Annotated in this window: 54 protein-coding genes and 2 pseudogenes; 51 read left to right on the top strand and 5 right to left on the bottom strand. The window is 46.4% G+C overall.

Annotated elements, in window-relative coordinates; translation table 11 throughout:
* Positions 1-107: 107 nt before the first annotated feature.
* Positions 108-581: a hypothetical protein gene (locus ACERC5_RS05950; RefSeq protein ID WP_373658885.1), complete on the bottom strand. Its 474-nt coding sequence runs from the start codon at positions 579-581 to the stop codon at positions 108-110.
* Between the two features lie 214 nt (positions 582-795).
* Between ACERC5_RS05950 and ACERC5_RS05945 the strand changes: the two genes are divergently transcribed.
* The 5 genes from ACERC5_RS05945 (at position 796) to ACERC5_RS05925 (ending at position 5,964) form a co-directional block, all read left to right on the top strand.
* On the top strand, positions 796-2,016 hold the full coding sequence (locus ACERC5_RS05945; protein WP_373658886.1) for an aminotransferase class V-fold PLP-dependent enzyme: 1,221 nt from the start codon (positions 796-798) through the stop codon (positions 2,014-2,016).
* Positions 2,003-2,440 (top strand): Fe-S cluster assembly sulfur transfer protein SufU, encoded by a 438-nt coding sequence (gene sufU / locus ACERC5_RS05940; RefSeq protein ID WP_373658887.1) that lies wholly within the window; start codon positions 2,003-2,005, stop codon positions 2,438-2,440. Before ACERC5_RS05945 ends, sufU begins: the two co-directional genes overlap by 14 nt.
* A gap of 35 nt (positions 2,441-2,475) precedes the next feature.
* On the top strand, positions 2,476-3,897 hold the full coding sequence (sufB, locus tag ACERC5_RS05935; protein WP_373658888.1) for a Fe-S cluster assembly protein SufB: 1,422 nt from the start codon (positions 2,476-2,478) through the stop codon (positions 3,895-3,897).
* 687 nt (positions 3,898-4,584) lie between these two features.
* On the top strand, positions 4,585-5,148 hold the full coding sequence (locus ACERC5_RS05930) for a TIGR01440 family protein (RefSeq protein ID WP_373660393.1): 564 nt from the start codon (positions 4,585-4,587) through the stop codon (positions 5,146-5,148).
* Positions 5,149-5,151: 3 nt separating this feature from the next.
* The gene (locus ACERC5_RS05925; RefSeq protein ID WP_373660392.1) at positions 5,152-5,964 is read left to right on the top strand and encodes a Cof-type HAD-IIB family hydrolase; all 813 of its coding nucleotides are present in this window, start codon (positions 5,152-5,154) and stop codon (positions 5,962-5,964) included.
* A gap of 66 nt (positions 5,965-6,030) precedes the next feature.
* Here the strand turns inward: ACERC5_RS05925 and ACERC5_RS05920 are convergent, their stop codons facing one another.
* Positions 6,031-6,846, bottom strand: coding sequence for a mechanosensitive ion channel family protein (locus ACERC5_RS05920; RefSeq protein ID WP_373660391.1), 816 nt, complete (start codon positions 6,844-6,846; stop codon positions 6,031-6,033).
* A 186-nt stretch (positions 6,847-7,032) separates the two neighbouring features.
* On the opposite strand from ACERC5_RS05920, the gene ACERC5_RS05915 reads away from it, so the two are divergent.
* The 11 genes and pseudogenes from ACERC5_RS05915 to ACERC5_RS05865 all read left to right on the top strand — a co-directional run.
* A complete protein-coding gene (locus ACERC5_RS05915; RefSeq protein ID WP_373660390.1) occupies positions 7,033-7,854 on the top strand; it encodes a GIY-YIG nuclease family protein in 822 nt (273 codons plus the stop codon).
* A gap of 8 nt (positions 7,855-7,862) precedes the next feature.
* Positions 7,863-8,162, top strand: a complete 300-nt coding sequence (locus ACERC5_RS05910) for a hypothetical protein (RefSeq protein WP_373660389.1) — start codon at positions 7,863-7,865, stop codon at positions 8,160-8,162.
* A gap of 50 nt (positions 8,163-8,212) precedes the next feature.
* Entirely contained in the window at positions 8,213-8,953 is a 741-nt protein-coding gene (locus ACERC5_RS05905; RefSeq protein WP_373660388.1) for a hypothetical protein, read from the top strand.
* Positions 8,954-8,996: 43 nt separating this feature from the next.
* Positions 8,997-9,728, top strand: coding sequence for a 23S rRNA (guanosine(2251)-2'-O)-methyltransferase RlmB (rlmB, locus tag ACERC5_RS05900; RefSeq protein WP_373660387.1), 732 nt, complete (start codon positions 8,997-8,999; stop codon positions 9,726-9,728).
* Positions 9,728-10,432, top strand: coding sequence for an ion transporter (locus ACERC5_RS05895; RefSeq protein ID WP_373660386.1), 705 nt, complete (start codon positions 9,728-9,730; stop codon positions 10,430-10,432). The genes rlmB and ACERC5_RS05895 overlap by 1 nt, the downstream gene beginning before the upstream one ends.
* Positions 10,433-10,498: 66 nt before the next feature.
* Entirely contained in the window at positions 10,499-11,392 is an 894-nt protein-coding gene (locus tag ACERC5_RS05890; protein WP_373660385.1) for a haloacid dehalogenase-like hydrolase, read from the top strand.
* A gap of 19 nt (positions 11,393-11,411) precedes the next feature.
* Positions 11,412-11,792 (top strand): HIT family protein, encoded by a 381-nt coding sequence (locus ACERC5_RS05885; RefSeq protein ID WP_373660384.1) that lies wholly within the window; start codon positions 11,412-11,414, stop codon positions 11,790-11,792.
* A 310-nt stretch (positions 11,793-12,102) separates the two neighbouring features.
* Positions 12,103-12,798 (top strand): hypothetical protein, encoded by a 696-nt coding sequence (locus ACERC5_RS05880; RefSeq protein ID WP_373660383.1) that lies wholly within the window; start codon positions 12,103-12,105, stop codon positions 12,796-12,798.
* Positions 12,799-13,023: a hypothetical protein gene (locus ACERC5_RS05875; protein ID WP_373660382.1), complete on the top strand. Its 225-nt coding sequence runs from the start codon at positions 12,799-12,801 to the stop codon at positions 13,021-13,023.
* A gap of 7 nt (positions 13,024-13,030) precedes the next feature.
* Complete coding sequence (locus ACERC5_RS05870) at positions 13,031-13,225, top strand: helix-turn-helix transcriptional regulator (protein WP_018367605.1); 195 nt, start codon at positions 13,031-13,033, stop codon at positions 13,223-13,225.
* 238 nt (positions 13,226-13,463) lie between these two features.
* Positions 13,464-13,742: pseudogene (locus tag ACERC5_RS05865) on the top strand (transposase); the annotation flags it as partial.
* An 82-nt stretch (positions 13,743-13,824) separates the two neighbouring features.
* Here ACERC5_RS05865 and ACERC5_RS05860 read toward each other — a convergent pair.
* Complete coding sequence (locus ACERC5_RS05860) at positions 13,825-19,110, bottom strand: discoidin domain-containing protein (protein WP_373660381.1); 5,286 nt, start codon at positions 19,108-19,110, stop codon at positions 13,825-13,827.
* 219 nt (positions 19,111-19,329) lie between these two features.
* Here ACERC5_RS05860 and ACERC5_RS05855 point away from each other — a divergent pair, with 219 nt between their 5' ends.
* The 25 genes from ACERC5_RS05855 (at position 19,330) to ACERC5_RS05735 (ending at position 37,714) form a co-directional block, all read left to right on the top strand.
* Positions 19,330-19,896: a YqeG family HAD IIIA-type phosphatase gene (locus ACERC5_RS05855; RefSeq protein ID WP_373658902.1), complete on the top strand. Its 567-nt coding sequence runs from the start codon at positions 19,330-19,332 to the stop codon at positions 19,894-19,896.
* On the top strand, positions 19,868-20,053 hold the full coding sequence (locus ACERC5_RS05850) for a hypothetical protein (RefSeq protein ID WP_373658903.1): 186 nt from the start codon (positions 19,868-19,870) through the stop codon (positions 20,051-20,053). Before ACERC5_RS05855 ends, ACERC5_RS05850 begins: the two co-directional genes overlap by 29 nt.
* Positions 20,050-21,159, top strand: coding sequence for a ribosome biogenesis GTPase YqeH (gene yqeH / locus ACERC5_RS05845; RefSeq protein ID WP_373660380.1), 1,110 nt, complete (start codon positions 20,050-20,052; stop codon positions 21,157-21,159). Before ACERC5_RS05850 ends, yqeH begins: the two co-directional genes overlap by 4 nt.
* The gene (locus ACERC5_RS05840) at positions 21,159-21,329 is read left to right on the top strand and encodes a hypothetical protein (RefSeq protein ID WP_373658906.1); all 171 of its coding nucleotides are present in this window, start codon (positions 21,159-21,161) and stop codon (positions 21,327-21,329) included. The genes yqeH and ACERC5_RS05840 overlap by 1 nt, the downstream gene beginning before the upstream one ends.
* Positions 21,299-21,577: a DUF5301 domain-containing protein gene (locus ACERC5_RS05835; protein WP_373658907.1), complete on the top strand. Its 279-nt coding sequence runs from the start codon at positions 21,299-21,301 to the stop codon at positions 21,575-21,577. Before ACERC5_RS05840 ends, ACERC5_RS05835 begins: the two co-directional genes overlap by 31 nt.
* A 38-nt stretch (positions 21,578-21,615) precedes the next feature.
* The gene (gene yhbY, locus ACERC5_RS05830) at positions 21,616-21,927 is read left to right on the top strand and encodes a ribosome assembly RNA-binding protein YhbY (protein WP_373658908.1); all 312 of its coding nucleotides are present in this window, start codon (positions 21,616-21,618) and stop codon (positions 21,925-21,927) included.
* 11 nt (positions 21,928-21,938) lie between these two features.
* On the top strand, positions 21,939-22,571 hold the full coding sequence (locus tag ACERC5_RS05825) for a nicotinate-nucleotide adenylyltransferase (RefSeq protein WP_373658909.1): 633 nt from the start codon (positions 21,939-21,941) through the stop codon (positions 22,569-22,571).
* A complete protein-coding gene (yqeK, locus tag ACERC5_RS05820) occupies positions 22,568-23,152 on the top strand; it encodes a bis(5'-nucleosyl)-tetraphosphatase (symmetrical) YqeK (protein WP_373660379.1) in 585 nt (194 codons plus the stop codon). Before ACERC5_RS05825 ends, yqeK begins: the two co-directional genes overlap by 4 nt.
* Positions 23,149-23,355 carry a hypothetical protein gene (locus tag ACERC5_RS05815; protein ID WP_373658911.1) on the top strand — a complete coding sequence of 69 codons (207 nt, stop codon included), beginning with the start codon at positions 23,149-23,151 and terminating at the stop codon, positions 23,353-23,355. The genes yqeK and ACERC5_RS05815 overlap by 4 nt, the downstream gene beginning before the upstream one ends.
* A complete protein-coding gene (locus ACERC5_RS05810; RefSeq protein WP_373660378.1) occupies positions 23,315-23,647 on the top strand; it encodes a GNAT family N-acetyltransferase in 333 nt (110 codons plus the stop codon). The genes ACERC5_RS05815 and ACERC5_RS05810 overlap by 41 nt, the downstream gene beginning before the upstream one ends.
* The gene (gene rsfS, locus ACERC5_RS05805; RefSeq protein WP_373660377.1) at positions 23,604-23,957 is read left to right on the top strand and encodes a ribosome silencing factor; all 354 of its coding nucleotides are present in this window, start codon (positions 23,604-23,606) and stop codon (positions 23,955-23,957) included. The genes ACERC5_RS05810 and rsfS overlap by 44 nt, the downstream gene beginning before the upstream one ends.
* Before the next feature lie 115 nt (positions 23,958-24,072).
* Positions 24,073-24,363 (top strand): hypothetical protein, encoded by a 291-nt coding sequence (locus tag ACERC5_RS05800; RefSeq protein WP_373660376.1) that lies wholly within the window; start codon positions 24,073-24,075, stop codon positions 24,361-24,363.
* Positions 24,356-24,688, top strand: coding sequence for a type II toxin-antitoxin system RelE/ParE family toxin (locus ACERC5_RS05795; RefSeq protein ID WP_373658917.1), 333 nt, complete (start codon positions 24,356-24,358; stop codon positions 24,686-24,688). Before ACERC5_RS05800 ends, ACERC5_RS05795 begins: the two co-directional genes overlap by 8 nt.
* A 227-nt stretch (positions 24,689-24,915) precedes the next feature.
* The gene (locus tag ACERC5_RS05790) at positions 24,916-25,659 is read left to right on the top strand and encodes a class I SAM-dependent methyltransferase (RefSeq protein ID WP_373660375.1); all 744 of its coding nucleotides are present in this window, start codon (positions 24,916-24,918) and stop codon (positions 25,657-25,659) included.
* Positions 25,660-25,847: 188 nt separating this feature from the next.
* Positions 25,848-26,513, top strand: a complete 666-nt coding sequence (locus tag ACERC5_RS05785; RefSeq protein ID WP_373660374.1) for a methylase — start codon at positions 25,848-25,850, stop codon at positions 26,511-26,513.
* 3 nt (positions 26,514-26,516) lie between these two features.
* Positions 26,517-30,878, top strand: coding sequence for an Eco57I restriction-modification methylase domain-containing protein (locus tag ACERC5_RS05780; RefSeq protein WP_373660373.1), 4,362 nt, complete (start codon positions 26,517-26,519; stop codon positions 30,876-30,878).
* A gap of 86 nt (positions 30,879-30,964) precedes the next feature.
* Positions 30,965-31,453, top strand: a complete 489-nt coding sequence (locus ACERC5_RS05775; protein ID WP_373660372.1) for a hypothetical protein — start codon at positions 30,965-30,967, stop codon at positions 31,451-31,453.
* Positions 31,454-31,494: 41 nt separating this feature from the next.
* On the top strand, positions 31,495-32,826 hold the full coding sequence (locus ACERC5_RS05770) for an AbiH family protein (RefSeq protein ID WP_373660371.1): 1,332 nt from the start codon (positions 31,495-31,497) through the stop codon (positions 32,824-32,826).
* A gap of 17 nt (positions 32,827-32,843) precedes the next feature.
* Positions 32,844-33,182: a hypothetical protein gene (locus tag ACERC5_RS05765; protein ID WP_373660370.1), complete on the top strand. Its 339-nt coding sequence runs from the start codon at positions 32,844-32,846 to the stop codon at positions 33,180-33,182.
* Between the two features lie 461 nt (positions 33,183-33,643).
* Positions 33,644-34,249 carry a protein adenylyltransferase Fic gene (gene fic, locus ACERC5_RS05760; protein WP_373660369.1) on the top strand — a complete coding sequence of 202 codons (606 nt, stop codon included), beginning with the start codon at positions 33,644-33,646 and terminating at the stop codon, positions 34,247-34,249.
* A gap of 267 nt (positions 34,250-34,516) precedes the next feature.
* Entirely contained in the window at positions 34,517-35,617 is a 1,101-nt protein-coding gene (locus ACERC5_RS05755; protein ID WP_373660368.1) for a nucleotidyltransferase, read from the top strand.
* A 32-nt stretch (positions 35,618-35,649) separates the two neighbouring features.
* The gene (locus ACERC5_RS05750) at positions 35,650-35,955 is read left to right on the top strand and encodes a DUF4651 domain-containing protein (protein WP_373658928.1); all 306 of its coding nucleotides are present in this window, start codon (positions 35,650-35,652) and stop codon (positions 35,953-35,955) included.
* On the top strand, positions 35,942-36,256 hold the full coding sequence (locus ACERC5_RS05745) for a thioredoxin family protein (protein WP_373658929.1): 315 nt from the start codon (positions 35,942-35,944) through the stop codon (positions 36,254-36,256). Before ACERC5_RS05750 ends, ACERC5_RS05745 begins: the two co-directional genes overlap by 14 nt.
* 9 nt (positions 36,257-36,265) lie before the next feature.
* A complete protein-coding gene (gene ytpR / locus ACERC5_RS05740) occupies positions 36,266-36,889 on the top strand; it encodes a YtpR family tRNA-binding protein (RefSeq protein ID WP_373660367.1) in 624 nt (207 codons plus the stop codon).
* Between the two features lie 180 nt (positions 36,890-37,069).
* Positions 37,070-37,714 (top strand): CHAP domain-containing protein, encoded by a 645-nt coding sequence (locus ACERC5_RS05735; RefSeq protein ID WP_373660366.1) that lies wholly within the window; start codon positions 37,070-37,072, stop codon positions 37,712-37,714.
* 76 nt (positions 37,715-37,790) lie between these two features.
* Here the strand turns inward: ACERC5_RS05735 and rnjA are convergent, their stop codons facing one another.
* Positions 37,791-39,470, bottom strand: coding sequence for a ribonuclease J1 (gene rnjA / locus ACERC5_RS05730; protein WP_373660365.1), 1,680 nt, complete (start codon positions 39,468-39,470; stop codon positions 37,791-37,793).
* Between the two features lies 1 nt (position 39,471).
* Entirely contained in the window at positions 39,472-39,702 is a 231-nt protein-coding gene (locus ACERC5_RS05725) for a DNA-dependent RNA polymerase subunit epsilon (RefSeq protein WP_373658936.1), read from the bottom strand.
* Positions 39,703-39,979: 277 nt separating this feature from the next.
* Here ACERC5_RS05725 and tsaB point away from each other — a divergent pair, with 277 nt between their 5' ends.
* From tsaB to ACERC5_RS05675, 10 genes and pseudogenes are all read left to right on the top strand, one after another.
* Positions 39,980-40,663 (top strand): tRNA (adenosine(37)-N6)-threonylcarbamoyltransferase complex dimerization subunit type 1 TsaB, encoded by a 684-nt coding sequence (gene tsaB, locus ACERC5_RS05720; protein WP_373660364.1) that lies wholly within the window; start codon positions 39,980-39,982, stop codon positions 40,661-40,663.
* A 1-nt stretch (position 40,664) separates the two neighbouring features.
* Entirely contained in the window at positions 40,665-41,066 is a 402-nt protein-coding gene (rimI, locus tag ACERC5_RS05715; protein ID WP_373660363.1) for a ribosomal protein S18-alanine N-acetyltransferase, read from the top strand.
* Between the two features lie 33 nt (positions 41,067-41,099).
* A complete protein-coding gene (gene tsaD / locus ACERC5_RS05710; protein ID WP_373658939.1) occupies positions 41,100-42,113 on the top strand; it encodes a tRNA (adenosine(37)-N6)-threonylcarbamoyltransferase complex transferase subunit TsaD in 1,014 nt (337 codons plus the stop codon).
* Between the two features lie 430 nt (positions 42,114-42,543).
* On the top strand, positions 42,544-43,236 hold the full coding sequence (locus ACERC5_RS05705; RefSeq protein ID WP_373658940.1) for an AzlC family ABC transporter permease: 693 nt from the start codon (positions 42,544-42,546) through the stop codon (positions 43,234-43,236).
* A complete protein-coding gene (locus tag ACERC5_RS05700) occupies positions 43,226-43,546 on the top strand; it encodes an AzlD domain-containing protein (protein WP_373658941.1) in 321 nt (106 codons plus the stop codon). The genes ACERC5_RS05705 and ACERC5_RS05700 overlap by 11 nt, the downstream gene beginning before the upstream one ends.
* 64 nt (positions 43,547-43,610) lie before the next feature.
* Complete coding sequence (locus ACERC5_RS05695) at positions 43,611-45,278, top strand: ABC transporter ATP-binding protein (protein ID WP_373658943.1); 1,668 nt, start codon at positions 43,611-43,613, stop codon at positions 45,276-45,278.
* Positions 45,271-46,107 (top strand): energy-coupling factor transporter transmembrane protein EcfT, encoded by an 837-nt coding sequence (locus ACERC5_RS05690; protein ID WP_373658944.1) that lies wholly within the window; start codon positions 45,271-45,273, stop codon positions 46,105-46,107. Before ACERC5_RS05695 ends, ACERC5_RS05690 begins: the two co-directional genes overlap by 8 nt.
* A 274-nt stretch (positions 46,108-46,381) precedes the next feature.
* On the top strand, positions 46,382-47,497 hold the full coding sequence (locus ACERC5_RS05685; RefSeq protein ID WP_373658945.1) for a carbohydrate kinase: 1,116 nt from the start codon (positions 46,382-46,384) through the stop codon (positions 47,495-47,497).
* Between the two features lies 1 nt (position 47,498).
* Positions 47,499-48,416 carry a pseudouridine-5'-phosphate glycosidase gene (locus ACERC5_RS05680; RefSeq protein ID WP_373658946.1) on the top strand — a complete coding sequence of 306 codons (918 nt, stop codon included), beginning with the start codon at positions 47,499-47,501 and terminating at the stop codon, positions 48,414-48,416.
* A gap of 529 nt (positions 48,417-48,945) precedes the next feature.
* Positions 48,946-49,094, top strand: a pseudogene (locus ACERC5_RS05675) (lipoate--protein ligase); the annotation flags it as partial.

Here is a 49,094-nt window from a genome sequence, read left to right as displayed (position 1 = left end):
TCAACAATTTGTTGCTTAAAGTCATCACTAAATTGACGACGGATTTTTCTAGACATAGAGTTCTCCTGTTTTCTTTAGTGTAGAACACTTTATAAATTCTGTCTAGTTTAGTGTAACCGATTCACGTTAACCGTTTGACTTTCAATGTAAGTGTTGGTTACAGCGTTAGTTATTCCAAGATAGTTTCCTTGAACTGAGTTTATTTGCCTAAAAGATCCTCTTTTGTAGAGTTCAACTTGTATATCAAGCTGTAAAGTTGTTCTAGCTACTGTAAATGTTCGGCGTAGAGTGTGTGAGAATTTGTCTCTAGTGGCGTTTCTAAAGGGGCTTCTTGGTAGAATATTAGGTATAAGTTCGATTGTTTCCACGACTTCGCCTGTGTCTAAATCAGTCACGGTAGCAACCTCAATGTTTCCGTTATTGGAGTAGGAAACATCAATATTATCGTGCATATAGTCGTTAACTGTAAATTCTAATTTTTCAAATGACACAACTAGTTCTTCGCCAGTATTAGCACTAGCGACAGTTTGTAAATTAAACAGGGTTAAAAGAGCGACTATCGAAAGTATCAATTTTTTCATTTGAGCTATTCCTTTCTCACGTGAAGCAACTTTTGAGGTCATCATCTTTGAAAAAACGGATTAATGATACCCTTAAAATTAGTGCTGTAGCCACTTTTCTTTCTCCTCCTTTCCAGAGAAAAGTGGCAACAAACAACAGGAAAACGTTTTCTTCGTCTTTGTTCTATCACTTTATAAAATGATTGTCAAAGATTTATGTGCTGTTTTAAAAGATATGAAAAATAATTCTGTGTTATACTTAAAACAAGACTTCCCCATCCTCAACCAGCTGGTCAACGATGAGCCACTGGTCTATCTGGACAGTGCGGCGACCAGCCAGAAGCCGCGGCAGGTCATCGAAGCCGTTCAAGCTTACTACGAAGCAGATAATGCCAATGTCCACCGAGGTGTGCATACGCTGGGCAATCGAGCCACGACTGCCTATGAGGCAGCGCGTGAGACTGTTGCCCGCTTTCTCAATGCGAGCTCTAGCCGAGACATTATCTTTACCAAGGGAACGACAGATAGTCTCAACCTAGTGGCTGGGCTGGCTGGTCAGGTTTTGACCGCAGATGATGAGGTCATTATTTCCATTATGGAGCACCATGCCAACCTCATTCCGTGGCAGCAGGTTTGCCAGCGGACAGGAGCAAAGCTGGTTTATGTGGGGCTGGCAGATGGTGGCTTAGACATGGCGGACTTGCGGGCAAAATTATCGCCTAAGACCAAGTTTGTCAGTCTCTGCCATGTGTCAAATGTGCTAGGGGTGATCAATCCTATCGCAGAGATCGCTCAGTTGGTGCACGACGTGGGGGCTTACTTGGTGGTGGACGCTGCCCAGTCTGCTCCCCATCTGCCCCTTGATGTGCAGGCGCTGGGCTGTGACTTCCTCGCTTTTTCGGGGCATAAGATGTTGGCTCCTATGGGGATTGGTGTTCTGTATGGTAAGGCAGATTTGCTCAACCAATTTGAACCCACGACCTTTGGTGGGGAGATGATTGATTTTGTTTATGAGCAGAGCGCAACTTGGAAAGAAAGCCCTTGGCGGTTTGAGGCAGGAACGCCCAATGTGGCTGGGGCTATCGGCCTTGCGGCGGCTATCGACTATCTGACTCAGCTAGGGGGAGATGCGGTGCACCGCCATTGCCAAGAGCTTCTCGACTATACGCTAGCGGGGCTAAAGAGCATGGACGGTGTGACCATCTATGGGCGGCCGCAGTCTGGACTGGTGTCCTTTAACCTAGAGGGGCTCCACCCCCATGATGTGGCGACGGCGCTGGATTATGAGGGGGTAGCCGTGCGTGCGGGTCACCACTGTGCCCAGCCCCTCAATCGTTACCTAGGCGTGAGCGCAACGGTGCGTGCCAGCTTTTATCTTTATAACACGCTGGCGGACTGTGACAAACTGCTGTTAGCCCTGCAAGCAACCAAGGAGTATTTTGATGGCACTTTCTAAGCTAGACAGCCTCTACAAGGCGGTGGTCACAGATCACACAAAAACCCCTCACCACCGAGGGCTTCTCCCTGAACAGGCTCCCCACACCCTCCACAACCCAACCTGTGGCGACGTCCTTTCTCTCAGCCTTGAGCTGGTGGATGACCGTATCGCTGCGATTGGCTGGGATGGAGATGGCTGTAGCATTTCGCTAGCGTCTGCCTCCATGATGGCGGATAGTGTGTTGGGGCTCAGCGTCACAGACGCTCTCGCCATGGCAGAGCTCTTCTCCCAGATGGTACAGGGAGCCAGTGACCCCAGACAAAAAGAGCTGGGAGATGCCCAGTTCCTCTCAGGGGTGTCTAAGTTCCCCCAACGGATCAAGTGTGCAACCTTAGCGTGGAAGGGGTTGGAAAAGGCGTTGAGCGATATAGAAGACAGATAGTATAGAAGTTACCGTAGGAAAAAGAAAGGACACTTATGTCAGAAACAACGGAAATCATTGAGCCCACACCGATTGACTTGGGCGAGTACAAGTTTGGCTTTCATGATGAGGGCATCGATTTGGTGGCTTCGACCGGCAAGGGGCTGAGTGAGGTGGTCATTCGTGAGCTGTCGCAGGTCAAGGGGGAGCCAGATTGGATGCTGGACTACCGCCTCAAAGCCTATCAAGCCTTTCAAAAGATACCCATGCAGGACTGGGGGGCAGATTTGTCGGAGCTGGATTTTGATGACATCGTTTATTATCAGAAGGCTTCGGACAAACCAGCGCGTTCTTGGGACGATGTGCCAGACAAGATTAAGGAGACCTTCGAGCGGATTGGGATTCCAGAAGCTGAGCGAGCCTATTTGGCTGGTGCGGCTGCCCAGTACGAGTCCGAGGTGGTCTACCACAACATGAAAGAGGAGTTTGAAAAGTTAGGGATCGTCTTCACCGATACCGATACCGCTCTTAAAGAGTACCCTGACCTTTTCAAAAGATATTTTGGCAAGCTCGTTCCGCCAACAGACAATAAGCTAGCTGCCCTTAATGCGGCAGTTTGGTCAGGAGGCACCTTTATCTATGTCCCTAAAGGGGTCAAGTGTGATATTCCCTTGCAGACCTATTTTCGGATTAACAATGAAGGGACAGGGCAGTTTGAGCGGACGCTAATCATCGTTGATGAGGGAGCCAGTGTTCACTATGTGGAGGGCTGTACGGCTCCGACCTATTCGACCAATAGTCTCCATGCTGCCATCGTGGAAATTATCGCCCACGAGGGAGCCTACATGCGCTACACCACCATCCAAAACTGGTCAGACAATGTCTATAATCTGGTGACCAAGCGGGCACGTGCCGAAAAAAATGCCACGGTGGAGTGGATTGATGGCAATCTGGGCGCTAAGACGACCATGAAGTACCCGTCTGTCTACCTTGAGGGTGAGGGAGCGCGTGGCACCATGCTGTCCATTGCCTTTGCCAATAAGGGGCAGGTGCAAGATACGGGGGCCAAGATGATTCACAATGCCCCTCATACTAGCTCGTCGATCGTTTCCAAATCCATCGCCAAAGGCGGCGGTGCAGTCAACTACCGCGGTCAGGTGATCTTTAATAAGAATTCCAAAAAATCGGTTAGCCACATCGAGTGTGATACCATTATCATGGATGATTTGTCCAAATCGGACACCATTCCCTTCAATGAAATCCACAACTCCCAAGTTGCTTTGGAGCACGAAGCCAAGGTGTCTAAGATTTCCGAAGAGCAGCTCTATTATCTCATGAGCCGAGGCCTGTCTGAACAAGAAGCCACCGAGATGATTGTCATGGGCTTTGTCGAACCCTTCACCAAGGAACTACCGATGGAATACGCCGTTGAACTCAACAGACTGATTGCATATGAGATGGAGGGCTCGGTTGGTTAGTGGTCTCAGCGGCTGAATAGCCTAATGGCTACTCAGCTCGAGACCACTCCAACCGAGGTGGCAGATGAGGAAAGCCGTTAGGCTTTCTACTGTGCTCGCTGAAACTCGAAGAGTTTCAGGTGTTTCAATAAGGAATGTCATAGAAACTCTCATAATAGACCATGATGCCCTGGGCTACACGAGCCATAGGGCTCGTTTACACCGAAAGTCTTCCGACAGAAGTGAGTAGTTACTGGTGACCAGTTGAGGCTGGGACAAAAGTCCTAACCTCTCAAGTGATTTTTAATTTTCAAGCAAGGCGCATTGGGTGAGTGGGCTCTAATTCGCTGATTTTATCAGCTTTCACAGCCCTACTCAACTGTGAGGAGGTGGGGCGACTCATCGGATTCTGACGAATGACCGATTTTTGCCCCACTCTCAACACCACCGTTCTGTCGACTGAGGTGATAGGTAGGGATAAGCGAGATTAGGTATAGATTGTTAAAGAAATTGAGCCTACGATTGCTTATTGTTGGTTTTAGACCGTTTATGAGGCGGTAGAAGGGTTTGTTTTATAACTCATGCTAAAACTTTTCAACCTTGTGTAAAAAATAGGGCAATAATCTCTAAAGCTCTGCTATTGTCCAAAAAACGAACCTGCTCCAATTGAGCGGGTTTTGTGATATAATAAGGCTAAGTGAGGTGACTATGGATTTAGAACGTTTAGCGGTTGAGACGCGAGAGATTACAGAGGAGATTATTGAGCGCAGTGGCATTAAGCGAGGGCAGGTTTTTGTCCTTGGCTTATCGTCTAGCGAGGTGAACGGTGGGGTTATCGGCAAAAATTCCAGTCAGGAGATTGGCGAGGTTATTGTCAAAACAGTGTTAGAGAGCTTGACTCGTCGTGGGGTTTATTTAGCAGTTCAGGGCTGTGAGCATTTGAACCGTGCCTTGGTTGTTGAGCGTGAGTTGTCCGAAAAGCTAGGTCTTGATGAGGTGTCGGTCTTGCCGACCTTGCAGGCTGGTGGCTCAGGGCAGGTGGCAGCGTTCAAGTACATGACTGATCCAGTTGTGGTTGAGTTTATTAAGGCTTTTGCGGGTCTGGATATCGGTGACACGGCGATTGGGATGCATGTTAAACACGTGCAAGTGCCTCTGCGCCCCAGTCAGCGTGAGCTAGGTGGTGCTCATGTGACGGCTCTTGCAAGTCGTCCTAAGCTAATCGGCGGTGCTCGATCTAGTTATGCGACGGATGCGATGAGAAAGGCGTGAGTGATGTATCAACTAATTGCTTTTGACATGGATGGCACCTTATTGCGGAGTGACCATACGATTGACCCGGAAACGGTTGCAGCGCTGGGGCGGGCGGATGAGGCTGGCAAAACAGTGGTACTTGCGACAGGACGGTCGGCATCAGAGTTACAGGACTATTTGCCAGTTCTGCCGATGGTTCGTTATGGTGTGCTTGCTAGTGGTGGTTTGATTTATGATTTTTCTACGGAGACAGTTTTGGCAAAAAAATCCTTATCAGCTGAGGTTGTTGCGACTGTCTGTGATTTATTGGATAGAGAAGATGTTTTTGTCGTGGTGATGGCTGACGGGCAAGGTTATGTGCAGTCCAGTCAATTTAATCGGATAGAGGCCTTTTATATGGAGCAGTTTAGACAGCTCTATCTGGATACGGCAGTCTTTGTATCTGATTTAAACCAACTCTTAGCAGAGAAAGCCTGTGAGAAAATCAACATCTACTTTAAAACACCCGAGTTGAGAGAAGCCTATGCGGATCAGTTGGCTAGCTCGGCTATTACCCTTGTAAAAGCCGAACGAACAGGTCTTGAGTTGACCGCCCAAGGCGCAGATAAGGGGGCAGGCTTACAGCTGCTCTGTCAGCGATTGGGTTTTGGGATGGCGGAGGTTATCGGTGTTGGCGATAGTGATAATGACCGTACCATGTTGCAAGAATCAGGTATGGGGCTGGCGATGGGCAACGCCAAACCCAGTATCAAGGCTCTGGCTAACCATGTTGTGCCAACAAACGATGAGGGTGGCTGCGTGGAAGCTATTGAGCGTTACTTGCTAAGATCGTGATGCTCGATTGAAAAACAGAAAAATAAGAATCGGTAGCCTGGGTGAGCTACCGATTGTTTTAGTTTTCTAACGTTTTGCTGTGATGCCAGCCTCTTGCAAGGTTTTTTGAAATAGTTGATAGAAGGTGTAGTAGACACTTTCTTGCTTGCCGTTTTCAACCAGCAGTTCCACACGGTAAATGGTCGACTGGTCTAGGGCTTTTCGAGCGCCTAGATAAGTGGGGCTGTCCAGAACATGTGGGTGGTCAGCAGCGGCTTGATTGCCGACCTCTGTTAACAAGCTGTTAACGTGATCAAAATTAGTATCAAAAGGCAGTGGCAGGTCAATCTGGACACGGCGATTGCCCCGTGAGTAGTTTGAGACGTAGGTAATGTGACGGTTTGGGATGATATGAATGGTGCCGTCACTGCTTTTGAGCTGAGTGGTTCGGATGCCTAGGTTAGTGACTTTACCTGCGATATTTTGGATAACCACCTGATCGCCCACATCGTATTGGCGTTCAATTAAGATAAAGGCACCATTGATTAAATCTGTTAAAAAGCCCTGTGCCCCCAGTCCAATGGCTAAACCAGCGATACCAGCGCCAGCAATAAGGCTGGACACAGGTACACCGATAACAGCCAGAATCCCATAGCCTGTTAAAAAGAAAATGGTGTGGTCAGAAAGGCTCAAAAAGAGCTTGACCAAGGTTTGCTGACGGGCAAGGTCTTGGGCAGTGAAGGGTGGGGTTTTAGAGCTCAGCCATTTGACCAGAAAATGGGCGAGGCGCCTAGCGAGCCAAGACAGTAGGAGAATCAGAAGAGTGTAGGCCGTTTTTGCACCGAGTGAAGTCAAGAGTTGGTCCCAGTCAAGGGTCAGCACATCGTTAATCAGAGTTTTCATAGCCCTAGTCTAGCAAAAAAAGGCTGACTTGTCACCTGTTGGGAGATGACCAAGAAAATTGTCGAGGTTGGCTATAACTTGTTTAGAATGGTTCTTATTTGAGGATACCTGTTATACTAAGTATAACAGGTATTGATTTAACAATCAATACCTTAACCCCAATGGTCAAACAAGAAGGAGGAGACCGTGATTCTATTACAAGATATTTTACAGTTTTCAGAGGAAGAATTGCCACGGGTACGAGTGAAGTTCAATAATTGGACAGGTGAAAATCCCTTGCAGAATTATTTAGCCGATCCTGAAACAGTTGATAATTTTAATCTTTTTTGGAGAAATAAAAATCGGAATTATTCTGTTGGCGATATTGCAGTAAATCTCGTCCAAATGGGGCATGATAAATGGTTGTTGACGACCATCAAGCGGGTAACGAAAGAGCTAGGCGTTACTTTTGGACAAAATTATGAGGGTCAGGTAGTGGAGAAGTATTCACCTTATTTTGCTAGGGTTATTCTACATTGCAAACGTCCGGGTCGAGCTCCTGTCTTTGGGTTTCAGACAGTAGCTGACTCTTTAGAGGTTTATGAGATTTTACCAGAGATTTATGGAGGTGAAGCCTTTCCGGGGTATGACAACCTTTGTCTTTCTTATCAACAGTTAGAACTGATTTTACGCTTGGGTAAAAAAGATTGGCTTACCGCTTTGACCAATCAAAAAGCTGTTTACCTCATTACGGACCGTCACACTGGAAAGCTCTATGTTGGCTCGGCAACGAGTGACGCGGGCATGCTCTTGCAACGCTGGCAGTCCTATATTGCCAATGGACATGGTGGTAACAAGGGATTGAAAAAGGTCATTGACAGTGAAGGATTCGACTATGTTAAGGAACATTTTCAATACAGTCTACTAGAAAATTACAATGCTAAGGTTGATGATACCTATATCTTAAAACGTGAAAGTTATTGGAAAGAAGTTCTGCAAAGTAGAGCATTCGGCTATAATGAGAATTAGGAGGGGATATGAGTCAGTGGATGAGAGACTATGAACGTCAGCAATTTGAACATAAAATGACTAGTGAGGCCGAACGCCAGAATGAGTTGTTAAGCCTTCAAATGGCTAGAGAAGAGAGCTACCGTAAGGAACAAAAAGAGAAGAGCTATCAGGATAGAATTTACCAGTTACGACTAGCTTTAGCACAAGCTAGTGATAGCTATCAAAGAGAGCAGATTCAGCTGTTGCTAGACGAAGCAACTGCTGATTATGAAGCCTACTTGGAACAGTTAAGAAAGGAACGTAGATTATCATTGCTATCACTATGATAGGAGCTGTTATTCTTATACCGTTTGTCGCATTTGCTACTTTGGATCTGATGGCTAGTAATAAGAAAGATAGAGAGGAATTGCGGGCAGATGGTTTTTCTAAAACGGATCACAGCACCATCTCCTCTTCACAAGGGAAGCAGGAATTGCTAGCGAGCTCTTCCTCTTCAGTCGTTATTGAGCCAAGTCAGGTAAAAGAAACCTCTGAATCCATTCAAGGTGATTTTCATGAATTTACAGTTGATGTCACAGTCACAGACCTCAATATTCATCAAGCTCCAAGTCTATCTGCCAGTGTCGTGCGTATCATTCCTCAGGGAACCTATACTATTGTACAAACCAGTCAGTCTGGTGGGCAATATTGGGGAAAACTGAAATCGGGTGAAGGTTGGATTATCTTGGATATGATTACTTTTAGAGAAGCTGAACGAACAGGTGTTAATCAGTTGGATTTGACGACAGAGCAGGTTCAAAAGTGGGTCCGTGCCTCTTTTTTGAGAAGTGTTAGCAAGAGAAATAAGATTTATGCAGAGGAGCTAAAGAACGTTCCTGTTGAGGTTAAAAAGGAAATAGACGGTCTGGTCTATGCCAAAGTTTTATTGTCAGAATCGGTTTTGGCAGACTTGGCACAGAGTCAGCCGCGATTTTATCCAAGAGAAGCAGAGTATCGTATTAATCAAGATGGTGAGTTGGAACGATTGGAACCTGATTTGAAAGGAGAAGATGGGCAAAGTAGTGCGATCAGCTACTACTGGGAGTACGATTCAGATAGTTATTTTGAAAGCTGGTGAGTTTGCTCTGCCATTTCCCCTAAAAATATGCTACAATAGTCCTATGAAAGACACAGATATAGTCTACGGCGTACATGCCGTGATGGAAAGTTTACAAGCTAACACTGGCAACAAGCTCTATATTCAGGATGACCTGCGAGGCAAGAATGTCGACAAGGTCAAGGCACTTGCGGCGGAGAAAAAGGTCTCTATTTCATGGACGCCGAAAAAGACCCTGTCCGAGATGACGGACGGTGCGGTGCATCAGGGCTTTGTCCTGCGCGTGTCGGAATTTGCGTATACGGACTTGTCGGTCATTTTGGACATGGCAGAGCAGGCAGATAATCCCCTTATCCTCATCCTTGATGGGCTCAATGACCCACATAACTTTGGCTCAATCCTGCGGACAGCTGATGCTACAAATGTGACAGGGATTATCATCCCCAAACACCGTGCAGTTGGTGTGACGCCTGTTGTCGCTAAAACCTCGACAGGAGCAGTTGAGCATGTCCCTATTGCTCGCGTGACCAATCTCAGCCAAACCTTGGATAAGCTCAAAGCTGCAGGTTTTTGGATTTTTGGGACAGACATGGACGGGACACCATCTACCAAATGGAACACCGCAGGCAAGGTTGCCCTTATCATCGGCAATGAAGGCAAAGGCATTTCAGCTAATATTAAAAAACAAGTCGATGAGATGGTGACCATTCCCATGAGTGGGCATGTCCAAAGCCTCAATGCCAGTGTCGCGGCAGCCGTACTCATGTACGAAGTCTATCGGAATCGGTTGAGTTAATGAGACAGACAATCTATAGCATTATTTCTGTTGAGGGACGGGCGAGCATCTGGGCAAAATGTTATGATGGCATGATGATTGGGGTCATTTTGCTTAGTTTGTTGCCCCTGATGAGCAAGGGAACAAGCCCCATCATGACAGGTATCGAGCAAATTGTTGCCATTATTTTTGCCTTTGACTACTTACTCAGGCTAGCGACCGCTGATTTCTACCTCAAAAAAGGCTCCTTGTCTTTTTGGCTCTACCCCCTAACCTTTCTAGCCTTTATTGATGCCATTAGTTTTTTGGCTGCCTTGCCCTTGGTTAACAACAGTTTCCGCCTGCTCAAGGTTTTTCGTCTCATTCGATCACTCAGGGTCTTCAAAATTTTTCGTTATTCTAAAAATATTCAACTTGTTGTAACGGTCCTTAGAAAGCAAAGCGAGTCATTGTTGTTGGTGGCTGTCTTTGCTTTAGCTTATATCTTTATTTCCGCTCTGGTCATGTTTAATCTTGAACCGCATCAGTTTCATCAATTTTTAGACGCTCTTTATTGGGCAACAGTGACATTGACTACTATTGGCTATGGTGATCTTGTTCCACAGACAGATTGGGGCAAATTGCTGACCATCTTCAGCTCTATTATTGGCATTGGTGTGGTTGCCTTGCCTGCAGGGATTATCACAGCGGGATATTTGGAGGAAATAACAGCACGTGAAAAATAAAAAAACAGCGTTTTCAATCGCTGTTTTTTAGTGTATAATAGACCTATCATATACAAGGAGAATCTAATGAAACGTTTAATTTCTTGCTATGCGAGCGACATCGAGAACATCACCAAAGATGAACTCAAACAGGCTATTTTGACCAGTGAAGGTCGGACGATTTTGGGGGAGACTGTGGTGACAGCTGCTCCCCTGATTGAAGGGGTTACTAACGCAGAGATGATGGCGACGTTTGGTTGTGACCTCTTGGTGCTTAATGAGTTTGACGTGTTTGACAAGAGCATCGTCGGCTTTTACACTTGTGACAATCCTATCGCTGAAATCAAGCGCCTGACAGGTCGTCCCATTGGAATCAACTTAGAACCTGTCGACAAGACCCAAACCGTCCTTGGTGAGCAGGTACACATTTCCCTCGGTCGTCAGGTCAATGAGCAGAGTCTCAGAGCAGCTCGTGAGCTGGGTGTTGATTTCATCATGCTGACAGGGAACCCATCAACTGGAGTGTCTCTGGCTGCCATCAAAGAAGCTATCGTTTTGGCTAAAGAACACTTTGGTGGCCTCATTTTCGCAGGGAAAATGCATGGGGCAGGGCTGGGAGAACCGGTGGTCAACCCTGAAGCCCTCAGAGACTTTATTGCACTTGGTGCTGATGGGGTTCTCGTACCAGCTGTAGGGACAGTACCTGGCGTACGTGAGGAGGGGCTTGCTGATATCGTTGCTGACCTCAAAGCCCAAGGTGCCTTAGTCATGTCGACTATCGGCACTAGTCAGGAAAGTGCAGACCTCCAAACCATCAGAGACTTTGGTCTCAGCAATAAGCGTGTTGGCACAGATATTCACCACATTGGTGATGGGGGTTATGGACGCATGCCTGACCCAGAGAACATCATGGCATTAAGCATTGCTGTTCGAGGCAAGCGGCATACCTATTTCCGCATGGGACAATCTGTCCGCCGTTAAATCAAGCAAAGGAGATTAGATGACCTGTATTTTTTGTGACCTCATCACCCCAGAGCAAATTCTTTTAGAAAGTGATCAGTTCAAGCTTGTTTTTGATATTGATCCTATTCAAACAGGTCATTTGCTATTGTTCAGCAAGCGTCATGTCTTGAGCATGGCAGACCTCTCGTTATCAGAGCGTCATGAGTTGGTTGACTTAGAAGCTAGGCTAATCGCCCTGTTGGAAGCCCATCTACCGATTGATGGGGTTACTCTGGCAAGCAACGACAAGGGGTTGATTGACGAAGGAACGCATTTTCATGTTCATCTGATTCCGCGATGCACTGGAGATGGTTTTTGGGATAAGATTGACCTTGAAACTTGTCAGTGGGAGTTGGAGACATTTTTGAAAGCTCTCTAAGTTGACAGGATAAGCAGAGGACAAGACAGTGTGGTCGCATTCCTATCCTGACCTTTAGGTATAATCAATTGGAGTGTGGGACAAAAAGCGGTCATTCGTCAGAATTCGATGAGTCGTTAGTCCACTCAACCGCTGTGCCTTGCTTGAAAATTAAACATCACTTGAGAGGTTAGGGCTTTTGTCCCGGCCTCCTTTTTTAGTCATAAAACAAGTAAAAAGTTAATAATAAAAATCTTTTTGTAAAATATACTTGACAAAATTCATCTAAAGGAGTAGACTGAAGGTAACTTAAACATACAGGAGGGTTGCGATGTTTTCCAAACAAGACCTTGTTAAGAACCAGTGGTTAGCCATTGTTCTGACCAGCGCCGTAGATGGGCTAGCCTTACTGGTTGCGTTGACAGCTGAGGATAACTTTCTCATCAAGCTAGCATGGGCGGTAGTCGTTTTGACAACACTTTTTTTGCTGGGACTAGTCATGGGGCTCAGGACGGCTAAACTGCTCCAGCATAAGATTGATACAGGCGATTTGTCTGATTCTCGCTTGCGCCGACTCAACACTAGACCTGTTTATGACGAACGGCAGCAAAGTTTCCTGCTTAGAAGCTATGCTGTTGGTTTTTGGTATGCCATGGCGGTGTTTGTTTTCTCCATCTTCGTCGGTCGGTTTTGGTCTGATGTCATCTCACTTGACTTCATGGTGGTGCTAGGGCTCTATGGCGGCGTGGGATTGACCATGACCTTGGCCAATCTCAAGGGCGTCTCCCCCTTCGTTGATGACCACTTTGGGAGACAGGGTCAGCTGGTGGGTTGGATTGCCACGCTTTTTGGGCTGCTCATCACCCTATCCTCTCTTTTAGGGACAATAGCAGAGCAGGAGATATTAAGCACCCTCTTTATCAGAGGGGGGTCAGGTTCGCTCTTCGTTTTAGGACTTTGCCTCTTTAGCATGGGGGCTAGCATCCTCTATCGCCGTTATCAGGACAAGAAAGAGGAGGACGAGTAGATGGTGATGTTACTGGCGCTAGTGTATGTGGTCTTTCTAGTTAAGCTAAATCAGTCTAAGAGACTAACTACCAAGCAGGGAGCGGCTTTCTTATGGCTTTATCTGGTGGCTAACCTTGTGTGGACAACGTCTCAAAAGCCCTTGAACTGGGGAGCTGGCCTAGTGGTTTTAGGGGTCGCCTTGCTTACTCAGATTTTGAGCAGTTGGCTCAAGCAAAGAAAGTAGGTGAGAGATGAAAAATCTTCGTTTAAAGGCTGCTCGGGCTGGGAAAGACCTCTCCCAGCAAGCCTTAGCAGAGCTGGTTGGTGTCTCGCGCCAGACCATTTCTGCCATCGAAAAAGGAGACTATAACCCAACCATCAACCTCTGTATCGCGATTTGCAAGGTTTTAGATAGGACCTTGGATGACCTGTTTTGGGAAGGATGAGTATAGGAAATGCAGGCAGAAACGTCTGTTGACCATCTGTGTTCGTTTAGCCATCAGATTTTTACCAAGAAATGGCAGCAGCATTTTACTGATGGAGTGCATCATTCATCAAACATTCACATTATGGCTAAAGAGTTTTGGTAAGGGAGGACTACAATTGGTTGTTCGGTGGCAGTTGATATCCCTTGGCTTGTCAACTGTCTAGGGCGAGCCTTGAGACGAGAAAACGAGCAGCAGTCAGGGAAAAGCTTTTTTTGGGCTGATCGAGGAGACGATTTCGAGCGTCAATCCTATCTTTCAGACGGTTTTTAAAACTTTCTTGAAGAATAAAGACAAGATTGTCAACGCCTTGAAACTGCCTTACTCAAACGCTAAACTAGAGGCGACAAACAACCTTATCAAGGTCATTAAACGGAATGCCTTTGGTTTCAGAAACTTTGAAAACTTCAAAACTCGCATTTTCATTGCCATAAACATAAAACGAGAGAAGACAAGAACTGTCCTCTCTCGGTGTTAAGTGGGTCAACCCACTACAGTTGACAATGAGTCAAGAAACCCGCATCTGGTCAATTGACCAGATGCGGGTTAACAGAGTGTGATTAGTCCTCACGTTTTCTCAGGCTAGTCAATCCTAGAGCCGCAACAAGGGCTGCACCGTCAAGAAGAGCTAGGCTAGAGCTTGCCTCACCGGTATTTGGCAAGGTTAGTTTGCTAGCAGCAGGTGCACTGCCAGCTGGGGTTGGCGCTATTGGCGCTGAGCCAGTCGGCTGCGTTACTGGTATATCAGTTGATGTTCCAGGGGTTGACACTACTGTAGCTGGTTTGTAAACAATACCATACTCACTGAAGTGCTCTGCCGTGAAAATCACGACTTTCTGAGTTTGACCAGAAACAGTTGTCACCTCAGCAGTGCGGAATGGCAGGCTGTCTGCCTTGTCACTGTTTGGCAGGTAAACCACTGTGGCGACTTCCTTACCCGCATCCACAGGCAGGCTAACTTCGGCACGACCAGCCATCTTGATGATCTTACCATGTTTGTCAACCAATTCGATGTCGAAGAGGTCGTAGTCCGCACCCTTCAGAACTGATGGAGTCGCCACATGACCAGTTTCCTTAGCCACAATCCGAAGAGCAACAATATTAGCATCCTCTCCCTCAGACAAGAGCACCTGAATACCTGTCGCCTTATCTTCCAAGATACGGGCTGGTGTCACAGCTGGTTGAGTTGGATCAGCTGGTGGGGTCACAAGGTTAGTACCAACCCTCTCACGCTTAGGCTTAGCAGGCTTAACAGGGATGGTCTCCACAACCTCTGTACCAGATTCCGTCAACTCATCATCAACATAAGTATCTAGATAAACATGAATTTCCTCACCTGCTTCCCCATCTTCAATGATGATTCGACCTTGTTCTAAGCTGTCATCATTGACGCGAACTGTATCGACTGGGATAGGGATAACCACTGATACACGGCGTTCTTTCTGGCTAACTACCTTGCGTTCCAATCCTGCGATGGCTACTTTAAGCGCTGTATTGGCTGCATCAATAGCCTCCTGATTATCAGCCGCAGTGTAGACTGCAATGGCATCACGAACGGCTTGATCGAAGGCAGCAAGTCCAGCTGCTCTATACTCGTCGCGAGCAATCTCTCCTGCTTGATAGAGGGTATTGCGCAAGTAAGATAGGGTAACTGGAACTTCTGTCGATGGGGTTACCGTTACCACAGGGGTCAATTCTGCTACCGCAACAACCTTGTTCACACGTGCAGGACTCCAGTGATGGGTTTCAAGGGCTGTGAAGCGGAAGAATTTGGCTGTCACAGGCGTGAAGTCCATCGGAGTTGACGCAATACCGTCAACCATGTTAATGGTGTTGTCCGCATTGCCATTGGTAAAGGTCACGCGGTTAAAGGTCTGACCGTCTGTGCTGTATTCCAGGAAGGCTTTTTTAACATTACCAACCGCATTGGCAATCTGACGTGGAGTATAAAGGACACGCCCGACTTCCTGAGCTTCAGCTAATTCAATGGTCAAGCGCTGTGGTTCAACCGTGTTGTCCTTATTGGGGTTGCTTGCCCAGTAAGTTGTTGGGTTCTTATCTGTGGCAGAGCCTGCTGGACGTTCACCACCATCGTTGGGGTCAAAGCTGGTTGCTGTTGGCGCACCCAATTCGGTTGCGACTTCATGCGGACGAGGGGATACTTGATCAAAGAGTGCTGGGGCTGACTGGAAGTCTCTAGCCTTGTCTTCTAAGATAAAGCGGCTGATGCTGCCATCAAAGTCTGGCGATGCCACACGGAGAGTTGATTTTTCCAGCAAGTCATTGACCTTGGTCTTATCATGAGCAGTATTATGAAGCTGACCGTCAATAAAGAGCTTGAGGCTACCATTTTTCTCACGGACAGCGGTGATAACGGCTTCCTGATCTGGTTGAATGAGGACATCCGCGGTACCACGGTCAGCTGCCTTGAGGGTGCTAAATGGTGCCGAAGTCACCTGCAAGCCCTTGACATCAAAGATGACACGACCAGCCTCGTCAACAGACAGGCGCCATTGACCATCTTGTTCAGCGATGGTTTGGTTGAGGCTGTTGAGGGTGACTTTTGCTGTCACAGAGAAGGGACCACGACCCTCGATGCCCTCTTTGAGCAGAGGCGTCGCCTTGTCCACAGCTGTGATGTCTTCAATCACGCCCTGATTGTAGGCTGTCACGAACAAGGTGCCTGTCGCCTTGTTTGGTCTTGGGGCATTGTCTGCGACATCGGTGTAGGTTACTTCTGCCACTTGGCGATCGTTCAGAGGGGTGCCCAGGGTCAGAACAGCTGTTCTCAGGTCTTTGTTGTAGGTAACTGCTGTCACCGTATTTCCTGCGACAGCAAAGCTGGCTCCTGTCGGCAAGATCCGCTCATCAAACTCAATGCTGATGATGTTATCAGCGATAGCTTTTGCCACCAAAACCTCAGGCGCCTTGGTGTCCGCCGTTTTCGAAAACTGGAAGATGACGGTTTCATAAGGTTTGAGGGTCAGGCTGATTTGGTCGCCATAGTTGGTCAAAGCGGTGCTATCATGGCGCTTGTCGCCGTGAACAGTGGTTCGGTGCATGCCAGTCATGCCCTCACGCACCCCGACCAGGCGATCCAGGGTAATGGTGTAGGTCTGCTCGCTGTTAATCGGGTTCCGAATGGAGAGGATACCAGTCTCCTCATCCCAGGCAGAGTAGCCGTAAACCTCACCGTGACCTGGCTTGCCGCCGTGAAACTTGGCGTGTTTTAGGGTCTCGTAGTTGGCTTCAATCCAGTTGACCACCTCACCGTTGACCTGCCACTTCTCATCATCCATCATGTTGTAGCTGTAGTAGAACTCCCAGAAGCCTGTGCCACGGGTTCCCAGCATGAAGAGATAGGTTCTCAGGTCTTCAGCAGAGAAGTTGATTTTTGGTCGTTGACCTTGGGCGTTTGGCTCCAACTTCTTACCAGAATTGGCGGTATTCCCGTAAACTGGATCATGGTTGTAGATGTTAGCAAATGGCAACTGCCACTTGCGGAGGTTGACCAGTTCCTCGTAACGGTCGTCACGATAGGTAATGGCTTCCGCAGCATCATTACCGAAGTCCAGATGGGCGTATTGATCCTTCTTAACATGGTCTTGGTAGTCCACGTCAGCCGCATTTTGCATCCAGATGGAGTTGACCCATTGCAGGAACCATGGTGATGGTGGAATGTAAGAGGTCAGGTTAATCCACATCTTATCAGGGTCAGTTGACTCCCGACGAATGGTTTCATAGAGACCAATCCAGCGTTCATGAGCCTCGGTCATGGAGTACATGTTTCGGTGACCACCACCGATGAAGTTGTCGTTTGGATCGGTATCGGAGCGTGGATTGAGCAGGAGACCATCTAGCTTCCAATAGTTGATGTCAAATTCCTTGTCGTAGTTGGCAAAGAGATTGTCCATGCCCTCAACATAACGTTTGTCACCAATGTAAACCACACCAGCATGCTTAGACGCCTTGCCTTGGCGAACCAGGTTGTCCGCCAGTCGACCAGGCTCAGAATAACCGCCCTGAGGGCCGACCCAAAGACCGAAGTCTGAGCCGAAACGTTTAACCTGCTTACTGGAATCGTAGAGCTTATTAGGGAATTTCTGGTTGAAATCCCATAGAGTCGTCATGTCTTGCCAGCCATCATCCACAACGTAGGAATGAAGTGGCGATACTCCGCCATTGACAAAGCCACGCTCAATCTCATTGAAGCTGGACTGGATGTTGTCAGCCGTGATATTGAGCATGTGGTCGAACCAAGAGTTGTACTGCTTACGGAAATAGGTATCCTGACCAATTTTGGAAATGTAATCGTAGAAATCCTGCTGGATAACCTGATAGTCATCTGAACGGGCGACACCGACAACCGTGTTCCAGGTTCGAGTGTTGCCTGACGCATCCACTCCCAGTTGAGCCAAGGTTTTACCAGAATAGTAGCGAGAAATCATCTGGTTCTTGCCAGCCTCAACGGTATTGAGGGCAACAGGGAATTCTGAACCCGTGTAGAAGCTCTTGATGTAGACTGGCTGACCAAGACCCGCATAGAAGCCGTTAAAGCCTGCCATCTCAGCAATGGCTGCCTGGTTTGAGAAATCATGGACACGATCCGTCGCCTTAATCTTAAAGGACTGAAGGTCGATAGTGTCAATGGTTAAACGTTCACGATTAGCCTCAGGCACTGATAAAAGCAAATGAGCCTGACTAAACTTGCTGTCCTTGGCTAAATCAACCACGTATTTAACGGTAACGGGAACGTTTTGGTAAACATGCGGTTTGAAAGTGAAGGTCAGTTTTTCCCCTTCGTTTGAACGCTCACGCTGAATGCCATTTTCAGCCAGAATCAGCTTGTCTAGGCTGATTTGGTATTGATCAAGGTGAGCTTCCATACGGGCAGTGTAGTCAGCGACTTTTTGAGCCTGCTCTGCGATGAGCGTCGTTGCTGAACGGTCAGAGACGTCGAATTCAGCCGCTGCTGCAAATGGTTGACCATTTTGGGCTGACAGGGCTTCAAACTTAATGGTTTTGACATTGGTCAAGCGACGTCCCAGGTCAATAAACTGAATCTGACTTGGGTTGTCAGTGATGGTGCCAGCTTTAATTTCTTCATAATCGACAGCACCATCTGCCTTGGCATAAATCTTGTAATCCTTAATCAGACCATTCTGCCCACCATCTTGACGAGGCACATAGATAAAGGTTTCAAGGTCTCTAGGGGTTGGTAAGGTGATTTCAACATGGGCAGGCAGGGTGTTTGGGGTGCCGATACCATTGTTGTAGTTGCTGTGCCAAATGGTGCCCAAATTATTGTCCTGAGCTAGGGCAACAGCACCCTCACGCGCCCCTGCATTGGCGGCCGAGTTGGTCGTCACCGTCCAACTGGCCTTATCCTGGGCATAAGGTTCGTAGCTCGGCGGGGTTGGACGGGTGCTTGGATCAGTCTCTTTGAACCGGATCACAAACTCCTTAGACCCCTCTTGGAATTCCAAACGATCGCTACCATCGGCTAATTTATTTTCAATGCTGGTGGTGCGAAGCTTGCCATCCTGAACCTCAAAATGCCTAGCGATAGCCTCATTTTCCAAGGCAATGCTTTGGTTGGTCACCGCAATCGTGGTCACTTCTGGGGCTGGACTATTGGCGACGAGATTGGCTTCTTCCGCTGTTGAAACCCCTGTCTCAGCTGTCGGGGTTGCTCCCTGACCAGTTGGGGCTGGGCTTGTACCTTCAGTATCAGCCTTAACCTCCACGCCTGATAAAAAGCTCATCCCAATGATGACCGAGCAGACGCCGACGGTCAATTTACGGATGCTAAACTGACTTTTCTTGGTGAACAAGTGCTTGTTCATAGAAATCCCTCCTTTTTGTAATCGTTTACTAACTCTTTGATTATAGTATAACTAGCCTAGAAAATCAAGTGTTTTTGTGCGAACTTGTTTTATTTTTGAAAAATATAAACAATTGATAACAAAGGAAAACGTGGCAACTAGAGCAAACAAGCTACCAGCTCTGCTATTTTCCCAAAAATGTGCTATAATAAAAAGGACATCAATTTTTTGGAGAAAGACGTGAGTATAGAAGACTATATACCGACCTTTGTGGTCGAAGCGGTTTATGATTTGCGACCTGATGCCTTGCGTGCGCAAGGGATTAAGGCTGTTTTGGTGGATTTGGACAATACCCTGATTGCCTGGAATAATCCTGATGGGACGCCGGAATTGCGGGGCTGGTTGGATGAGATGACAGAGGCTGGTCTGCCTGTGGTGGTCGTGTCCAACAACAAGCAGTCGCGGGTAGAGCGTGCGGTGGAGCGGTTCGGTGTTGATTTTGTTAGCCGTGCCATGAAACCTTTTGCTTACGGTATTAACAAGGCGATTGCCCGTTATGGCTTTGGCCGCGATGAGGTAGTTATGGTCGGCGATCAGCTGATGACCGACATTCGAGCAGCTCATCGGGCGGGTATCCGCTCCATTCTGGTTCGTCCCTTGGTGACCACCGATGCTTGGAACACCAAAATCAACCGCTTTAGAGAGCGTCGGGTCTTGCAGAAAATCGAAGACAAGTATGGTCAGCTCACCTATCAACGGCAATTATCGGAGGTAACTTATGACGTTTCTCGTGAAATTACTGATTAGTCTAGTGGCTTTTGTCATCAGTTTTGGTGTGATTTTTGGCCTCTTTCGTCTATCCTATACTTTTTTGCCCTATCTCAGTGCGATTTTTCTCGGCACCTTGCTGGCAAATCTGGGTAGACGGCTTTATACACATCACTTAGAAAGTAAAAAGAAATGAACGACACCTTACACTGTATCGGCTGTGGCGTTGCCATTCAGACAACCGATAAGGCTGGTTTGGGCTTTACGCCTCAGTCAGCACTCGATAAGGGCTTAGAAACAGGAGAGCTCTACTGTCAGCGTTGTTTCAGGCTCCGCCATTACAACGACATCACGGATGTCTCGAATTCTGATGATGAGTTTTTGAGACTGCTCCACGAGGTTGGCGACAGCGACGCCTTGGTGGTTAATGTGGTGGACATCTTTGACTTCAATGGTTCCATTATCCCGGGGCTCCCGCGCTTTGTGTCAGGCAATGATGTCCTCTTGGTCGGCAATAAAAAAGACATTTTGCCCAAGTCTGTCAAGGATGGCAAGGTGACCCAGTGGCTGACCGAGCGATCGCATGAAGAGGGCATTCGTCCTGTTGATGTCCTATTGACTTCTGCTCAAAACAACTATGCCATTAAAGAGTTGATCGCAAAGATTGACCACTACCGCAAGGGCAGGGATGTCTATGTGGTTGGCGTGACTAATGTCGGTAAGTCCACCCTGATCAATGCCATCATTCAGGAAATCACGGGCGACAAGGACGTGATCACGACCTCTCGCTTTCCTGGGACGACCTTGGACAAGATTGAGATTCCCTTGGACGATGGCAGCTATATCTATGACACACCGGGTATTATCCATCGCCATCAGATGGCGCATTACCTGTCCGACAAGGCCCTCAAACTAGTCACTCCTAAAAAGGAAATCAAGCCCAAAACCTACCAGCTCAATCCTGGACAGACCCTTTTTCTCGGCGGTCTGGCACGGTTTGACTATCTTTCTGGGGAAAAGCAGGGCTTTACAGCTTATTTGGACAATAACCTGCAGCTCCACCGTACTAAGCTAGCTGGGGCAGATGCCTTCTATGACAAGCATGTCGGCGGTCTCTTGACCCCGCCTGCTAGCAAGGGAGCGGCTGAGTTTCCTAAGCTGGTCAAGCATGACTTTACCATCACCGAAAAGAGCGACATCGTTTTTTCAGGACTGGGCTGGATTCGGGTTGGCAGTGCTGGCAAGGTCTCCGCTTGGGCACCAGAAGGTGTCGCTGTGCTCAAGAGAAAGGCGATTATCTGATGAAGAAAGTTGTGATAGTGCTACTTGGTTTGTTGCTGGCTGGGCTTGTCTATTGGCAGGGGCCTGGGTCAGCACCTAGCTTACCAGAAGCAGGAGAGATGAGTGCGATTACGCTTTCGACAGAAAAAGACACAGCGTTTTGGTCTCACCTGATACGCCTCTTCGGATAGAAGACGAGGAGACAATCGCGTCTTTTCTTGAGACCCTTTCTCAGTCCCACAAGACCCGTCAAAAATCGGTCAATGATGTCCCTTATGCTGAGCGTTATGCCAGAGTTGAAATGATATTCAAGCCCGGGCAGAATTATGCCATTGCTTATCTCTATCCAGAGGGAAGGACGACCTATTTAGAACGGTCTTATACCGGCATCTACAAACTCAACATACCTATCGACAAGTGGCTCGAGACGGTCAACTAGACTGCTCTGCCATTTTCCTAAAAAAGAAAGAAGAAATCATGACATTAACTTCAAAACAGCGGGCTTTTCTCAATAGCCAAGCCCACAGCCTCAAGCCGATTGTGCAGATTGGTAAAAACGGTTTGACTGATGAAATCAAGACCTCTATCCGTCGGGCTTTGGACGCTCGTGAGCTGATTAAAGTCACCCTCTTGCAGAACACGGACGAAAACATCCACGAGGTGGCAGAAATCCTCGAAGACGAAATCGGTCTGGATACCGTTCAAAAAATCGGTCGGATTTTGATTTTGTTTAAGCCATCTGCTAAGAAAGAAAACCGTAAATTATCTATAGAAGTACGAGAGATTTAGGAGGAAGGCCTATGCCGATTGAACTCTTAACCCCCTTTACCAAGGTTGAGTTAGAAACAACAGAAAAAACGACCAACCGCCGTCAGGTTGGGATTTTGGGTGGCAATTTTAACCCTGTACATAACGCCCATCTGGTTGTGGCGGATCAGGTTCGCCAGCAACTGGGTCTGGATGCGGTCTATCTCATGCCTGAGTATAAACCGCCCCATGTTGATAAAAAAGAGACTATTGATGAAAACCATCGGCTAGAGATGCTCAAGCGCGCCATTGCTGGCGTTGAAGGGCTAGGTATCGAAACCATTGAGCTGGAGCGTCAGGGCATTTCCTATACCTACGACACCATGAAACTCTTAACCGAGAAAAACCCTGAAACCGATTATTACTTTATCATTGGTGGCGACATGGTCGAGTACCTGCCCAAGTGGCACCGCATTGATGAACTGGTCAATCTCGTTCAGTTTGTCGGCGTTCAGCGTCCTCGCTACAAGGCAGGAACGTCCTATCCTGTCATTTGGGTCGATGTTCCTCTCATGGACATCTCCTCCAGTATGGTGCGTGACTTCATCAAAAAGGGGCGCACGCCCAACTACCTCCTTCCCCACGAGGTGCTGGATTATATTGAGGAAGAGGGGCTCTACCGATGATCTACGAACCCTACATTTCCCTCTCACGCGAGGCGCTTTTAAGGGTCATAGCAGAGCAGATGAGTGAGAAGCGTTTCCGCCATGTCTTAGGCGTGGAGAGGGTTGCCTTGGAGCTCGCCGATCGCTACGCTTGCGACCCTGTTAAGGCCAGTCTTGCGGCACTCCTGCATGACTACGCCAAGGAGCAACCAGATAGCGTTTTTCTTGACCTCATTGACCGTTACCAGTTGAACCCAACCCTCAAAACTTGGGGCAATAACGTCTGGCACGGTCTGGTCGGACGTTACCTCATTACAGAGCAGTTTGGGCTGACAGATGAGGAGATCTTGACCGCCATCGCCCGTCACACCGTAGGGGCAAGTGACATGACACTCCTTGACAAGGTTATCTACGTCGCTGACTATATCGAACCAGGCAGAGATTTTCCAGGTGTGGAGACTGCTCGCCAGCTGGCAGCAGAAGACCTTGATAAAGCCGTCGCCTACGAAACAGCAAGGACTATTGAACACTTGACTTACAAGGGACTGCCGATTTATCCCCAGACCCTGGAGACCTATAATGCTTATGTGAGGTATCTATGATTGCCTTGAAACCTGTTGATGAGACCAGCTTTTATCAGGTCTTACAACTAACGGTGCGTGAGGAGCAAAGACACTGGGTCGCCGATAATGCGACGTCTCTTGCTGAGTGCTGGATTTATCGTGACAATGGCGATGTCTTTCCTAATGCTGTCTGGGCAGGAGATGAGGTGGTCGGTGGTCGGATTTGTCCTGCTGGATATTGATGCAGAAGAGAATCAGTACATGATCTGGCGGCTGATGATTGACCAAACGCATCAAGGCAAAGGCTACGGTCGTGCGGCAGTGGAAGCGGTCATTGCGCTCGCAACAGCTGACCCCGTCTGTGACCATGTACGGGCAGATTATGTCAAGGGGAATGTTCAGATGGCTGGCTTGCTCACTCGCTTGGGCTTTGAAGTCTTTGACCAAGACGAGCGTGAATTTTATACAAAACGAAAAATAAGGAAAACCAATGACGAAAGAAAGATTAGTAGAAGTGATTGTGAAAGCCGCTGATGAAAAGCGAGCAGAGGATATTGTGGTGTTGGACTTGGCAGGCTTGACCAGCATGACGGACTATTTTGTCATCATGACAGCGACCAATTCGCGCCAGCTGGAAGCCCTAGCGGATAATATCCGTGAAAAGGTGAAGGAAGCTGGGCATGATTCCAGCCACATTGAAGGCGACAGCAAGGGGGGCTGGGTGCTCCTAGACCTCAATGACGTCATCGTCCACATCTTTAGCGATGATGACCGAGCCCACTACAACCTCGAAAAACTCTGGCATGAAGCCTCAATGGTCGATGTGGCAGAATTTATTGCATAGCAATGAACCCTTGTCAGCTGGCAAGGGTTTTGTGCCCTTGTCCCTAGCCCTTGAAAAAGCATCACACATGTGATACAATGTGTAAAGCGATGATGAAAGCAGAAAGGAAATAACGATGGGACAAGTAGCAGAGAAAACAAAAATTGTGAACTTTCGGGTAGAGCCATCTCTAGTTGAGGAGGCGAGAGCGGTTGTCGAAGGACAAGGCAGCAGTTTGGGCAAGATCTTAAAGTTGTTTTTGAAAAATATCGCTGTCACAGGTCAGGTGGACTTGCTCTCTGAAGAAGAGTTGGAAAGGGAACGCTTGTTTAGAGAATTGCAGGAAGAAGTACAGAAAAATGTAGCTGACATGTCAGCTGGCAACTACCTGACCTTGGATGAACTAGAGGAGCAGCTTTTTGGATAACTATCAGGTTCAAGTGCCCAATCAAATTTATAAGCAGCTAAGAGAAATCAGACAATACATCAGTCATAGCTTATCCAATCCATCGGCTGGAGAGAAACTTGTACGAGAGCTGATTAGGGGCTTAAGAAGTTTAGAAATTTTTCCAGAGCGAGGGTTTAATGCTGATGAACGATTTGGAAAGGCTTTGACCCCCGGTCATGTGACTAGAGGGCTCCCCTTGAAAAAGGGATATATCGTCTTGTATGATGTTGATACGGATGAGAAAATTGTTCAGGTGCGGTATCTGCTATCCACAAAGAGTGACTATTTTAAGCTGTTTAAGTAAGCTGTTGTGATGATGTGGCAAAGTCAGTAACTGTAAATGAGAAGGGAAGGAGCAGTGAGCGAAAGTGAGCTGTATAAGATGACTCTCGCTCTAGCACTAGTGAACGAAAGAAAACTCTTCGTTCATGACGGAAGTCTCGAGGTTGTGGCTCAAAACTTAGGTATGGGACGCCCTTAGGCGATTACTACTGTCTGTGTTACCTCAGAAATTAGATAGAAAAGAAGTGTATGACTAAAAATTACGAAACATTCGCATCGGTCTATGATGCTATCATGGACGATTCGCTGTATGACCTTTGGACGGACTTTTCGCTCCGCCATTTTCCTAAAAAACCAAAGGGAGCCAAACTGCTGGAGCTGGCCTGTGGGACGGGCATCCAGTCGGTGCGGTTCGCACAAGCGGGCTTTGAGGTGACGGGCTTAGATTTGAGTGAGGAGATGCTGGAGGTCGCAAAACGGCGGGCGTCCTCTGCCAAGGTTGCCGTTGACTTTGTGGCGGGCAATATGCTGGACTTGAGCGGTGTGGGGCGGTTTGATCTAGTGACCTGCTACTCTGATTCGCTCTGCTATCTGGCGGACGAGGTGGAGATGGGGGATGTCTTTGCTGGCGTTTACGCTCATCTCAATGATGGTGGTACTTTTATTTTTGACGTTCACTCGACCTATCAGACGGATGAGGTTTTCCCGGGCTATTCTCATCATGAAAATGCAGAGGATTTTGCCATGGTTTGGGACACCTATGAAGATGAGGCGCCGCACTCGGTTGTCCATGAGCTGACCTTTTTCATCAAGGACGAGGATGGACGCTTTACCCGCTACGATGAGATTCACGAAGAACGTACCTACGAACTCCTGACCTATGACGTCTTGCTGGAACAGGTCGGCTTCACCGATGTCAAGGTCTATGCGGACTTTGAAGACAAGGAACCAACAGAAAAAAGCAGACGATGGTTTTTTGTGGGGAGGAAGTAAGGCGTGACTAGCCACAGAGAGCTCCGTATTTTTGCCATTGAGTGTGTTGATTTATTCTCTATCCTTAACCTATTGTTCCGCTGAGGCTTATATCCTTCCTAAGTTTGTTTTACAAATCGTGAAAAAGCCCTAAACCAAGGGCTTTTTATGGTATAATAAAGCTAGTATACTGATGAAAGGGGCTTAGTGTGACCGAACAACTGATTAAGTCAAAACAGCGTGTTCAGCAACACGGAGAAGTCTTTACTCCCAGATGGATGGTAGAGATGATGCTGGATATTCCAGAAATAAAAGTGGCTTGTGAGCAGATTCATGCGACTTTTTTAGAACCTGCTGCTGGTGATGGGAATTTTTTGTTGGCGATTTTGGAGAGAAAATTACAGGCTTTGACGCAACAATACGATAAGAAGAATTGGAAGACGAAATCTCTTTTTGCCCTCGCTAGTATCTACGGTATTGAGTTTTTAGCGGATAATCTGGAAGTGGCACGTGATCGGCTCTTTATCTATTATTTAGACTGGTATGAGACCCAGTTTGGTGAACGATTGGGTAGCAAGACCGGTCTCTATCGCTCGGCACATTTTCTCATTCATCGCAATATTGTTCGAGGGAACACCTTGACCAAACGACATCCTGATACCAATGAGCTCATTGTTTTTTGGGAGTGGCAAGCGGTCAAAGGCAATCCTAGTAAGGTGAGTTGTAAACAGGTTATTTTTGCCGATATGCTGGGAGAAAAATCAGCAGAAGCTACTGTTGTCGAGGGACAGTTGAGCTTGTTTGAGTTTGACGATGATGACCAAACGCAAGAAACCATTTTACCAATCCAGAAAGTGTATCAATTGAGAGGTTAGAGGATGTTAACCAGTAATTTTGATTTTTTGAAACTTGATGAAGACTTGGGTGAATTAGTTGCCACAGCAAATATTGCGGAGGAGAGCTTTACATACCAACATTTTGAAAATGTTCTTTTTAATACCAGAAAACTGGCTGAACACTTAGCGAAATTAGTCGCCGATCGGTGCTATCTTGATGCGGAACGATTGACCTTTCATAATACCTTAAAATTGATTGATGAGCAGATTGAAGACCCATCAGGTGAGGTCATGATGGCCTTTCGTCGCTTGAAAGGGCGAGGGAACGATGCGGTTCATGTCCTCAATTCAGAACAAGCCACTAAGGAGAATGCCGAAAAATCTCTGGCAAGCATTCATTTTCTGCTGGTTTGGTTTATGAAAACCTATGTGGATGACCAGCTGATGATCAGGGACTTTTTTATCCCTCAAGCTCAACAACGCTATCAGACGGCGGAACGCAAGTTCATCTATATCCAAACGGTGGATAATAGCAACGGTGGTTTTTCGGCTTACGATGGAACGCAAAAAATCGGTGAAGGAACGATTGCTGAAGATGACATGGAAGCTGATTGGACTGCTAACAGTGACTTTCTACGTCAGGTTGCCCCAAAGCGGATTAAACAGTACATGACAACCGCAGGACTGACCTATCAGTTGGGTTGGGTAGAGTTAGCTTGGCAAAAAGCTCAGAAAAAATGGTTTCACGACCATGATGTGCATGAGGTCTTGAAGCGTTCAGGCATTAAACAAGCCGAAAAACTCCAAGGAAACGAATGGTTTGAAGTTGACCTTGAAACTGCTAAAGCAGCTATTAAAGCAGTCAAAGAAGGTCGCTATGCTCTTAATTTGCCAGCAACTGCTGATGAAGCAGTCCTTTCTCTACGCCCTAATCAGCAAGACGCTGTCAATCAGACCAAGGCTGTTTTCAAAAAGAAAGACAGGATGCTCTGGAATGCCAAGATGCGTTTTGGTAAGACCTTGGCAAGTCTCCAACTCATTAAGGATATGGGATTTGAAAAGGTACTGCTCATGACCCATCGTCCTGTGGTCAAAAATTCTTGGTTTGATGACTTTGGTAAGATGAAGATGGCAGAAGCAGGCTACCGTTATGGTGCCAAAGATCGTGGGGAAAAGCTCGAAGTCCTAAAAATGGGAGAAACACCTTTCATCTATTTTGCCTCGATTCAGTTGCTTCGGTATGGCGGTGGTGAGGTTAATCTGGCGGACTATGCTGATGTGGACTGGGATTTGATTATCATCGATGAGGCGCATGAGGGGACTCAGACCGAGCTCAATCAGACGGTTATGACTGCTCTTGTCAAGGAAAAGACGAAAATCCTTGAGCTCTCAGGCACTCCTTTTAACCTGCTGGATCAGTACGACGAGGAGCAGGTTTATACTTGGGACTATACCATGGAGCAAGAGGCGAAACTCCGCTGGGAGCGAACCCATCCTGATAAGCCGAACCCTTATGGGGAATTGCCGCGGGTTGAGATGTACACTTTTGAGATGGCAAACAAAGAGCAGTTTGCTGACGAAAGCAAGTCCTTTAACTTCCGTGAGTTCTTCAAGGTTGATGATAAAGAGGAGCTGGTCTACAAGCGGGAGGTTCAAGCCTTTTTAGACCAGATTAGTCAGGAAAACCCTAAAACAGACTACCCTTTCTCCACTGCTAATTATCGTGAAACGCTGCGTCACACCCTCTGGCTCTTGCCTGGGGTCAAGGAAGCGGCAGCCTTTGAGCAGGCACTTCTCGCCCACCCTGTCTTTGGAAAAGACTATACCATCGTCAATGTGGTGAAAGATGGTGACAATAGCGGTGAGGCAACGGCTGATGACCTTGAAAAGGTACAGCGGGCGATTGGAGACGATCCAAGTCTGACCAAGACCATCACCCTAACGGTGCGCAAGCTGACCACTGGAGTCAATGTTCCAGAGTGGACGGGCGTGGTCTTTTTAAACAATACGACAAGCCCAATGAACTATCTGCAAGCGGCCTTTCGTGCGCAGACGCCATTTTCTCATGAAACATTAGGCAAAAAAGAAGTCTGCTATGTCTTTGACTTTGCTCCTGATCGTGCTCTGACTGTCATGGCAGAGTCAGCTCGGATTAACTCTGGTGTCGGTAAGAAAAACAGTAAGGCACAAACAAGTGCCATGACGAAACTCCTTAATTTTATGCCCATTTTGAGTAATGATGGTAATGGCATGAAAACTTACAACGTCGATCGTATGCTGACCCAGCTCAAGAAAGTCTATGCGGAAAAAGCGGTGCGGTCAGGCTTTGAGGACGATAGCCTCTACAATGATCAGCTCTTAACCCTGACAGCAGATGATGCCAGTCTGTTTAACGATGTCAAGGCTATCGTTGGCACGACCAATAAAGAACGCCAGACCAAGATTATCATCAATGACAATGGCATGAGCGAGGAAGAGCATGAACAGGCGGAAGTAGTCCAGAAGAAACCGAAAAAGCAGCGAACCAAAGAAGAAGAGGAGTTACTTGCCAAGCTCAAGGAAGCTAAAAACCAGCGTAAGGCTATGATTTCCATCCTACGTGGAGTCTCTATCCGTATTCCTATGATGATTTACGGGATGATGGTTGACCTTGATGAGGACATCAGTATCGATCGTTTCATCAGTGCAGTAGATGACGCTTCCTGGCAGGAGTTTATGCCAAAGGGCTTTACTAAAGGGATGTTCCGCAAGATTGTCCGCTTCTACGATCCTGAGGTCTTTATCGAGGCGGGGCGCATTATCCGTTGTCGGGCTAAATCCTTTGACCGACTAGGGGTCATCGAGCGGGCTGAGAAAATTGCGGAGCTCTTTAGCACCTTTAAGAATCCTGACAAGGAAACGGTCTTAACCCCTTGGCGGGTGGTCAATCTGCAAGTGACCAAGACCATCGGAGGGCTTAACTTTTTTGACGATAGCTTTACCAGCATGACCATAGATGGCAAATCAGCCCTGCACTGGGTAGAGCGTGAGGATAGCTCTGCTATTTACCAAAAAGGTAAGACCTTCCTTGATATCAACGCCAAAACAGGGCTTTATCCACTACATGCGGCCATTAGTCTCTTCCACAAGGCTGTGGAGACTAATGAGGATAGTCATTTTGACGAGTTGGCGGTTTATGGCGAGATTTTGCAGGAGCAGATTTATGCTGTCGCTAAAACCCCGATGGCCAAGACCATCACTGATCGGACGCTGGCTGGCTACCGCAATCTGGCTGTCAATGTTGCTTATATCGATGGGCTCAGCCAGACCCTCAAAACCGACCTCTCAAGCGGTCAGGACAAGATAAAGGAGGTCTTCAAAGACGTGAAATTTGATGTTGTGATTGGTAACCCGCCATATCAGGAGGAGGGGATTGGAGAGAACACCCAGACACCTCCGATTTATCACAAGTTTATGGAATTATCTTACCAGTTGTCAGATAAGGTTGCTTTAATTACACCTGCACGTTTCCTTTTTAATGCAGGTGCAACACCTAAAGACTTTAATCGAAAAATGCTGGCAGATACTCATTTGAAAGTTGTTCATTATGAGCAAGACAGTTCTAAGGTCTTCCCAAATACAGATATTAAGGGTGGGGTTGTGGTGACCTACCGGGATACAGACAAAGATTTTGGAGAGATTGAAACATTTACTGCTTTTGAAGAATTAAGTGAAATGTATAAAATTGTTTCCCACAGAGAAGATTTCTTATCAATCACCCCGATGATTTTCTCGCCTGAAAGCTATAAGTTTACAGAAGAATTACACAAGGACTTCCCAGATATTGAAAGTCGCTTGAGCAAAGGTCATAAGTATGATGTGAAAACTAATGTCCTTGAAAAGTTGCCTGAAATTTTTACAGATAATCCACCGAGTGAGCCACATGTCCAAATTTTAGGAAGAGTCAATAACGAGCGCACATTCAAATATGCTCCTGCACGTTATGTTAGAGGACCATTAAACTTTGAAATGTACAAGGTTTTTCTGCCGAAAGCCAATGGCAGTGGGGCGATAGGCGAAGTTCTATCGACCCCACTCGTGGGTACCCCACTCGTGGGTACCCCACTCGTGGGTCACACACAGACCTTTCTTTCGATTGGTGCATTTGAAACTTTGGCAGAAGCTGAAGCTTTGTTGAAATATATTAAAACTCCATTTGCACGAACCTTGCTTGGTGTATTGAAAATTACACAAGATAATACAAAATCTGTTTGGAAATATGTTCCATGGTTCGATTTTTCAGATAATAGCACGATTGATTGGACAAAATCGGTAGATGAGATTCATGAGCAGCTGTGTGACTATTACGATATCCCACGGCATATCCGATTGTTTATGAAGAAACACGTTAAAGCTATGGACTAGGAGATAACCCCCACCGTCCACTTAGGTGACGGGTCGCCTAAGTGGACGGTGGGGAGTTGAATTTATTTGACGATAGGAGGAGGATCATGGAAAACTATATTGCAGAATCCTTGGTAAAAGCAGGGGTAGAACTTGGAATTTTGGCAGTTAAAGGTACAACGGCTAAAATCAATAGCAAAATTCAGTCAATGAAAGCAGAGCAAGATGTTGATAAGTTAAGAAGTGCTTATGACGATATCATAAATGAATTGCTGTCCGAACGTGCGGATGCCTTACGTATTGCTCAGCTTTATAAAGAAGAGTATGATAGAGTTAATATAAAAGATGATGACATCGTTTATCTACATAATACACTGGCTCAGGCTATTGATCTTCTAGGCTCATTTAGCAAACTTCCCACTGAACAATCTGAATCAATGAAGCAACTGGTAGCTCTATTGAATACAGATACGTTAAAAACAATGCAATTGTTAGGTTTTAACTACAAGGAAGCAATAGGTGAACCATTGACAGAGGTTTGTGCTAATGCTATTAAATCTAAACTTGTCGGAAATAGTAAGACTAAGAAAAAGTAAGATTTAAAACGATATAGAGACATATAGGCGGAGGCAGCGGAATGGATGAAATAAGTCCTATCGAAGAATTGTTTATCATTGGTAATGGATTTGATTTACAATGTGGCTTGGGGACAACCTATGAGAATTTTTTAAAGTATACCTTCTCAAAATTGGATAGCAATATTTCAGATTCTATTAACTACGACACTTTCAACTTAGATGAGTTTTCTGATAAAGTTTCCGAATCAATCAAATATACTGACTTACATGTAAAAAACTGGGGAGAATTGAGCCGTTTAGATTATTACAACCGATATGACTACTATCCTAAACTCAATATTTGGTATCATATTTTTCTGTATGAAAAAATGGTGAAAAATATTAATTGGTCTTCTGTGGAATCGATATTAGCTACCTATTTACAAGATTATAGAATGATTGATTATATCTCCTCGCTTATTGTAAACAATAAATCTAAACCTACTTATAAGTCAAAAAGGATAAGCATTCCTATTCCTAGTAACTCAAAAGCAGGGATACTGGCAAAAATTGCCTTTATTATTGTTCGCAAAAAATTAAACGATTTAGTTTTACCCAATCATTTTGCTTATGAAAAGTTGCAAGAAATTTATAATAAGCCTGACGAGGTGGATTTGAATCACATTAAAGAGTGGGTAACTCAGGTTCTTTTGCATGAGCTAAATGAGTTAGAGTATGATTTTCAACGTTTTGTAGCATTTCAAAAGCAGAATATGGATCATGAGTATGGGGAAAGAGTAAATGCTCTTCTACGGAAAATGCTAGATCCACATGTAGATCTATTTAATATTGAGCCAAGACCTTATTATTTGATGAGTTTTAATTATAGCTCAATATGGTCGGAGATTTTTAGACCTAAATTCTCACCTAAGTTATTTTTCGATGTTCATGGTAGATTACCTAAAAACGAAGGGCTAAAGCATTCCACAATTATATTTGGAGTCGATGCATCATTATTTGATGCAACTTCGTTTGAATATCGTTTCACAAAAACGTATAGAACATTTAAAAATTATTCAATTGGATTTGAAGAGGCTGGTAATGGAAGAGAAATATATTCTCCTACTGTAAAAATGATTAAATTTTATGGACATTCTTTAGCAGAAGCAGACTATTCCTACTTTCAGCAGTTATTTGACCATTATAATTTATATCAAAATAATGATCTGAAATTAATTTTTTATTATAGTGTTTTTGATAAGAATAGACGGGAAGAAATTGAACAAGAGCAGCTATATTCAGTTTCTCGATTGATTGAAAAATATGGTCAGACAATGGATAATAAAAATCATGGAAAGAACTTATTAACTAGATTGATTCAGACCAATCGTCTGCAACTGGTCGAATTGTAATTAAGGAGGTATTTTTTGTGTTAAGGAAGTTAGTAGATTTGGAAAGTAGAACTTCACATGCGTGGAGTTATGTTAGAGATTATGTCGAAGTAATTTTGAAGTCAGGAGTAGTTATTACAGGAATTATTTATCGATATAGTTCCAAAGAGGAAAATGGAACTGATGATAGAATACATATTTTTACAGCTTCGGATGATAATCCCTGGGGTTGTAATCTATGTATCGGAGTTATGAATATTGATAAAATCAAAGTATTACATTATCGTTTTTTAGGTCGTTCGGAAACTCCCGAATCTTGCCTCAAGCGCTTGTTTTTGGAAAATATTAGTAAATCTCCTAAACTAGTAAATCTTTAGATAAAGAAGATAGAGGTCTATCATGCTCCCCACCTACGAAAAAATCAACCACCCATTTTTTTCTTGACAGGCTATCAAAAATGATATAGCAGTAGCTTAATTGGAGATAAGGGGATGAAAGAATACAAGACATTTAACCAACAGCTGACAATTCTAAGAAACAGTGGTATGATTGTGCCGATGGATGGCAAGCCCAAGCGTTTTTTAGAATAGGAAAATGATTACAATGTGAACAATGGCTACAAGGACTTATTTTTGGAAAAGATATTTACCACTTATCGTCCCTCTTTCCAACCCGTCTCGCAGCTGAAGAAGCTCATTCGTAAAGGTAAAGAAGGTATATCGTGATTCCCTGTTTGTCGGTGATGGGGTTTCTTACGTTAATTATAGTCGAAAACAAGTGTAACATTCTTTCATTCAGTGTTGTGCCTTGAGTGAAACGAAAGGAATGAACAATCATTATGGTATTAGAAAACAAGTTAGGCTTAACCACGTCCAGCGACTTGGCAAGGGAAGAGGAAAAAATCAGTAAAAAAAAGGCATTGGAGCTTTTTGAACAAGATTTGCTTAGAGACAAACCTCCAGGCCTGTTTAGTACCCTCGCCTTTATTCACACCCACCTTTTTGAGGACATTTATCCTTTTGCAGGAGAGATTCGCACGGTCAACCTCGCCAAAGGGAATTTCCGTTTTGCTCCGACCATGTACCTTCGAGCTGCTCTTGAGCATATCGACACCATGCCCCAAACGACCTTTGATGCTATTATCGACAAGTATGTTGAGATGAACGTCGCTCATCCCTTTCGTGAGGGCAATGGCAGAGCAGGGAGACTGTGGCTTGACCACCTTCTAAAACATCAGTTGGGACAAGTTATTGACTGGTCAAAAATTGATAAAGAAGATTATCTTCTTGCCATGGAACGTAGCCCCATCCGAAGCATTGAAATTAAATACCTTATCCAGCATGCCTTGACAACAGCTGTAGATAACCGGCAGATTTATATAAAAGGGCTGGACGCCAGCTACCATTACGAAGGTTATTTTACCTATAAAACGGACGAATTATAGCTATTCTGCCTTAGACAACAGCTCATGAAAAATAGCCTATTTAACCCCTTTCTCACCAACTAAAACTTGGGAAGGGATAAACCAATTAACAGAAGCTTACATAGAGTATATTGTTGGTCGGTATAGCAGAGGAAGCACTCATAAAGCTACGGTTTACCTTTTCTGAATGTGTTATAATGAAAAGGAACAGAATTTGAGCACAGTATTCTTGACTGTTTTCACTTAAGATAGTGCTAAGTCGATTATCGTACGACAGAAAGGACCCCCATGACAACAACAGGCATTATCGCAGAGTTTAATCCCTTTCACAATGGACACAAGTACTTGCTTGACCAAGTGGAAGGTTTAAAAATCGTTGCCATGAGTGGCAATTTTATGCAGCGGGGGGAGCCTGCTATCGTGGATAAGTGGACGCGGGCGCAGATGGCGCTGAATCATGGGGCGGACATCGTGGTCGAGTTGCCTTTTCTAGTGTCTGTCCAGTCGGCGGACTACTTTGCCAAAGGGGCAGTGGACATCCTGAGGCAGTTGGGGATTAGCCAGCTGGCCTTTGGGACAGAGGCTGTCATGGACTACCAGTTGATCGCGGACACCTACGCCAAGCAGGCAGAGGAGATGGAAGCGTTTCTCTCGTGCTTGCCCGACCACCTGTCTTACCCTGAAAAGGCGCAGACCATGTGGCAGACCTTTACGGGGCTGACCTTCACGGGTGACACGCCCAACCACATTTTGGCGTTGGCCTATGCCAAGGCGGCAGCTGGGACAGGGATTGCCCTTTGCCCTATCGCTCGGCAGGGAGCAGGATTTCACTCGGAGGAAATGGCAGAGCAGTATGCGTCAGCGACAGCCATCCGCAAGCACCTAGCAGATGGCGACTTTGTCCGCAGGGTCAGCCCAGCGGCTGATCTCCTGCTCTCCTCACCGCAGGTCTCCTGGGAAGCTTATTTCCCCCTGCTTCGCTATCAGATCCTAACCCATTCAAACCTGACAGCTATCTATCAGGTCAATGCAGAGCTGGCTAGTCGTATCCGCTCTGCTATTGGCGATAGCCAGACCATTGACGAACTCATCGCACATGTTGCGACCAAGCGCTACACTAAGGCGCGGGTGCGACGGGTGCTGGCCTATATCCTTGTCAATGCGACAGAAGCTTACTTGCCGTCTGCGGTGCGAGTCTTGGGCTTTAGCCCCGCTGGGCAAGCCCACCTGTCTAGCATCAAAGGTCAGGTAGAGCTTGTCACACGCATTGGCAAAAAGCCATGGGACGCCCTTACCCAGCAGGCGGATCGTGTCTATCAGCTGGGACACCCTGCCCTCAAGGAGCAAAACTGGGGGCGAAAAGTCATCCGATCGGCTAACGTAGACTAGTATTTTCTGAGAGTTTAGAGTATAATAAGGTCATGAAAAAGAAAAAATTTGCCATAGTGACAGGGTTTGTGAGCGCCCTAGGCGTTCTTGCTCTTATTGGTCACAAAAAGCAGGTCAAAGAGCAACAAAAAGATAGCGAACTGTTAGCGGAGATTCGCGCCTTTTTCGCACCGATGGGAGAGATTGAGGTGGTTTATTTGACAGAGGTCAATAGCAGAGCTGGTCAAGCCTTTGGCGGTGTGGTTTTTGATGATGGTGTGGTGTTTGATTTTCGCTACCACAAGGGTGACATCGACTACAAAGAGCATGATATGGAGAGAAATGATGAAGAAAGCTAGTTCAATAAATGAGATCAGTCAGTTGGTCAACAGTGACCAGAAAGTTGTGTTTTTGTTTACCGCAGATTGGTGTGGGGATTGTCAATTTATCTATCCTGTCTTAGATGAGTTGGTGGCGGATTTTCCACAACTGACCTTTTTGCAGGTTGACCGTGATCAGTTTATGGACTTGGCTAAGGAATGGGATGTGTTCGGTATCCCAAGCCTTGTTGTCACTCAAGGTGGTCAAGAAATCGGTCGCCTCGTTAACCGCCTCCGAAAAACAAAGCAAGAGATTAGCCATTTTTTACAAACGATCTAAGGAGAAAACATGATTTTTATCTATAACAAACATGTGGGTGATGTGCTCATGGTCATTGTCGCTGACGACCAGAAGCAAGCTGTTGAAGTTGACAAGCGAGAGACTGTTGCCCGCATTGTCCGCAAGGCTGATGGTCAAACGGTGGCTTGGAACATTTTCCAAGTGTCAGAACTGTTTCCAATTGAGGGGAATGGGCAGGTTTTTCTGTCAGCAGAGGAGTTGCAGACACTCAATCAGCGCTTGACTGAACTTGGTTTTGATGAGGAGCTTGTGGCTGATGACCAGCCCAAATTCGTCGTGGGTGAGATTGTTGAGTTGACTGCTCATCCAGATAGTGACCACCTGAACATTTGCCAAGTCAAAGTATCAGCTGATGAGACGGTTCAGATTGTGGCCGGAGCTCCAAATGTCGCGTTAGGATTGAAAACAATTGTTGCCTTGCCAGGTGCCATGATGCCGAGTGGTCTGTTGATTTTTCCAGGGCAGTTACGCGGTGTTGACAGTTACGGTATGATGTGTTCCCCAAGGGAGCTGGCTCTACCGAATGCTCCTCAAAAACGGGGCATCATTGAATTAGCAGCTGATACTCCCGTTGGTCAAATATTTTCACCAGATAAACACTGGCGTCTTTAGTAAGAACTCTCCTGTTTTCAGGAGAGTTTTTCCTTAAATGAAAGCCGTTTAACCTTAAAATATAGCTTTAGCCCATCAGTTCTAATCTTTTTGTCATAAATGTCATGCCTTTGTGATGTGATTGTTACAAATCTATCGTATGCTAGACAGGCAGTTTAATGATAGAAAGGAATTCAAATAATGTTAAAATTAAGAAAATCATTGTTCCAGATGGCCTTATTAGGGGCTTTGATGGCTGGACAATTATCACTATTATCAACTGTTCAAGCGAGCGGTCTTGATCGGACAGAACAGGAGCTTGTGACTGTTTTGAAAGCTCGCCAGCGAGAGTTAAAACTTGCCCAAGAAAAAGCAGCCGCAGAAGCCAAGGCTGCAGCAGATGCTAAGGCAGCGGCAGAGGCCAAAGCAGCAGAGGAAGCCGCTAATCCTTATCGAAGCCGTAGCGAGCTGGCGATTGCAAATGCACAAGCCAACCTGACTTCTGGCAACTTCTACCCCGTTGGACAGTGTACCTGGGGTGTCAAGGAATTGGCACCGTGGGCATATACTTATTGGGGCAATGGCGGAGACTGGGCGGCGAGTGCAGCGGCAGATGGCTTTACGATAGGTACTGTACCTGTCGAAGGTGCGATTGCTGTATGGACCGATCCTTATGGTGGCTATGGTCACGTGGCTTATGTGACTGATGTGCAGAGTGAATTTAGTATTCAGGTCTTGGAAGCTAATATTGGTGGTAATCCCAATATTGCCAACTATCGTGGTTTCTTTGACCCAACTCAAACTTCTGAAGGGGTTGTGAGTTATATTTACCCTCCTACCCTGTAAGAAAATCAAGACAGTCAAAAAAAGCGATTAACCGATATTTCGGCTAATCGTTTTTTGCATATTTGGATGACAACGTTTATTGATCAGGTGTTAAAACCATAGGGATAATAATGGGCTCGCGCTCGGTTTTCTCGTAGAGGAAAGGCTTGAGCGCATTGATAATTGCGCCGTTGACAGACTGGATATTAGCCTCCTTGTTCTTTAAGGCAACGCGAATGGTGTTAAAGAGTAGGCGCTGACTTTCACGAATCAAATCACCAGACTCACGCATGTAAATGAAGCCACGGCTGAGAATATCTGGTCCCGCTAAAACCATCTTGGTCTTGAAATCAACAGTTGCTACTGCAAGCACGACCCCATCTTCTGATAGGTCACGGCGGTCACGCAGGACAGCAGCACCAATTTCACCAATACGATTACCGTCAACGTAGACATCTTGGGCATTAAACTTGCCAGCCAGTCGCGCTGAGTCCTTAGTTACGGCGAGGACATCACCGTTTTCCATAATAAACGTGTTTTCCTTTGGCACACCGCAGTCCACTGCCAAACCAGCATGAACTTTTTGCATGCGGTATTCCCCATGGACCGGCATGAAGAACTTGGGCTTCATGAGGCGAATCATCAGTTTTTGTTCTTGTTGACCACCGTGTCCAGAAGTGTGGATGTTGTTAATCTTGCCGTGAATGACCTCAACCCCAGCTTCCTGGATGGTGTTAATCAACTTGTTAACGCTGGTGGTGTTTCCAGGAATTGGACTTGATGAGAACATCACTGTATCGCCAGGTTGTAGCACCACATGACGGTGCATGCCGTTAGCAATCCGAGATAGCGCCGCCATCGACTCACCTTGACTTCCTGTACACATGATGAGGATTTCACTGGCGTGGTAGTTTTTAATCTCGTTTGGCTCGATGATGGTGCCCTTTGGCACCTTGATGTAGCCGAGCTCGATACCGTTGACAATAGCTTTTTCCATGGAACGCCCAAAGACAACAATTTTCCGACCGGTCTTAACCGCCGCTTCTGCAGCTTGTTGCAAACGGAAGATGTTGGAAGCAAAGGAGGCAAAGATAATCCGTCCCTGAATGTTTTCAATGATGTTGAGAATTGATTTTCCAACAACTTGCTCGGATTCTGTGAATGTTGGCACTGTTGCGTTTGTGGAGTCAGACAACAGCAGTAGCACCCCGTCTTCACCCAGCGCTGCCATGCGGTGGAGGTCAGCAGGTTCTCCAACAGGGGTAAAGTCAAACTTGAAGTCTCCCGTGCAGACCACCTTACCCTGAGGGGTATGGATGACAATTCCCAAAGGCTCTGGAATAGAGTGGGTGGTGCGGAAAAAAGTCACCTTCAAGTGTTTGAAGACCAGTTCGCTGTTGTGGTTAATCTCATGTAGTTTGGCTTGACGGAGCAGACCGTGTTCTTCCAGTTTGCCACGAATCAGGGCTAGCGCCAATGGCCCAGCATAAACGGGGATATTGGCCTGTTTAAGCAGGAAGGGAATGCCACCGATATGATCCTCATGCCCGTGGGTGATGACCAAGGCCTTGACGCGGTCGATGTTGTCAACGATGTAGGAATAATCAGGGATAACATAGTCAATCCCTAGCAAATCATCTTCTGGAAATTTAATCCCAGCATCAACGATGATGATCTCGTTTTGGTACTCAATGCCGTAGGTGTTCTTACCGATTTCGCCAAGACCTCCGATGGCAAAGACCCCAACTTCGTGTGGTTTTAAGTTCACTTTTACCATCTTAGAACTCCGTTAATTCAAAAACGCCAGACTCTTTTTCATGGGCTAAATGCTTATCTGATAAGTACTGAATGAGTTCGATGTTATAAGCGGTGTTTTCCTCAACGAGTTGACGAACCTTGATGCGCCCTTCTAGTTCTGTTTTGGCATCCACCTCGATATAGCTGATCTTGGTTGTTTCCCGACGTGGGCTACGGTCTTTTGTTTCTTGGAAAAATACTTTGTAAATCATGATAATCCTTTCTGTATGGCTTCTCAGTCAGTCTGTCAACATCACCAAAACAATCCCCAATTGTGGGGTGCTTGGCTAATTAAATTTCAGAGTAATCAGCACCTGTTTAACCGCTCAGTCATAAGCGATAAAGATACAGGTGTTAAATTTGACCGTGATGCGTTGCAATTATTTTAATTATAGCATAAAATAGGAGGTATAAGCAAGCCGAGACTTTGCAGGTTGACGCATAATGCCTTGATAAAAACCAGATATTAATCAGATAAAAAGGACAAGCATGAAGATTTTAGCCTTTGATAGCTCCAACCAAGCTTTAAGCATCGCTCTTCTAGAGGACGACCGTTTGTTGGCGGATTTGACCCTCACCATCAAGAAAAACCACAGCATCAGCCTCATGCCCAGCATCGATTTTCTCATGGCACAAGCAGGGCTGACCCCTCAAGACCTTGACCGCATCGCTGTCGCTCAGGGATCAGGCTCCTATACAGGATTACGGATGGCGGTAGCAACAGCCAAGACTTTAGCCTATACCCTTGCTATTGACTTGGTCGGCATCTCTAGCCTCTACGCCCTAACGCCTGAGGCTCAAGGGGTGATTATCCCTCTGATCGACGCTCGCCGCAACACGGTTTATGCTGGTTTTTATGAGAATGGCAGAGCAATTGCACCAGATACCAACTGTGCCTTTAACGATTTACTGGATCGCCTATCTGATCAGAGAGACCTGACCTTTGTCGGTGAGGTGGGCAATTTCCGTCAGCAGATTGAGGAGCGCTATCCAGACGCCCATATCTTGCCAACCTTGCCGTCTGCTTATCGTATCGGGTGCGCAGCTATAACTGCTGTTCCTGTTGATCCTCACGCCTTTGTACCGACCTACCTCAAACGGGTTGAAGCCGAGGAAAATTGGTTGAAGAACCATGAAGCAGGCGATAACAACACTTACATCCAGAGGGTCTAAGATGGCGACAGCACAAGCTATTTACGACATCTTAACGGATGTTTATGGGCAGTCACCTTGGTCGCTTGAGCAGATTAGTGCAGACCTAGATAAGCCAGAAAGCCAGTATTTTTATCGTTATGAAGGGCAAGAATTAGTTGGGTTCTTGGCGGTTCAACTCTTAGTTGGCGAGCTTGAAATCACCAATATCGCTGTCAAGAGAGCCTACCAAGGCAGGGGCTTGTCTGACCAGCTCATGCAAGCCTTGGCTAAGGAGCGCCAGCCCATTTTCCTAGAAGTGAGAAGCAGCAATCAGGCTGCCCAAGCCCTCTATCTCAAGCATGGCTTTTCTGCTGTAGGTCGGCGAAAGAACTACTACCATCAGCCGACTGAAGACGCCATCATCATGACGCGTCACCAGTGACGCTCAGCTATTTTCCAAATAGAAAGAAATCAGATGACAGATAGATACATCCTAGCCATCGAAAGCTCTTGTGATGAGACCAGTGTGGCTATTGTCAAAAATGATAAGGAGCTCTTAACCAACATTATCGCTAGTCAGGTGGAGAGCCACAAGCGCTTTGGTGGAGTGGTGCCTGAGGTGGCCAGCCGCCACCATGTGGAAATCATCACGACCTGTATTGCCGATGCTCTGAGCGAGGCTGGCTTGGTTGCTAGCGACCTGACGGCTGTGGCGGTGACTGAAGGGCCTGGACTTGTTGGTGCCCTTTTGGTGGGTATGGCAGCTGCTAAGGCTTTTGCTTGGGCGCATGGACTTCCGCTTATCCCTGTCAACCACATGGCAGGGCATCTGATGGCGGCAAAAGAGCAGAGCGATTTAACTTATCCTCTTATGGCGCTTTTAGTATCAGGTGGGCATACGGAATTGGTCTATGTACCTGAGGCAGGGGATTACCGCATCATTGGTGAGACGCGAGATGATGCGGTAGGAGAGGCCTATGACAAGGTCGGTCGGGTCATGGGCTTGACCTATCCAGCTGGTCGTGAGATTGACCAGCTCGCCCATCAAGGACAGGATACCTACAATCTCCCTCGTGCCATGATCAAGGAAGACCATCTGGATTTTTCTTTTTCAGGGCTCAAGTCAGCCTTTATCAACCTGCATCACAATGCCCAGCAAAAGGGCGAGGACTTAGTCTTGACAGACCTTTGTGCGTCCTTCCAGGCGGCGGTACTGGATGTGCTGATGGCAAAAACCAAGAAGGCCCTCGTCCAGTACCCTGTCAAGCAGCTGGTTGTCGCAGGCGGTGTCGCAGCGAATCAGGGCTTACGTGAGCGTCTGGCGGTGGACATCACCGAAGTTGAGGTGATCGTGCCACCTCTGCGCCTTTGTGGCGATAATGCCGGCATGATTGCCTTTGCTGCGGTTGTTGAATACGAGAAAGGCAATCTTGCGGACCTCTCGCTTAATGCCAAACCTAGTTTGGTCTTTAAGGGTATTGAGGACTAAAAGGCGTTTTCTTGCTTGGCTAGTAACCAGCTAATAACTGACTTTAGATGTCACGGTGGACGATATGGTTGGCTCTGACAGTTGCCAGAACAGAATTGATAGCTGGTCAGTTTTGTGCGCTGAAGAGCAGTTTAGAAATTAGGTTACTTTAAGAAGACGACGAATTAACTTGCTATAGCTATTCTGACAGGCAAAGTATATTGCGTGCATAAATGCTAATCAACCAGACAAAGCAACCTAGCCTTTTCCGAGTCGGCAGAGAACTGTCGTTTTGACCTGAAAATGATTGTTCAAGCTAACTCTTACTGCTGACTTTCTTTTAATCATTCTTATCTGATAACTTTGACCCGTCTGCCTTTGTGGTAGGTGGGTTTTGTGCTATGATAGGACAGTTGAAAATAAGTGAAACTGATTGAAAGGATAACAACAAATGTCGGAATTTAGACGTGGCATGGCTGCTGCAACAGGAACCGTTCTTGGCTATGCTAGCATTGGTTTAGCTTGTGGGATTTTGGCGACCCAATCAGGTCTGTCTCCCGCAGAGACGGCTCTGATGAGTTTGATAGTGTATTCTGGTTCGGCTCAATTTGCCTTGTGTGGTATGGTTGCTGCCCAGACCGACCCTGTGAGTGCGACCCTGACGATAGGCTTACTCAATCTGCGCAATCTCCTGCTGAATCTTCATACGACCAAGGTGTTTGAAAGCTATCGTTTGCCTCAACAGTTATTAGCTGCTAGCATGATGACTGATGAGAGCTACGGTGTCTTGCTGACTCATCAGCTTGAGGTTGAGCGGGTGGAACCGTTATGGATGTTTGGCAATAATGGTGCGGGCTACCTCTCTTGGTTTGTTTTTAGTGTGCTAGGTGCTATGTTAGGGGGCTTGTTACCAAATCCTGAGCGTTTGGGGATTGACTATGCCTTGATGGTGATGTTTCTTGCTATTTTTGCCAGTCAGCTGGATGTCTTGAGCAAGCGAGTGGCAACTTCTAGGATAGGTGTGATGCTAATTAGCGTTGGAGGGACTTACTTGCTCTCTTCAGTCTTGGTGCAAGGGTCGGTAGCTGTTTTACTAGCGACTTTGATGGGTTGTCTCGTGGGGGTGTTAACAGATGTGGACTAAATCAACAGTCGTACTAATCTTGCTCGCCAGTTTAGCCAATTGGCTGCCTAAAATCTTTCCATATTTTTTAGTGAAATTTGCCAAACTACCCGAGAAAGTTGTTGCCTTTCTATCTTATCTTCCTGTCAGCATCATGTTTACGCTTATCCTGTCCAGCGTGTTTCAGGTTGGTGTTGGGCAATTGCCGAGCTTAAAGCTGATTGAAGCGCTGGCTTTAGTACCAACCTATGTGACCTTTAAAAAGACTAATAACATTATCCTTACGGTCCTTGTCGGAGTGGGGTGTGTGGCTGGTTTGAGATTGCTTTGAGGGAATTAAAGGTATTTTGTGGTATAATGTTCCTAACAAATGCTAAAGTTTAGGGAGATGCAAGGTGATAAGGTTTGAGAATTTTTCCTTCCAATATGATGCCCAATCAGAACCTACCCTGAAAAAAATAGACCTGACCATTGAAGAAGGGGAAAAGGTGCTGATTATCGGGGCATCTGGTTCTGGAAAATCAACCTTGGGGCAATGCTTAAATGGCATTATCCCCAATATCCACAGGGGAAAACAAACAGGGCGATTGCTGGTGAGAGGACAGGAGATTAGTCAACTGTCAATTTACGACCGTTCTCAGCTGATCAGCACGGTGTTACAAGACACTGATGGTCAGTTTATCGGTCTATCTGTCGGTGAAGATCTGGCCTTTGCCTTGGAAAATGATGCTTGCCCCAAAGATCAGATGGTCAGTCGTGTCCATTATTGGGCTGACCAGTTGGCGTTGAGGGAATTATTGGAGCACCGCCCTCAGGACTTATCGGGCGGGCAGAAGCAACGTGTTAGCCTGGGTGGTGTCTTGATTGATGAGAGCCCTATTTTGCTTTTTGATGAGCCATTAGCTAATCTTGACCCTCGGTCTGGTCAGGAGACCATTGAGCTGATTGATCGACTGCACCAAGAGACTGGGGCGACCACGCTTATCATTGAGCATAGGTTAGAAGATGTTCTGCACAGACCGGTGGACAGGATTGTTCTGCTCCATGACGGGGAGTTGGTCTTCAACGGTCATCCCGATGAGCTACTGGCTTCTGAGTTGCTGGGGCAATATGGTATTCGTGAACCACTTTATATCAGTGTTTTGCGTGGTCTGGGTATTGATTTAACAGGTTTGGACAATCTTAGTCGGCTCGATGAGCTGAGCTTGCCAGACTTAGTGTTGCCTGAGGGGAGCTCTGCTATTCGTCCTAAGGAGATGGAAGCCTTGTTAGAGTTATCTGATTGGACCTTTGCCTACCAACCAGAGCGTCCTATTTTACGAGGGCTTAACCTGACCCTGCGACGGGGGGAGCGTTTGGCAATCGTCGGAAAAAATGGAGCCGGTAAGTCTACTCTGGCAAAGAGCCTCTGTCAGTTTGTGACAGTGAATGGGACAATCCGTTATCTGGGGCAGGACATCTCCACAGATACTGTTAAGGAGCGCTCTGAGCGGATTGGTTATGTTTTGCAGAATCCCAATCAGATGATTAGCCAGACCCAAATTAGTGATGAGGTGGCTTTAGGGCTTCGTCTGCGTGGTGTTGATGAAGAAACCATCGCTAGCCGAGTTGATAAGGCCTTGACGGTTTGTGGCTTATACCCTTTTCGCCATTGGCCGATTTCAGCCTTGTCTTATGGGCAAAAGAAACGTGTGACCATCGCTTCTATCTTGGTGCTCAATCCCGAGATTATCTTGCTTGACGAGCCGACTGCCGGTCAGGATCAGCGGACCTATCGTGAGATGATGATGTTCCTAGATGAGCTCAATGCACTGGGTCGTACCATTGTGATGATTACCCATGATATGCAGCTCATGCTAGAGTATGCCGACCGCTGTGTGGTGATCAGTGATGGTCAAGTTTTGGCTGATGACAGCCCTCAGGCTATCCTCAATCAGCCAGATATTCTGGCGGCAGCCAATCTCAAGCAAACGTCCTTGTTTGAGTTAGCAAGACTAATGAAAGCCACGCCAGAAGCAGTGACAGCCTATTATAAGATGCTACAAGGAGGTCAACATGGCTAAACAAACATTGATTGGTTATAAGGAAGGGTCAGGCTTTCTCTACAGCCTGTCTGGTGTAGCTAAACTCATCTTTTTTGTTTTGGTATCAGTTGCTGCCATGACAACCTATGATACACGTTTGATTGCTTTTATTGCCGTTGGGTCTTTGTTGCTTTTTCGGTTAGCAGGAATTAAATTACGGGAAATTTCATTTGTCTTGACCATTGTGATTGTTTTTGCCCTTCTGAACTTAATCATGGTCTACTTGTTTGCGCCAGCTTATGGGGTAGAGATTTATAATAGTCAGACCGTTCTGCTGGAGGGTTGGGGGCGATTTAACCTGACCGCCGAGCAACTCTTTTACCTCCTTAACCTCTTGCTAAAATATTTTTGCACGGTGCCTCTGGCTATTTTGTTTCTGATGACCACTCATCCCAGCCAGTTTGCGGCCAGTCTCCATCAAGCTGGAGTGTCTTATAAAATCGCTTATGCTGTCAGCTTAACGCTCCGCTATATTCCTGATATTCAAGAAGAATTCCAGATGATTAAGCTCTCGCAGGAAGCTAGAGGGTTGGAACTGTCCAAAAAAGCGCCTTTAGTCAAGCGTATCAAGAGTAATGTTCAAATTCTTGTGCCACTGATTTTTAGTTCGTTGGAGCGGATTGATACGGTTTCGACCGCCATGGAGTTGCGCCGTTTTGGTCAACAAAAAAATAGAACCTGGTATAAGTCACAAAAGCTTAACTCTGGTGATTATACGGTGATTGGGCTAGCTGTTGCTGTCGTTTTGGTGACCCTTGCTCTCTTTTGGATCAATGGTGGTCGGTTCTACAATCCTTTTATCGGCTAAGCCTGGGTCAGACGCTTCAAAATTAGCAGGGCATGAGAATACCGCATTTTCTCTGACAGTGTCAGATGTTCCGCATTGGAGGACACTATCTCCTAATAATTGCATTTTCAAAAATTTTTCTAAAAGACTTGCAACCTCACCTTTGTTGCAAGTTTTTTCCTTAGGAGCATATTGGACCATTTAGCAGTTTTTTCTTGACACCGTTTTCTTTTTGGAGTACAATGATTTTAGGACAAAAATCCTAAAAATAAACAAAAGTCCAAAAGGAGGTGCTATGCTAACGACAAATGAGCAACGCATACTCGCTCTTCTGGAACAAGATCCTTTTCTCTCACAGCAGGAAATTGCAGATCATCTAGGCCTCAATCGTTCAACGGTGGCTGGTTTAATTTCTAACTTAATGACCAAGAAATACCTGCTTGGACGAGCTTATGTGCTCAACCACGCTACAGAGGTCATCTGCATCGGTGGCATGAACATGGATCGCAAGTATGTTCTTGGTGATAACTGGCAGCCTAAGACCAGTAATCCTGTGATGGCCAGCATGAGTGTTGGTGGGGTTGCCCGCAACATCGCTGAAAATCTGGGGCGACTGGGGCAAGCCGTCAGCTTGCTCTCTGTGGCGGGTCGAGACCATGATTACGATTGGATTCGGACGCAGACCGAAAGCTATGTCAATCTCCAGCAGGTCACCCAAATCGAAGGGCAGACGACCTCGTCTTACACAGCGATTCTAGATAGTCAGGGTGACATGCAGTTGGGGCTAGCTGATATGGCCATTTGTGACCAGATGACACCAGACTGGTTGTATCGTCACCGAAGTTGGTTGGCACAGGCCCGGCTCTTGGTGGTAGACCTTAATCTACCGCTTGAGACGGTGACAGCAACCATTGAACTAGCTAAACAACAAGAGCAGGAGCTGGTCGTCATTCCCGTCAGCAGTCCCAAGATGACCCATCTGCCTCAAGACCTGACTGGGGTCACTTGGCTGGTGGTCAACCAGGACGAGAGTGAGGCCTACTTTGGCTGTCAGGTGGCATCTGAGGAGGATGTTACAGCTTTGGCGGAAAAATGGCTGAGCAGGGGTCTTGAGCATGTCTTGATGACCCGAGGTAGTCAGGCGTCTTACTACGCCAATCAGTCCGGGGAGCGACAGTATATCCAGCCGCCAAGGGTCGAAAAAGTCGTTGATGTGACAGGAGCTGGGGATTCTTTCTCAGCAGGTCTGATTCACGGTCTCTTGGAGGGGAAATCGGCTATAGAAGCGATCGCCTACGGTCTGACCAATGCGTATCATACAATCCAGACAGATGCGACTGTCCGAGTCGACCTATCCGCTCAGCTATTGGAACAAAACTATCAACAACTCAAGGAAAAAGGAGAAATCTAAGATGAAACACTTACTCTCTATCAGCAAGGAAGTCCAAGCAGCTTTGGACGCTAAAAAACCAGTCGTAGCGCTGGAGTCCACCATCATTTCTCACGGGATGCCTTATCCGCAGAACGTGGAGATGGCGAAAACCGTGGAGCAAATTATTCGTAATCACGGAGCGGTCCCTGCTACCATCGCCATTATGGATGGTCAGTTCAAAATTGGTTTGGAAGAAGAAGACCTAGAGCGCTTGGCCAAGGAAAAACCAGTCGCTAAGGTGTCACGTCGTGACCTGCCAGAGGTCTTTGCTAAAAAATTGTTAGGAGCAACGACTGTTGCAACGACCATGATCGGAGCACACTTGGCGGGCATCAAGGTCTTTGTGACAGGTGGTATCGGGGGAGTCCACCGTGGGGTCGAAGAAACCATGGACATCTCAGCGGACTTGGACGAATTGGGACAAACCCCTGTGACGGTCGTTTGTGCGGGAGCTAAGGCAATCCTTGACCTGCCTCGTACCTTGGAATACCTGGAAACCAAGGGTGTACCAGTGGTTGGCTACCAGACTGACTATTTGCCGGCCTTCTATACTAGGACATCTGAGTATAAGCTCAATACCCGTGTGGAAAGCACGGAAGAAATCGCCAGCATGATGCACTATTCCGATGCTTTAGGTCTCAAAGCAGGTATCCTTGTCACTAATCCAATCCCTGCAGAGCATGAAATCCCGCATGAAAAAATCGATGCCATTATCGCCCAAGCAGTGGCAGAAGCAGATGAAAAAGGTGTGCGTGGCAAGGACAGCACCCCGTTCCTTCTAGCGAAAATTGTCGAGTTGACGGGTGGTGATAGCCTCAAGACCAACATCCAACTGGTCTACAACAATGCTAAAATCGGTGCCCAGATTGCGGCAGATTACGCTAAACAAGTGCAATAGATTCGAGCTAAATAGTAGTGCACGGAGAACGATGCAAAACGACGGCCTGTAGCTTCATCAAAGGTAGTTTACCTCATAGAAATTAGACTCAAAACAGCTGACAATTCAGCTGTTTTAGTTTACAATAGAAAGTGATGAAAGAAAAATTGATTGAATGGATAGCTTGCTCAACCCTCAAACTAGAACGGAACCCTCGTTGTTGTCAAACGAGGGTTTTGTTCGTCGTAACAATATTTCTGCCTAACAGTTGAAGCAGCTGGTAGTAAACAGCAAGCCTGATAGGCTCTATCCGCTTGTCAGATAGGCATCTGGCTAAAGCCGATACTAGAATAGCGCTTGTTTTGTTATAGGTTTTGGGGACTGAGTGGCTGTTGGTGTTGCTGCATGGTTTGTTGTGCTGGCAGGAGGATGAGTATGGTTTCCCTTTTGAAAAAGAAACGGTAACAAAAATGCTCTTGTGATTGCCAGATAGAGAAGCTTTTTGCTATAATAGACCTGATAGTAACCACTTTCTAACAAGGAGAATGCCATGAAATACATCGTCAATACGTCCAATGACCCTGCCTACAACATCGCTCTGGAGAGCTATGCCTTTCGCGAGCTGGTCAATGAAGATGAAATTTTTATCCTGTGGATCAATGAACCAGCCATCATCATCGGCAAGCACCAAAACGCTAT

Source organism: Streptococcus sp. E24BD, from assembly GCF_041807825.1.
Classification (GTDB): Bacteria; Bacillota; Bacilli; order Lactobacillales; family Streptococcaceae; genus Streptococcus; species Streptococcus entericus.
Note: the sequence above shows the minus strand (reverse complement) of the source record. Positions and strands in the feature narration are given on the sequence as shown.

Excerpts from the sequence above, each read along its gene's own strand:
- ACERC5_RS05950 (WP_373658885.1), bottom strand. The coding sequence starts at position 581 with ATGAAAAAATTGATACTTTCGATAGTCGCTCTTTTAACCCTGTTTAAT.
- ACERC5_RS05945 (WP_373658886.1), top strand. The coding sequence starts at position 796 with ATGAAAAATAATTCTGTGTTATACTTAAAACAAGACTTCCCCATCCTC.
- sufU (WP_373658887.1), top strand. The coding sequence starts at position 2,003 with ATGGCACTTTCTAAGCTAGACAGCCTCTACAAGGCGGTGGTCACAGAT.
- sufB (WP_373658888.1), top strand. The coding sequence starts at position 2,476 with ATGTCAGAAACAACGGAAATCATTGAGCCCACACCGATTGACTTGGGC.
- ACERC5_RS05930 (WP_373660393.1), top strand. The coding sequence starts at position 4,585 with ATGGATTTAGAACGTTTAGCGGTTGAGACGCGAGAGATTACAGAGGAG.
- ACERC5_RS05925 (WP_373660392.1), top strand. The coding sequence starts at position 5,152 with ATGTATCAACTAATTGCTTTTGACATGGATGGCACCTTATTGCGGAGT.
- ACERC5_RS05920 (WP_373660391.1), bottom strand. The coding sequence starts at position 6,846 with ATGAAAACTCTGATTAACGATGTGCTGACCCTTGACTGGGACCAACTC.
- ACERC5_RS05910 (WP_373660389.1), top strand. The coding sequence starts at position 7,863 with ATGAGTCAGTGGATGAGAGACTATGAACGTCAGCAATTTGAACATAAA.
- ACERC5_RS05905 (WP_373660388.1), top strand. The coding sequence starts at position 8,213 with ATGGCTAGTAATAAGAAAGATAGAGAGGAATTGCGGGCAGATGGTTTT.
- rlmB (WP_373660387.1), top strand. The coding sequence starts at position 8,997 with ATGAAAGACACAGATATAGTCTACGGCGTACATGCCGTGATGGAAAGT.
- ACERC5_RS05895 (WP_373660386.1), top strand. The coding sequence starts at position 9,728 with ATGAGACAGACAATCTATAGCATTATTTCTGTTGAGGGACGGGCGAGC.
- ACERC5_RS05890 (WP_373660385.1), top strand. The coding sequence starts at position 10,499 with ATGAAACGTTTAATTTCTTGCTATGCGAGCGACATCGAGAACATCACC.
- ACERC5_RS05885 (WP_373660384.1), top strand. The coding sequence starts at position 11,412 with ATGACCTGTATTTTTTGTGACCTCATCACCCCAGAGCAAATTCTTTTA.
- ACERC5_RS05880 (WP_373660383.1), top strand. The coding sequence starts at position 12,103 with ATGTTTTCCAAACAAGACCTTGTTAAGAACCAGTGGTTAGCCATTGTT.
- ACERC5_RS05875 (WP_373660382.1), top strand. The coding sequence starts at position 12,799 with ATGGTGATGTTACTGGCGCTAGTGTATGTGGTCTTTCTAGTTAAGCTA.
- ACERC5_RS05870 (WP_018367605.1), top strand. The coding sequence starts at position 13,031 with ATGAAAAATCTTCGTTTAAAGGCTGCTCGGGCTGGGAAAGACCTCTCC.
- ACERC5_RS05860 (WP_373660381.1), bottom strand. The coding sequence starts at position 19,110 with ATGAACAAGCACTTGTTCACCAAGAAAAGTCAGTTTAGCATCCGTAAA.
- ACERC5_RS05850 (WP_373658903.1), top strand. The coding sequence starts at position 19,868 with ATGACGTTTCTCGTGAAATTACTGATTAGTCTAGTGGCTTTTGTCATC.
- yqeH (WP_373660380.1), top strand. The coding sequence starts at position 20,050 with ATGAACGACACCTTACACTGTATCGGCTGTGGCGTTGCCATTCAGACA.
- ACERC5_RS05840 (WP_373658906.1), top strand. The coding sequence starts at position 21,159 with ATGAAGAAAGTTGTGATAGTGCTACTTGGTTTGTTGCTGGCTGGGCTT.
- yhbY (WP_373658908.1), top strand. The coding sequence starts at position 21,616 with ATGACATTAACTTCAAAACAGCGGGCTTTTCTCAATAGCCAAGCCCAC.
- ACERC5_RS05825 (WP_373658909.1), top strand. The coding sequence starts at position 21,939 with ATGCCGATTGAACTCTTAACCCCCTTTACCAAGGTTGAGTTAGAAACA.
- yqeK (WP_373660379.1), top strand. The coding sequence starts at position 22,568 with ATGATCTACGAACCCTACATTTCCCTCTCACGCGAGGCGCTTTTAAGG.
- ACERC5_RS05815 (WP_373658911.1), top strand. The coding sequence starts at position 23,149 with ATGATTGCCTTGAAACCTGTTGATGAGACCAGCTTTTATCAGGTCTTA.
- ACERC5_RS05810 (WP_373660378.1), top strand. The coding sequence starts at position 23,315 with ATGAGGTGGTCGGTGGTCGGATTTGTCCTGCTGGATATTGATGCAGAA.
- rsfS (WP_373660377.1), top strand. The coding sequence starts at position 23,604 with ATGACGAAAGAAAGATTAGTAGAAGTGATTGTGAAAGCCGCTGATGAA.
- ACERC5_RS05800 (WP_373660376.1), top strand. The coding sequence starts at position 24,073 with ATGGGACAAGTAGCAGAGAAAACAAAAATTGTGAACTTTCGGGTAGAG.
- ACERC5_RS05790 (WP_373660375.1), top strand. The coding sequence starts at position 24,916 with ATGACTAAAAATTACGAAACATTCGCATCGGTCTATGATGCTATCATG.
- ACERC5_RS05780 (WP_373660373.1), top strand. The coding sequence starts at position 26,517 with ATGTTAACCAGTAATTTTGATTTTTTGAAACTTGATGAAGACTTGGGT.
- ACERC5_RS05775 (WP_373660372.1), top strand. The coding sequence starts at position 30,965 with ATGGAAAACTATATTGCAGAATCCTTGGTAAAAGCAGGGGTAGAACTT.
- ACERC5_RS05770 (WP_373660371.1), top strand. The coding sequence starts at position 31,495 with ATGGATGAAATAAGTCCTATCGAAGAATTGTTTATCATTGGTAATGGA.
- fic (WP_373660369.1), top strand. The coding sequence starts at position 33,644 with ATGGTATTAGAAAACAAGTTAGGCTTAACCACGTCCAGCGACTTGGCA.
- ACERC5_RS05755 (WP_373660368.1), top strand. The coding sequence starts at position 34,517 with ATGACAACAACAGGCATTATCGCAGAGTTTAATCCCTTTCACAATGGA.
- ACERC5_RS05750 (WP_373658928.1), top strand. The coding sequence starts at position 35,650 with ATGAAAAAGAAAAAATTTGCCATAGTGACAGGGTTTGTGAGCGCCCTA.
- ACERC5_RS05745 (WP_373658929.1), top strand. The coding sequence starts at position 35,942 with ATGAAGAAAGCTAGTTCAATAAATGAGATCAGTCAGTTGGTCAACAGT.
- ytpR (WP_373660367.1), top strand. The coding sequence starts at position 36,266 with ATGATTTTTATCTATAACAAACATGTGGGTGATGTGCTCATGGTCATT.
- ACERC5_RS05735 (WP_373660366.1), top strand. The coding sequence starts at position 37,070 with ATGTTAAAATTAAGAAAATCATTGTTCCAGATGGCCTTATTAGGGGCT.
- rnjA (WP_373660365.1), bottom strand. The coding sequence starts at position 39,470 with ATGGTAAAAGTGAACTTAAAACCACACGAAGTTGGGGTCTTTGCCATC.
- ACERC5_RS05725 (WP_373658936.1), bottom strand. The coding sequence starts at position 39,702 with ATGATTTACAAAGTATTTTTCCAAGAAACAAAAGACCGTAGCCCACGT.
- tsaB (WP_373660364.1), top strand. The coding sequence starts at position 39,980 with ATGAAGATTTTAGCCTTTGATAGCTCCAACCAAGCTTTAAGCATCGCT.
- rimI (WP_373660363.1), top strand. The coding sequence starts at position 40,665 with ATGGCGACAGCACAAGCTATTTACGACATCTTAACGGATGTTTATGGG.
- tsaD (WP_373658939.1), top strand. The coding sequence starts at position 41,100 with ATGACAGATAGATACATCCTAGCCATCGAAAGCTCTTGTGATGAGACC.
- ACERC5_RS05705 (WP_373658940.1), top strand. The coding sequence starts at position 42,544 with ATGTCGGAATTTAGACGTGGCATGGCTGCTGCAACAGGAACCGTTCTT.
- ACERC5_RS05700 (WP_373658941.1), top strand. The coding sequence starts at position 43,226 with ATGTGGACTAAATCAACAGTCGTACTAATCTTGCTCGCCAGTTTAGCC.
- ACERC5_RS05690 (WP_373658944.1), top strand. The coding sequence starts at position 45,271 with ATGGCTAAACAAACATTGATTGGTTATAAGGAAGGGTCAGGCTTTCTC.
- ACERC5_RS05685 (WP_373658945.1), top strand. The coding sequence starts at position 46,382 with ATGCTAACGACAAATGAGCAACGCATACTCGCTCTTCTGGAACAAGAT.
- ACERC5_RS05680 (WP_373658946.1), top strand. The coding sequence starts at position 47,499 with ATGAAACACTTACTCTCTATCAGCAAGGAAGTCCAAGCAGCTTTGGAC.